The organism is Sphingomonas sp. Leaf32, assembly GCF_001421765.1.
Lineage (GTDB): Bacteria > Pseudomonadota > Alphaproteobacteria > Sphingomonadales > Sphingomonadaceae > Sphingomonas.
In genome coordinates, this window is sequence record NZ_LMLA01000005.1 from 1 (window position 1) to 57,377 (window position 57,377).

The following is a 57,377-nucleotide window of genomic DNA, read 5'->3' on the forward strand; positions in this document are numbered from 1 at the left end:
AGCGTGCCCGCCCACGAGCCGTTCGTCACGATCAAGCTCGGCGCGCTCGACGACAGTGCCGACCTTGCGCCACGGATGCACATCTACACGGGTTCCGCGCCGGCATGGCAGGTCATCCCCGATGACCTGCCGGCCTTCCCGAAAATGCCGCCCCCGATGGCGGGTGGCTGAGGGGTCTTGTGTTCGCGCAATGACCCACGCCGGTGGTATCGGCTGTTCTGATCGCGGCCGTGGTGCTGCTGGTGCTGCCACCGCCTGAGACGCGTATTTCCCACATGAGTGCCTGGAGCGGGTTCCGCCACCGCCGTTTTGCGATGGCCGGGCCGGAGGGTTCACAGGATTCCGGGCAGGTCCAGGCCCTGCTGCTTTGCCCAGTCCACCGCGATCGGGTAACCGGCATCGGCGTGGCGCATCACCCCGGTCGCGGGGTCGTTCCACAGCACGCGGCCGAGCCGCTCCGCCGCTTGCCGCGTGCCGTCGGCGACGATCACCATGCCCGAATGCTGCGAATAGCCCATGCCGACGCCGCCGCCATGGTGCAGCGATACCCAGGTGGCACCCGATGCGGTGTTGAGCAGCGCGTTGAGGAGCGGCCAGTCGGACACGGCATCGCTGCCGTCGCGCATCGCCTCCGTCTCGCGGTTGGGACTGGCCACCGACCCGGAGTCGAGATGGTCGCGGCCGATGACCACGGGGGCCTTCAATTCGCCGCTGGCGACCATATCGTTGAACGCCAGCGCCAGGCGATGACGGTCGCCGAGGCCAACCCAGCATATGCGCGCGGGCAGGCCCTGAAACCTGATCCGCTCGCGCGCCATGTCCAGCCAGCGATGCAGATGCGCGTCGTCGGGCAGCAATTCCTTCACCTTGGCATCGGTGCGGTAGATGTCCTCCGGGTCGCCCGACAGCGCCACCCAGCGGAACGGCCCGATTCCGCGACAGAAGAGCGGCCGGATATAGGCCGGGACGAACCCCGGAAAGGCGAACGCGTCCTCGACGCCTTCGTCGCGGGCGACCTGGCGGATGTTGTTGCCATAGTCGACGGTCGGCACGCCCTGTTGCTGGAACGCCAGCATCGCCTCGACATGGCGGGCCATCGACGCCTTGGCCGCCTCCGCCACCGCCGCCGGATTCTGTTCGCGCGTCGCCTGCCAGCGCTCGACGCTCCATCCGATCGGCAGATAGCCGTTGACCGGATCATGCGCGCTGGTTTGATCGGTCAGCAGGTCGGGACGGACGCCGCGTTTCAGCATCTCGGGCAGCAGTTCGGCGGCATTGCCCAGCAGGCCGACCGATACCGGCGCGGTCGCGCCCGTGACGATCGCGAGGGCCTCGTCCAGATCGTCGGTCGCGCGGTCGAGATAACCGGTGCGCAGCCGCATATCGATCCGGCTCTGCTGGCATTCGATGGCGAGGCACGACGCGCCCGCCATCACCGCCGCCAGCGGCTGCGCGCCGCCCATGCCGCCCAGCCCCGCCGTCAGCAGCCACTTGCCCGACAGGTCGCCGCCATAATGCTGTCGACCCATCTCGACGAACGTCTCGTACGTGCCCTGAACGATCCCCTGCGTGCCGATATAGATCCACGACCCGGCCGTCATCTGGCCGTACATGGCCAGCCCCTTGCGATCGAGCGCGTCGAAATGCTCCCATGTCGCCCATTTCGGCACCAGGTTCGAATTGGCGATCAGGACGCGCGGCGCATCGCGGTGGGTGCGGAACACGCCGACCGGCTTGCCCGACTGGACCAGCAGCGTCTGGTCGTCTTCCAGTCGTCGCAGCGTCTCGACGATCGTGTCGTAGCTCGCCCAGTCGCGCGCCGCCCGGCCGATCCCGCCATAGACGACCAGCTCCTGCGGATTCTCGGCGACGTCGGGATGGAGGTTGTTCATCAACATCCTGAGCGCCGCCTCGGTCTGCCAGCTCTTCGCGGTGAGCGTGGTGCCGGTCGCCGGGCGGATGCTGCGGGACGGGTCGAGGCGGTTCATCGGGCAAACTCCAGGCAGGCGGACAGGATGTCGGCGAGGTCGGCGCGCAGCGGCGCGGCGACGGCGGGATCGTAGGGCGGCGGCCAGTTACCGGGCGACACCGCATCCGGTTCGGTCAGGTAACTGCGGATCGCCAGTTCCATCTGGATGGCATGGACCCCCTCACCCGGCCGGCCATAATGGCGCGTCGTCCAACCGCCCCGGAAGCGGCCATCGACGACATGACCACGCCCCGACGCAGCGCAGACCGCCGCGACGGCATCGCGCAGCCGCCGGTCGCAGGTCACCCCGTCATTGGTGCCGAGGTTGAAGACCGGCAGTTCGCCGTCGAACAGGCGCGGCACATGGCTGCGGATCGAATGGCAGTCATAGACGACCACATGGCGGTGCCGCGCGCGCAGGCGGGCGACCTCGCCGGCGATCGCGGCATGATAGGGATCGAACCAGATGTCGCGCCGGGTTGCGATCTCGCGATCGTCGGGTGCTTCACCGTCCGCGTACAGTGGCTCCCCATCGAAGGTGGTCGTCGGGCACAATTCGGTCGTCGCCTGCCCCGGATAGAGCGAGGCGCCCGATGGATCGCGATTGACGTCGATGATGCTGCGCGAAATGTCGGTAGCCACGATCGTGGCGTCGGCGAGACCGGCGTAGAGCGCGGCGATGTGCCAGTCCGCATCGCGCCGCGCCAGCCAGGGCGACCGGAAGCGGTCGGCCAACCCGTCGGGCAGGACCGTGCCGCCATGGGGCATGGCGAGGATCAGCGGGGTATCGGCGCGGCGCACCGACAGCCATGGCGGCGTCATGCGGCCACGCCGGGCAGCGGCCCGACCAGCTCGATCAGCTCGCCGTCGAACACCAGCGCCGTCGCCTCCGCCATGTCCGGCGCCATGTGGCGATCGTCGACCAGCGTCGGGACATGGTCGCGCACCCGCTCGCGAACCGATTCCAGCGCGCCGCTCGACCGAAGCGGCGCATGGAAGTCGCAGCCCTGGCAGGCCGCGAGCAATTCGATGCCCAACACCGCATCGACATTCGCCGCCATGGCCGTCAGGCGACGCGCGCCATGCGCGGCCATCGACACATGGTCTTCCTGATTGGCGGAGGTCGGGATCGAATCCACCGACGCCGGATAGGCGCGCTGCTTGTTCTCGCTGACCAGCGCGGCCGCCGTCACCTGCGGGATCATGAACCCGGAATTGAGGCCCGGCCGGGGCGTCAGAAAGGCGGGCAGCCCGGACAGCGCCGGGTCGACCAGCATCGCGATCCGCCGTTCGGCGATGCTGCCGATCTCGCACAATGCCATTGCGATCATGTCGGCGGCGAAGGCGACCGGCTCGGCATGGAAATTGCCGCCTGACAACGCCTCGTCGGTTTCCGGAAAGATCAGCGGATTGTCGCTGACCCCGTTCGCCTCGACGATCAGCGTCGTCGCCGCCTGTCGCAGCAGGTCCAGCACCGCGCCCATCACCTGGGGCTGGCACCGCAGGCAATAGGGGTCCTGCACGCGCACGTCGTTCTCGCGGTGGCTGGCCCGGATCGCCGAGTCCGCCATCATCGCCCGCAACGCTGCCGCCACCTCGATCTGGCCGCGATGGCCGCGCAGGCGATGGATGCGCGGATCGAACGGCGCGTCCGATCCCTTGGCGGCCTCGGTCGACAGGACCCCGGTCACCAGCGCGGTGCGGAAGATGCGTTCGGCCTCGAACAGTCCGGCGAGCGCATAGGCGGTGCTGAACTGCGTGCCGTTGAGCAGCGCCAGTCCTTCCTTGGGGCCGAGCGTGAGGGGCGCGAAGCCGGCACCATCCAGCGCCGCCTGCGCCGGTAGCGTCCGCCCATCGACTATGATCGAACCGACCCCGATCATGGCGGCGGTCATGTGCGCCAGCGGGGCCAGATCGCCGCTCGCCCCCACCGACCCCTGTGCCGGCACGACCGGCGTCAGTCCGCGCGCCAGCATCGCCTCCAACAGCGCGATCGTCGCCGGACGGACGCCGGACGCGCCATGGGCAAGGCTGGCGAGCTTCAGCGCCATCATCAGCCGCGCCACCGGCACCGGCATCGGATCGCCCACGCCGGCGGCATGGCTCAGCACGATGTTGCGCTGGAGCGTCGCGAGGTCGGCGGCGTCGATCCGCACGCTGGCGAGTTTGCCGAAGCCGGTATTGATGCCGTAGACCGGATCGCCGCGCGCGACGATGCGGTCGACGGCGGCGGCGCTTTCCGCGATCGCGCCGCGGCAATCGTCGTGCAGTCGCGGGATCGCGCCGCGATAGATGGCGAGCCAGTCGGCATAGGGCACGCTGCCCGGGCGAAGGATCATCGACCGTTCCTGATGCGGGAGTGAAGGGGATTGAAGCCGATGCGGTAGACCAGCTCCGCCGGGTCCTCGATCGACCAGATGGCTAGGTCGCACGCCTTGCCGGGCGCGAGCGAGCCGATGGCGTCGCCAAGGCCCAGCGCGCGGGCGGCGTGGATCGTCATGCCGCGCAACGCTTCGGTCACGGTCAGGCGAAACAGCGTGGCCGCCATGTTGAGCACGAGCAGCGGCGAGGTCAGCGGCGAGGTGCCGGGATTGCTGTCGGTCGCCAGCGCGATCGGCACGCCTGCCGCCCGCAGCGCCGCGATCGGCGGCAACGTCGTCTCGCGCATGAAATAGAATGCTCCCGGCAGCAGCACGGCGACCGTCCCCGCCGCCGCCATCGCGGCGACATCCGCGTGCGTGGCATGTTCGAGATGATCGGCCGACAGCGCGCCATGCCGGGCGGCAAGGCGCGCCCCGCCCAATGCCGAAAGCTGTTCGGCGTGCAGTTTGACCGGCAGCCCGTGCCGCGCTGCCGCCGCGAACACCCGTTCGGTCTGGGCAGGGGTGAACCCGATCCCTTCACAAAAGGCATCGACCGCATCGGCAAGGCCGCTGGTCGCGACCAGCGGCATCATGTCGTCGACGATGGTGGTGACATAGCCGTCGGCGTCGCCGGCATATTCGGGCGGGACGGCGTGTGCCGCGAGGAAGGTCGTGGCGACGCGAACGTCTCGCACCCGCGCCAGCGCGCGTGCCGCGCGCAGCATCTTCAGTTCGGCGTCGAGCGACAGGCCATAGCCCGACTTGATCTCGACCGTCGTGACGCCTTCCGCCAGCAAGGCGTCGAGGCGCGGCAGGGCCTGCGCGACGAGTTCCTCCTCGCTGGCGGCCCGCGTCGCGCGCATCGTCGAGACGATGCCGCCGCCCGCCCTGGCGATGTCCTCATAGCTCGCGCCCTCCAGTCGCAGCGCGAATTCGCCGGCGCGGTTGCCGCCGTAAACGAGATGGGTGTGGCAATCGATCAGGCCCGGCGTGATCCAGCGGCGCTCGCAATCGATCGTCTCGGCGTCTGGCATGTCCGGTGCCGACCGGGCCGGGCCGGCATAGACGATGGTTCCGCCATCGGCGGCGACGATGCCGTCCTCGACACGGCCGAGGTCGCTGCCCACCATTGTCACCAGACGCGCGTTGCGCCACAATCGGATCGCCATTACGCCTCCCTATTTGTCTATACAAAATCACGGATGCGGCATAGTGTCCACACCCGACGGTCGGAAAGGGGACGCATGGCGACATTGTGGTTCGAACAGGCGCTGCTGCCGACGGGCTGGCAGTCGCGGGTGCGGTTCCATATCGCGGGGGGGCGCTTCACCGCGATCGAGGTGGATGCCGAACCTGGTCCCGGCGAGCTGCGGCACGGCGTCGCGCTGCCGGGCATGGCCAATCTGCACAGCCATGCGTTTCAGCGGCTGATGGCGGGCATGGCCGAGGTCCGTTCGGGGCCGGACGGCGACGATTTCTGGAGCTGGCGCGACCTCATGTACCGCCTGGTCGGGGCGATCACGCCCGACGACCTGACCGCGATCGCCGCGATGGCGTTCATCGAGATGCTGGAGAGCGGCTTCACGCGCAGCGGCGAGTTCCATTATCTCCATCATCAGCCGGGCGGCGACCCCTATGACGATCCGGCCGAAATGGCGTTCGCGCTGGCCGCCGCGGCGGCGCAGACCGGCATCGCGCTGACCCTGCTGCCTGTCTTCTATGCGCATGGCGGTTTCGGCGGCGTGCCGCCGGGTGACGCGCAGCGCCGGTTCGTCACCGATCTGGACGGCTTCGCGCGACTGCACGACCGCACGGTGCGGGCGGCGGCGACGCTGCCCGATGCCGTCGTCGGTATCGCACCGCATTCGCTGCGCGCGGTCATGCCGGACGAATTGGCGGCGCTCACGACGATGACGGTGGGGCCGATCCACCTGCATATCGCGGAGCAGAGGAAGGAGGTGCGCGACTGCATCGCCTGGAGTGGACAGCGGCCGGTGGAATGGCTGCTCGATCATGCGCCGGTCGATTCGCGCTGGTGCCTGGTCCATGCCACGCACGTCACCGATACCGAATGCCGCGACATCGCCGCGCGCGGTGCCGTGGTGGGACTGTGCCCGATCACCGAAGCCAATCTGGGCGACGGCATCTTCCCCGCCGCGTCGTTCCTCGCGGCGGACGGCCGGTTCGGGATCGGCACCGATTCCAATGTCCGCATCGATCTGGCCGAGGAGCTGCGGACGCTGGAATATGGGCAGCGCCTGATCCGGCAACGGCGCACGGTGCTGGCCACCCCTGCCCGGTCCAACGGGCGGACGCTGTTCGATGCGGCGCTGGATGGCGGGCGTCAGGCATTGGCGGGTGGTCCCGCGCTGCGGGTCGGCGCACCGGCCGATCTGGTCGAATTGGCACCTGCCGTCGCCGACGATGGCGACCGGGCGCTCGACCGCTGGGTTTTCGCGAGCGGGCGGGTGCATCGGGTCTGGCGCGCGGGCGTGCAGCTCGTGGCCGACGGGCGGCACCGCGACCGGGCAGCGATCGCCGCGCGCTTCGATGTCGTCGCCCGGCGGCTGTTGGTCGCGGCCTAAGGGCCGATCGACGCCGCCAGCTTCTCCGTCACCCCAGCGAAGGCTGGGGTCTCCAGCGGCGTGCTCTCACCGGGAAATCCCAACCTTCGCCGAGATGACGCCCGCTGCAACAGGGATGGATCGAACCTCGGCTACCACGACGGCCGAAACTGCCCCTCCAGACGATGATCGTCGCCGGGATACCAGAAGCGGCCGAGCGTTACCGGAACCGTGCCGTTCCACGTCCGACGCTCGACGACGAGGCACGCATCGCCTTCGCGTAGCGCGAGATGGGTTGCGACCATCGCCGTCGCGCCCCGCGCCGAAATCGCATGGCGCGCCTCGGTCCAGGGGACATTGGCGAGCAGCCACTGGCCGGGACTCACGTCCTCCAGCGGTTGGCAGGTGATCCTGGGCGCAGCCTCGACATTGATGAGTCGTTCCTCGAGCTGGAAGGGCCGCCCGTCGGACAGGTGCAGGCACATCATCCGGATCGTCGGCGTCGCCGCCGCCAGTTCCAGTTCGGCGCGCAGCGGCGACCCGTCCGGAACCATGCCGCATTCGAGCAGGCGATAGCCATATTGCCCGCCCGTCCGCTGCACCGCGCTCGCCGCATCCCAGATTTCGAAGACCGGCCGTTCGCGCGCCCGGGCGGTGACCACCGTGCCGACCTTGGGCCGCCGTTCGACCAGGCCCTCGCTGGCCAGGCTCTGCAGCGCCTTGTTCACGGTCATCCGCGCGGCGGCATAATGGCTGGTGAGGAACAGCTCGGTGGGAATCCGCATCCCGGCCGGCCATTCCCCCGTCAGGATCGCCATCGCCATCGATCGGCGGATCTGCAGCCAGACCGGTCCTTCGCCGTCCAGCGGCGGAATGCGAACATCGGTTCCGCCCTGATCGGCGCCAACCCGTTCCTGTACGTCGGTGAGCATCGATGCTCCTAAGCTCGGCCGGCCCTGCACGTCGCGGCACTGGGGAACAACGCTGCCGCATTCCCGACGCGACGGCAAACCCGACGTAGTTTTAATTTCACCTGCGTGACGGTTTCCCGCTTGACGCTTGCCTCTACGCGAGTCAGTCTGTTTTGACTATACAAATACGAAAAGACGAGCAGGAGAGAATAAACCACCAAAAAGGGGGGTATATCTATGCGTCTTTTACTCGGTACGGCGGTGATTCGGACATCTTCGGTCGCGATCGCCTGTTGCCTCGCTGCACCTTCGTTCGCCGACGAACGTCCGACACCGGCAAACTCGACCACGGATACGGCCGCCCCGGACGTCGCCGCGGTTCCGCCATTGACCACGGATCAGGGCGGCTCCCCGACTTCGCGACCGGTGCAGGACGATGCCTCCAAAGAGGAGATCACCGTCACGGGGTGGCGGCTGCGGGAGCTGGACAAGGCGACCAGCACGTCGAGCAGGCTGGGCCTGTCGATCCGCGAAACCCCGGCGACCATCGACCGGATCGGCGCCGACGAAATCCTGACCCGCGGGTTCCGCACGGTCGAGGAAGCGACCGTCAGCCTGCCCGGCGTCATCTCCGGCGGTTCGCCCGGCGACCCGTCGCTATTCTCGATGCGCGGCTTCACCGGCGAACAGATCACGCTGCTGCGCAACGGGTTGTATCTGGGGCCGGCGAACATGATCAACCGCCCGGGCAACACCTTCAATATCGCCGGCATCGACGTGCTGAAGGGACCGGCCTCGGTCCTCTACGGCCAGGGGGCGGTCGGCGGCGCGGTCAACACCGTCAACAAGATCGCCGATTTCGATCGCGACAGCGCCCAGGCGCTCGCCTCCTACGCCAGTTTCGACACGGTCAGCGTCGGCGCGGGCGGCAACAAGGTGCTGAGCGACAGCGTCGCCGCGCGGCTCGACGCCAGCTATCACCGCACCAGCGGCTTCGTCGACCGGGCGGGGTCGAACTCGTTCAACGTGACCGGCGACATCGTCTATCGCCCGTCGGACGCGCTGTCGGTCGAGCTGAACGTCGATTATCTCAAGGACAATCTGACCACCTATTTCGGCACGCCGCTCGTCCCCGCCGCGTTCGCGACCGATCCGATCCGGGGCATCGTCCAGACGGCGGACGGCCAGGTGATCGACCGGCGGCTGCGCTTCACCAATTATAATGTCGGCGATAACCGGGCGAGCAGCTGGCAGGTCTGGCCCCGCCTCGTCATCAACTGGTCGCCGTCCGATGCGCTGACGATCACCAACACCGCCTATGTGTTCCATGCCGAGCGCAAGTGGATCAATGCGGAGAATTACGTCTTCAACGGCACGACGCGGCAGATCGATCGCGACCGGTTCTTCGTGTTCCACAATCAGGACCTGGTCGGCGACCAGTTCTCGGTCGCGTACAGGCAGCAGCTGTTCGGCCTCGACAACAAGCTGGTCGTCGGCGTCGATTACAGCCATCTCGACTTCGTGCGCAGCCGTGGCTTTCCCGACGGGGACAGCGTCGATCCGCTGCGGCCGACGCCGGGCCTGTTCGGGCCACTGGTCGCGCGGGTCAGCCCGACCCGCTGGGATCAGCTTGCGCTGTTCGGCGAGGATGTACTGAGCCTCACCCCGTCGCTGAAGCTGGTGACCGGGCTGCGCGGCGAATGGCTTTATCTCACGCGCGAGAACTTCAACGTGAACGGCAGCTTCAACGCCGCGTCCAGCTTCCGGCGGACCTACAAGCCGGTCAACTACCGCGCCGGCCTCGTCTACGACCTGTCCAGCCAGGTAACGGCCTATGCGTCCTACACCACCGGCAAGGACCCGGTCGGGGCCAACATCTTCCTGGTCAACGCCAACCAGAATTTCGGCCTGAGCAGCTCGCGCCAGTTCGAGGCGGGGATCAAGGCGGACCTGATGGGCGGCCGGGGATCGGTCACGCTGGCGGCCTATGACATCAAGCGGCAGGACATCCTGACCCAGATCGCGATCGATACCATCAGCAATGTCGGCGCCCAGACCTCGCGCGGGATCGAGCTGTCGGGCGAAGTGAAGGTGACGCGCAACTGGACGGTGATCGGCAGCGGCACCTATGTCGATGCGAAATACGAGAATTTCGTCGACCCCAATTACGGCGTGGCCGCATCGGGCAACCGCCCGGCGAACGTGCCGATGTGGACCGCCAAGTTCTGGACCACCGTCCGGCATATCGGCGGCCTGCCGCTGGAGGCCGGCGGGGGCGTGAACTATATCGGCGAGCGCTTCGGTAACACCGCGAACAATCTCGTGCTCAAGCCCTATGCGCTCGGCATCGCCTATGCGACCTATGCGGTCGGCCCGAACCTGTCGCTCACCGGTCGCGTGAACAATCTGTGGAACAAGACCTACGCGCAATGGGCGGACATCTATTACCCCGCCCAGATCCAGCTCGGCGAACCCCGCCGTATCGAGGTCAGCGCGCTTGTCCGCTTCTGACGCCCGGCGTCGCAAGGAGCGGGTGACGAAACAGCTGGCGTGGTTCCATCGCTGGCTGGGCATCGTCACCTGCCTTGTCTTCGCGCTGTGGTTCGCGAGCGGGGCGGTGCTGTTGTTCAAGCCGTTCCCCTCGCTGCCGCGCGGTGACCAGCTGACGCTGGAGCGTCCGGTGGCGGTCGGGGTGGTCGCGGTGTCGCCCGCACAGGCGATGGCGGTCGCGGGCGGTGGGGATACGCTGCGCCTGGTCCAGCGGGGCGCGGTGCCGGCCTATATCGTGGGCACGGCCAAGGGCGCGGTGCCGGTCGATGCGCGCAGCGGTGTGCGCCTCCCCCCGATCGACCAGGCCACGGCGGCGGCGATCGCGGCACGCCTGGGCGCGGCGTCGGCGGTTGCGGGTCCGGCGTTCGATTACGACCAGTGGATCGTCCACAACCGGTTCGATCCGCTCCGCCCGTTCTTCCGCCTCGACCTGCACGATGCGGCGGGAACGCAGCTCTATCTTTCGGCGCGGACCGGTGAACTGGCGCAGCGTACCACGCGCCGGGACCGGGGCTGGAACTGGGTCGGGGCGGTCCTGCACTGGGCCTATTTCACGCCGATCCGGTCGAGCTTCACGCTATGGGACCGGACCGTCTGGTTCCTCTCGCTCGTGGCGCTGCTGGTCGCCGTGGCGGGAACGATCCTCGGCGTTATCCGCACGCTGGCGGCGCAGCGGCAGCGCCGGCCCGCGCTGACCTTCTACCGGTTGCGGTGGATGCGCTGGCATCACCTGCTGGGGTTGTTCGCCAGCGGCTTCGTCCTGACGTGGATTCTGAGTGGCTGGCTGTCGATGGACCATGGTCGCCTGTTTTCGCGCGGCCATGCGCCGGACGCGGCGCTGGCCCGCTACGCCAGACAGTCGTTGCCGGCGGCGGTCATGCCGATCCGGCCGGAGACGTTCACGCGGTACGGCACGGCGCGCGAACTGTCGTTCACGGCGGTCGGGGGCAGCGCGATCGTGACCGCGTGGCAGCCGGGCGGCACGGTCGTGCGCGCGTTCGCCGATGGTGCGCCGCTCGACGCCGGTCGGGTCGCGGCACTGGCGGGTCGCGGTATCGCCGCCGCGTGGCCGGGGGCGCCGGTTCCTCCGTCGAGAGCGGTTCCCGCGACCGACACCTATGCACTCGCCGAAGGCTGGCCCGCGACCGCGCTGCTGTTCGCCGGCGTGCCCGGCGTGCGGCCGGATATCGTCGTGAACGGCACCGACGGCCAGATCCTCACCGTGCTGGACCGCAGCCGGAAAGCCTATGCGTGGATCTACTACGCGCTGCACACCTTCAATTTTCCGGGGCTGACGGCACATCCGCTGCTCCGCCGGATCATCGTTTTCATACCCCTGATGTTCGGATTCGCCTTCAGTATCACCGGCGTCGTGATCGGCTGTCAGCGGCTGCGCAAGACCCTGTTCCCACAACGGAGAGTTAAGTGAGCGACAAGCTGTTCCTGATGAAGCCGGGCTTCACCAATGCCGGTCTCGGTCCGTTCTATTGCGGCGACTCCGTCTCCGTGGAGGGGCTGCTCGGTTTCTTCCCCGCGCTGCGCGACATGATCGCCGTGACCTATATCGATTTTCCCCGCCCCCGGCAGGCGATCATCGACCTGATCGGGGAAGCGAACCAGTCGGTGCCGGTCCTGGTGCTTGCCGATGACGCGACCATTCCTCCGGGCATGGACGTGAAGATGGCGGAAGGCCGCCGCTTCCTCGACGACGAGCGGCATATCCGGCAGTATCTGTCGGCGCGCCACGCCCTGCCGACCGCCGGCTGATCGCATCCGCCCCGCTCAGACGGGCGTCACCTCGATGGTCAGATGCGCCAGTTCGTGCACGGGGCGAAGCCGACGACGGATCTCGCGCGGATCGACATCGCCCGTCGCCGCGACGCTCACGATGGCGGATCGCGCGTCGGGTCCGACTTTCCAGACATGCAGGTCGACGATCCGGGCGTCACCGACCTCGACCAGTTCGCGGACTTCCTGCGCGACATGCTCATCGGTCCTGTCGAGCAGGACATTGGCGGTATCGCGCAGGAGCGTCCACGACCAGCGGGCGATCACGATCCCGCCGACGATCCCCATCACCGGGTCCATCCAGACCCAACCGAGATAGCGACCGGCGAGCAATGCCGCGATCGCCAGGACGGACGTCAGCGCGTCGGCCAGAACATGGACATAGGCCGAGCGCATGTTGTTGTCGCCGCCATGGCCGTGATCGTGCCCGTGGTGATCGTGGCCATGATGATGGCCGTGGTGATGGCCATGATCGTGCCCATGCCCCCCGGACAGGAGGAAGGCGGAGGCGATGTTGACCAGCAGGCCGAGCACCGCGATCCACGTCGCCTCGCCGAACGCCACCCGGATCGGTTGGAACAGGCGCAGGACCGATTCGACGCCGATCCCCAGCGCGACCAGGCCGAGGACCATCGCGGAGGCGAAGCCGGCGAGGTCGCCGACCTTGCCCGTGCCGAAGCTGAAGGCGCTGCTGTGCGCATGACGTTTCGCATAGGCATAGGCGGCCGCCGCGACGCCGAGCGCGCCAGCATGGGTCGCCATGTGGAACCCGTCGGCCAGCAGCGCCATCGAACCGGTGAGATACCCCGCGGCAATCTCGCCGATCATCATCGCCGCCGTCAGCAGGACGACCCACCGCGTCCGACGCGCGTTCGCGTCATGCGCCGCGCCGAGGAAGACATGGTCATGGCGGAGATGCGCCGCATCGTGCGGTGCGGACGTCGAAACGCTCATTTGGTGTACCTCCGGATGACGGTCATGAGGTCGTCGGCGCCTTTGCGCCGTTCCTCGCTCGACAGGGCGTCGTCGGCGACATGCGCCTGAAGATGTTCGACGATGATCTCGTCGAGCAGTCCGTTCACCGCCCCCCGTACCGCGGCGACCAGATGGAGAATCTCCGCGCAGTCGGCGTCCACTTCCAGCTTGCGTTCGACCGCGTTGACCTGCCCCGCGATCCGCTTCACGCGGGCGAGCAGCGCATCCCGGTTGTCGTTGATATGTGCCATCTTCCCTCCTCGCGCGCGTCCTGTCCGAACGCCACCGCTTTGCACTGGCGTCCGTCTACCTTATAGAGTAGGGGGGTATCCTATACAATGGGAATGATGATGCGCTCGCCTTGTGTCGAACTCTGCGGTTTCGATGCCCGCACCGGATGGTGTCAGGGTTGTGGGCGCACGCGCGAAGAGGTCAGGCGCTGGCGCAATCTGCGGCCCGGCGATGCGCGCCGGGTGGCAAGCGAACTGCCGCATCGCCTGACCAAACTCGCCGCCCGCACTGCCAGGGAAGGTGTACGCTGATGTTCTATCTCGCTCTCAAGGCGCTCGTCTCCGGTATCCTGATCGCCGCCGCGTCCGAAGTCGCGAAGCGGTTTCCGGGCCTTGGCGCGTTGATCGCCTCGCTGCCGCTCGTCTCGGTGCTCGGCATGATCTGGCTGTGGCGCGACAAGCCCGATGCCGAGAATATGGCGGCCCATGCCGGCGCGACCTTCTGGTACGTGATCCCGTCGCTGCCGATGTTCCTGCTGATCCCGGCGCTGTTGCGGTCCGGGTTTCCCTTCTGGCTGGCGCTGACGCTTGGGTGCGTCCTGACGATCATCCTCTATTCGGCCATGACCTGGCTGGCGCCGCGGTTCGGATTGCAGCTCTGACAACGGGAGGGGCGCGTCGTCCGGAGGATTGCCCATTGTCTGGCGAGCCGAGACGTTGATAGCGCTCCCAGACGTAACCCTTTAGCTTGGGATGCGACGACGTGCGTCCATTCGGGAGACCTTGCCTTGACCGTACCACGACGCAGCCTTTTGAAAGCCGCCATCGCCGGATCGCTTGCGCCTGCCGCCGCGCCGTTGCTGGCGACGGATGCGGTCGCGGCGTGGAAACCGGGAGCGGATGGCCAGCGCAAGGCAGATCTCGGCGACGGTTTCTATCGTAATCCGATCGTCGCGGGCGACCACCCCGATCCCACCATCCTGAAGGATGGCACGGATTATTACATGACGTTCTCGTCCTTCCTCTCCTACCCGGCGCTGGTCATCTGGCATTCCACCGATCTGGTGAACTGGGCGCCGATCGGGCCGGCGCTGCACCGTAACCTGGGTGCGATCTGGGCCGTCGACCTGGTCAAGCACGACAATCGCTACTTCATCTATATTCCGGCCAATCCCGGGGATGAGGGCTGGTCGATCTTCGTGATCTGGGCCGACGATATTCGCGGACCGTGGAGCGAGCCGGTCGACCTGAAGATCCATGGCCAGATCGATCCGGGCCATGCGGTGGGCGAGGACGGCAAGCGCTATCTGTTCACCAACGGCATCAGGAAGATCCGGCTGACCGACGACGGACTGGCGACCGACGGCGTGCTGGAACAGGCCTATCAGCCATGGCGCTACCCCGACAACTGGGTGACCGAGAATTTCGCGCCGGAGGGACCGAAGCTGCTGCGCCGGGGTGGCTGGTTCTATCTGGTCACCGCGGTCGGGGGCACCGCCGGGCCGGTGACCGGCCATATGGTGATCGCCGCACGGTCCCGGTCGATCCATGGCCCGTGGGAGCATTGCCCGCACAATCCATTGGTGCGGACCGTCTCGATCGACGAACCCTGGTGGTCGCGCGGCCATGCGACGCTGGTCGAGGGGCCGGGTGGCGACTGGTGGATGGTCTATCACGGCTATGAGAACGGCTATCGCACGCTGGGCCGCCAGACGCTGCTCGATCCGGTCGAATGGACGCCGGACGGGTGGTTCAGAGCCAGGGGTGGCGACCTGTCACGGCCGATCCGCAAGCCCGCCGGCGGTCGGACGAGCCGGTCCGCCCCTGCCCTTAGCGACGATTTTTCCACCGACCGTATGGGCCTGCAATGGAGCTTCCACGCTCCGGCTGCGCTGAACGAGGCAAGGGCGCGGTACGGGGCGAAGAGCCTGATGATCCGCGCCGCCGGTACGTCGCCGATCGATTCGCCGCCGCTGACCTGCATCGTCGGCGACCGCTCCTATCGCGCGGAACTCTCGTTCGACCTGATCGGCGAGGCCGAGGCGGGGCTGCTGCTGTTCTACAACCACAAGGCGTTCGCGGGGCTGGGCTTCACCCCCGATACCTTGAAACTGTTCGAATATTCGGAAGAGCTGCCCTGGGCACGCCGCCCCCTCCGGACGCGGACGCTGCGGTTCCGTCTGGAGAACGACGCGCATGTCGTGACGCAATACTGGTCACTGGACGAGGGGCGCAGCTGGACGCGGCACGACACCCGGATGGAGGTGTCCGGCATCCACCATAATGTGTTCGGTGGATTTTTGAGCCTGCGCATCGGCGTCTATGCCGCCGGCAAGGGCGACGTGCGGCTGCGGGATTTTCGGTACACGGCCTTGCCGGCCGTGCACCGCTGAATCCGCCCGGCAGCAGGTCAGGGCTGATAGGGCAGTGACGACTGGTGCAGGACGATCCGCACCTTGCCATCGTCACATTGTTTGAAAACGAAGCTCTTGTTGACGAAGATGTGACTGTCGTCGCTGCCGATGAAATGGACGTTGCACTGGACCACCGCCAGATCGCCGTGCAGGACATAATCGAGCTTGTTGTACCATACCTTGACCCACGGCTTCAGCTTGAAGCCCTTGTCGTCAGGGAAATCATCGTCGCCGCCGACGAAATAGGACAGCGCGCCTGCCTTGGTGGGGCGGAACGTCTGCGCGCCGAAGGTAAGCGTCGGCTTGAACAGCACTTTCCCATGGTCATAGTCGTAATTATCGCTCAGAACCCGTTCGGAAAAGGCACGAACGTCCCCGCCATCGGCGTGCACCTTGCCGACGGCGACCACATTGTCGCACCAAGTCTGCAGGGACTGGTGAACCATCTTTTCGGTAAACATTGCCTTCGTTCCTCGTCATCGGAATATCCACCGCCACCCACCGGCACCGCGGTGTCATTCACCTAATAGATATGGTATTACATACCATAGATGATGTGTAACCGTTCGTTGCTGCTGTAGCTGCCCAAACGGTCGAACGTCGGCGCCATCGTGGTGTAACGATGCAGGCGTAGCCGCCGTGGCAGCATGGCATGGGGTGGACGATCGGAACGGATGGCGGCGGCGGTGCTGTCGGCGCTGTCGATCGCCGCCGCGCCCGGTCAGGAACCGGGTATCGCGCTCGACCTTCCCGCCGGTCCGGCCGGACCCGGACTGCGGACCATCGCGCGGATCGCGGGCGTGCCGCTGGTGGCGCGGCCGGTCGATCTGATCGGGCGGAACGGTCCCGCCGTGAAGGGGCGGATGCCGTTGGCGGTCGCGCTGGCCCGTTGGTGCGGCGGTGCGCGGCTCGACTGTCATCATGGCCCGGACGGGATCGTCGTGCGCGCACGGCACCGCGTCGCGGCGCGACGGGCGCGGCCGGTCGCGCCGCCCGCAGCGGCCGACCCGCAGGCACCGCCGCCGCCCGACATCGTCGTGACCGGGCGGCGCGGGATCACGTCCCGCCCGGCGCAGGACCGCAGCTATTCGGCGACGCATATCGATGGCGTGGCGCTGGCGCGGCGACAGCCCGACACGCTGGCCGACATCCTCGCCGCCGTGCCGGGCATCTGGGTCGATCCGTCCGCCGGCACCTCCGCCAACACCGTCCGGGTGCGCGGGCTGCCGCTCGACGGGTATCAGGCGCTGGCGGTGCAGGAAGACGGGCTGCCGGTGCAGCACGATACGCTGCCGTGGAGCGATATCGACCAGTTCGTCCGACCCGACTTGATGATCGACAGCGCGGATTATGTGCGCGGCGGTCCCGCGTCGATTTACGCCAGCAATGCCCCGGGCGGCATCCTGAACCTGCGCACCCGATCGCCCGATGCGACCGGCGGGGCCGCGCGGATCACGCTCAACGATCGCGGGCTGGTGCGCCTCGAGGGCTATCGCAGCGGCACGATCGGGGCGTGGCGGGCGATCGTCGGCGGCGGGGTCGTCCGCGATCCCGGCGTGCGGCGGATCGCCGCGACGCTGGGCGGATGGCAGGCACGGGTCCGGGCAGAACGACCGGTAGGGGCCGACGGGCGACTGACGCTGAGCGCCCGGATGCTCGACGACGACACGCTCAACATCTCGTCCTTTCCGCTGCGGCGGAGCGGATCGGGCGTCGCGCCGTTGCCGGGGTTCGATCCGCGACGGGATTCGTGGTTCGGCCCCGATCTGGCGCGGGTGGCGTTCGCCGCCGCCGGCGTACGGCCGGTGGCGCGCAACAACCGCAACCGCCTGTTCGCGGGCACCGCGACGCTGGTGCTGCCGGTCGGCGACTGGCGCGTGACCGGGCGGTTGCGCGCCCGGACGTCGCAGACGCACCGCTATGCGATCTCCACCTCCGGCCCGCCGATCAGCGCACGGGCGGCGATCGACGAAGCGACGCCGCGCCTTGCCGCCGCCTTCCCGACGCTGGCGCAGGTCGCGCTGCGGCGCGCGGCGGACGGCGGCGCGTTCGTGCCCCTTGCCGGCAACGACTTCGTGGAGACGGTCAACCCGGTCGCCGCCGACGTCCGCCTGACGGAGACGATCGGCGACATCACCGCTGCGCGCGCCTTCGACCTGGGCGGGCGGCACGACCTGACGCTCGGCGTCTACGGCGTCACCTATCGCTGGCGTTTCGAGCGGGCGGTGGCGCGGGCGCTGGTCGAGGCGCGCGGGCAAGGCCGCCTGCTCGACCTCGTCGCGCTCGACACCGACCGGCGGGTCGTCGGCAGCCTGACCGATCGCGGCTTCCTCAGTCGCGGCACGACCTATGAGGCGATCGATGCGCGGCAACGCATGGCCGCGCTCTATGCCGCCGACGAATGGAACCTGACGGAGCGGTTGCGGATCGACACCGGGGTCCGGGTCGAGGGGCTGGCGATCGACGCGATGGTCGGTCAGGCGCGGCGGATCGACGCCGGCGATCCCGCGACGCTGGCCGACGATGCGCTGGCGGTGGCGGCGGGTCGGTCGATCGCCGCACGGGCGCGGGTGACGGCGGGCAGCGCGACGGCGGCGCTGCACTGGCGCCCTGCCCCCGCCCTCGGCCTGTTCGCGCGCGCGACCCGCGCCAGTCGGCTGCCCGATCCGGGCGCGTTCCGCACCAGCCTCTCCGCACCGCGCGCGACCCATGTCGACCAGCAGGAACTGGGGCTGGTGTGGCGCACCGGCACCGTGTCGTTCGACACCACCTTCTTCGCAAGCCGCTTCGCGCAGATCGGGCTGGAGACGTTGGCGATCGATCCGCGGACCGGCGCGATCGTCCCCGGCCGGACCAGCGCCTTTGCCCGCACGCTGGGCGTCGAGGTCGATGCCCGCTGGCAGATCGGCCCTGCGCTCACCATCGACCTTGCCGCCACCGTGCAGGACCCGCGCCTGGGCGACTACCGCGTCGACGAACGGATCGACGGCGCGATCGTGCGAAGCGACCTGAGCGGCCGGGTGCCCCGCCGGGTGCCGCGCGCCATGGCGCGGGCGGCGGTGAGCGGCGCGGTGCCGGGGACACCGCTGACGCTGGACGTCGATGTGACCGCGATGGGGCGGCGCTTCGCCGACGATGCGAACACGCTGGCGCTCCCGCCCTTCGCGATCCTCGACCTCGGCGCCCGCTGGCGATTGCGAGAGGGTGTCACGCTACGGATCGCGGCGACCAACCTGCTCGACGCCATCGCCGTCATGCAGGGCGACGCGATCGGCGGCGAGGTGCGTGCGCCCGCCACCCCGGTCTTTGTCGGGCGGGCGCAACAGGGGCGCATCGTCGAGGCGGGCGTCACCTGGCGCTTCTGAGCCGGTAGCGGGCGAGTTCGCGCGCCGCGCGCGCCATGTCGGCGCGGAACGCGGGACTGCCGTGCGTGCGCGCGACGATCGCGGCGGCGGCGAGATAGCCGCCCTCCACCGCGCTCCACGAATGCGATCCGCAGATCCAGCGGCTCTGCCCATAGTCGCGCCCCCGCGCCAGGATCGGCTCCGCCCGGTCGGGCAGCAGTTCGGCCATCAGCAGCGCGAATGCCCAGCCATGCGCGGTATGGCCCGAGGGATAGTCACCGTTCGCCACCAGCGCGGGCGTGCGCGGTTCGCAGATCGGCGCGGTGCCGCCCACGAACGGGCGGCGCGACCGCCAATGCGCCTTCGCCGCGCCGACCATCGCCGAACGATCCGCGCCGAAGCGATCGAGCAACCGCCGCGTCGCGGGCAACCGGGCAAGGTCGAGGCGGAAGCCAAGCGCATCGGCGAACCGCGCGGGCAGGTCCGACGACACGTCCGCCGCCGCCTGTCGCCAGCGATCGCCGTCCACCGCCCCGCGTTCCTGCGCGAAGATGCCCGCATCGGCCTGCGCCCGCGCGCTGTCGGCAACGGGCGGGCCGGGCAGGATCGTCGCAAGATCGGGCCGTTCGGCGGGCGCCAGATACCCGGCCTGCATCGCCAGCAGTGCCAACAACATGGTGCCCGTCATGTAATGCCTCCCCCTGCTACGGCGGGTAGAGGCGTTCGCGGCATCATCGGGGACAATAGCCAAACGCTATCCTGGGGCCGATCGACCTTCAGCTACGCCCGGTGTCGTTCCTGCTGGACGCCTCCAGCCTCTACGTCACCCCGGACTTGTTCCGGGGTCTACCGAGCCGCGATCGTGGTCGATAGAGGTTCACGCCGCACCGATTGCCGCGCCGTGGACCCCGGAACAAGTCCGGGGTGACGAAGGGATTGTAGATCGCTCGGTCCCAATATTAGCGATAGTCACATAACTGTAAGAATTGTCACGAAACTTTTACAAATCTCTTTGTCCCCGCCGGAGCCGGTCGGTGTTCTTCGCAAATAGTCGTTCGATGACGAACGATACCGGGGTTTATTGGGGAAGTTTCATGACGAGCAACCGTTGGTGGTGGATGGCATCCACCGCCCTGATCCTGTGCGCGCAACCCGCGCTGGCGGAGGCACAGGTACAGACGCCCGCCGCCGACACCGCCGATGACGGCGAGATCGTCGTCAGCGGCTATCGCACCGGCCTGGAACAGGCGCGCGATACCAAGCGCCGTGCGACCGGTATTCAGGACTCGATCGCCGCGACCGACATCGCCGCCTTCCCCGACCTGAACCTCGCTGAAGCGTTGCAGCGCCTGCCCGGTGTCGCGATCAACCGCGAGGCGGGCGAGGGTCGCCGCATCAGCCTGCGCGGGCTGGGTCCCGATTTCGCACGGGTGCAGCTGAACGGCATGGAGGTGCTGGGCAACGTCGATTCGCCGCAGGACAGCCGGGGCCAGACGACCCGCGACCGCGCGTTCGATTTTAACCTGTTCGCCGCCGAACTGTTCAGCCGGGTCGATGTGCGCAAATCCTATAGCGCCGACCAGACCGAAGGCGGGCTGGCCGGCACCGTCGGACTGTTCAGCGCCCGCCCGTTCGACAACAAGGGCTTCCGCGCCGCGATCGGTGGACAGCTGGGCACCAACAGCCTGACGAAGGACGTGCAGCCGCGCTTCACCGCGCTCGTTTCGCAGAACTGGGGCGATGTCGGCATCCTGCTGTCGGGCGCGTACAGCCGCCGCCGGACGCGGGAGGAAGGGTTCGACACCTATCGCTGGCGGCTGAACAATGCGAGCGGCAGCAACATCTCGAAGCTGTCGGCGGAGGATCAGGCGGCGGTCCGTTCGGGCACGCTGCGCTTCGCGCGCGGCAACCGCCTGTCGGTGTGGGACAGCACGCAGGAACGCATCGGGCTGACCGGGTCGATCCAGTGGAAGCCGATGGCCAACGCCACGCTGACCCTCGACGGCCTGTACGGCGAATTCAGCGGCGACCGGTTCGAAACCCATCTCGCCTCACGCGGGGGCGGCGGATCGACGTGGCTGGGCGGCGGCGGCACCTTTGCCGGGGTCACCTATCCCAACTCGACGATCAACGCGCTCCAGTATAACGACCAGCGCGAGGTCGTGTACCTCGACGTCAGCGGCGCCAACACCGCGACCGAGACGCGCGTTCAGGACACGAAGAACGTCTTCAAGCAGCTGGTGCTGAGCGGCGATGCGGAAGTCGCGCCGGGGGTAAGGCTGACCGCGCTCGGCGGGGTCGAACGGTCGCGCTTCGCCATTCCGGTCAGCGACAAATTCTACCTCGAAACCTATGGCGACGTGATCTCCGACTATCGCGGCGGCACCTATTCGCTGGTCAACACCTATAAATACGACACCGCCGACGCCTCGCGCTGGCACGCGCGCAACATCAACATCGGCGCGACGTACCAGAATTCGGCGTTCGACAATGCGAAGGCTGCGCTGGCGTGGGAAGCGATGCCCGGCGGCACCTTCACGGTCGGCGGCGAATGGCGCCGGTTCGAGAATGACGGATATGGCCAGGGCGTCGACAATGTGCTGCTGCCCGAATTCCGGTCGGGCAAGGTCAGTTCGAACATCGCCGCCTATGCCCGCACCTATCGCGACTATCCGGGGCAGGACTGGACCGTCGTCGATTATGCGAAGGCGTTGCAGGCGCTGAACCTCAACCGCAACGACTATCTGACCGCGCGGCTGAACGTGTTCACCGTCGAGGAGCGCACCACCGCCGCCTTCGCCCAATATGACTGGGACCAGCAGATCGGCAGCGTGCCGTTCCGCGGCAATGCCGGGTTCCGCTATTACCGCACCGGCGTGACCTCCGCCGGGGTCGCCAATGTCGGGCAGGTCACGGTGAAGGGCGATTACGACGGGGTGCTGCCCGCGATGAACCTGGTGTTCGAACCGGCGCGGGGGCTGATCGTGCGCGCCGCCGCCGCGCGCAACATCAACCGCCCCGGCCTCGGTTCGCTGGCGGTCAACGGCACCGTCGGACGCGACAATGGCGAAGTCACCGTGTCGATCGGCAACCCGAACCTGCGCCCGTACAAGTCGACCGACCTCGACCTGTCGATCGAACGCTATTTCGGCAAGGTCGGCTATGTCGCCGCCGCGCTGTTCTACAAGACGCTCGACGGGTTCATCACCAACCGCACGATCAACAACGTCCCCTATGGATCGACCGGGTTGCCGACCAGCATCCTGCCGGGGTTGACCGATGCGACCAACGTCACGTCCTTCTCGCGGCCCGTGAACATCGGCAAGACCGACATCGCCGGCATCGAGCTGTCGGGGCAGAGCGACTTCACCTTCCTGCCCGCGCCGTTCGACCGGTTCGGCACGGTGCTCAACCTGACGCTGATCGACAGCAAGTTCGACTATGCGACGATCATCCCGGGCAGCACGCGCACCACGCTGGAGGGACTGAGCCGCATCAACGCCAATGCGACGCTGTATTACCAGGACGCCCGCTTCAACGCGCGCGTATCGGGCAATTATCGCAGCCCCTATGTCTTCAGCGCGTCGCCGGTGCAGAGCACCTTCGGCAAGGACCAGGACGTGACCGGCTATGAAGGCACGCTCTATGTCGACTTCTCGGCCCGCTACGGCATCCTGCCGCGCGTCCAGCTGACGCTCGACGGGATCAACCTGACCGACGTGCGCGAACGGCAATATTCGGATTCGACCAAGCGGCTGTACGTGTCGACCCATTCGGGGGCGACCGTGCTGGGCGGGGTGCGCGTCACCTTCTGATCCATTGGCTGACCCGTTGACGGGGTCGCGTCGTCGCGGCGCGGTCCCGTCGTTTCGAATTGCCCATGCCCCGCGAGGCGATAATAGACCGGCGTGCCCCACGCATCCCGCCACCGATGTCCCCGATTCCGGTCGTGCCCGCTCTACCGGCCAGGGACACGCGCGTGAGCGGCACGGCGGCGGCGCTGACGGCGGGCTATGCCCGGCTGCTCGCCTATGCCCGCAAGCGACTGCGCGATCCGGCACAGGCAGAGGAGGTGGTGCAGGAAACGATGCTGCGCGTCATCGAACAGGATCGGCGACAGACGATCGAGCAACCGCTGGCCTATGCGTTTCGCGTGACCGATTCGGTCGTCTATGCCACCGCGCGCGGGGATAGCCGCCGCCACGAACCGATCGATCCCGATCTGGTGTGCGACGCGCCGCTACCCGATGCCATGCTCGACTATCGCCAACGGCTCGCCCGGTTCGAGGCGGTGCTGGCCACCCTCCCCCCGCAGCGGCGGACGGTGTTCGTCAAACGCCATGTCGAGGGCAAGTCGCGTGGCGAGATCGCCGAGGAGCTGGGACTGGGGATCGAAGCGGTGAAGAAGCATCTCGTCCGCGCCATGATCGACCTGGCCGATGTCGCCGACGTGCTGGACCGGGGACGGTGATGCCCGTGGCCGACGATCCGATCATCGCCCAAGCTGCCGACTGGGCCGAACGTGTCGAGGCACTGGACGCCGCCGGGCGTGCCGAACTGCGCGCATGGCTGACGCGATCGCCCGCCCACGTCGCGGCGTTCGACCGTTTTCGCCGGTTGCTGGCCGATCCCGCGCTGTTCGATGCCGCCGCGCGCGAACCCGCCCTGCCCCCGCCCCCGGCGCCCCGCGCCGCTTCGCGGTTCCCCGCCATCGGCCGCCGGATGCGCCGTGCCGCCGTGGCGGTCGCGGCCTGTGCCGCCGCGCTCGCCCTCGCACCGGTCGGTTGGCGCGCACTCACCCCCGCCCCGATCCAGCGGCAGGAATATGCCAGTGCGGTCGCGCGACCGCGCACGATCGCGTTGCCCGACGGGTCCCGCATGACGCTCGATGCTGCGTCGCGCGTCGGAATCGCGTTCGGCGATACACGCGACCTGTCGCTGACCGACGGCGCGGCGCGGTTCGACGTGCGGCACGACGCCGACCGCCCGTTCCGCGTCCATGTCGACGCGGCGACGATGACCGCGCTCGGCACCGTCTTCAGCGCCGAACGCCAGCCCGGCGGCAGCGAGTTGCGGGTGTTTCGCGGGCGCGTCCGCCTTGACGCGCCGGGGCTGGAACCGGTCGTGGTCGAGGCGGGCCGCTATGCCCGGATCGGGGCGGACGGCGTGACGCTCCGTGCGATCGACGATACTGACCGCATCAGCTGGCGCGACCGGTGGCTGGACGGCGATGCCATCCCGCTGGCGACCGCGTTCGCCCGGTTGGAACGCTATGGCGCGGCCCCGATCCGCCTTGCCGACCCGTCGCTCGGCACGCTGCCGATCAGTGGGCGCTTCCGCCTCGACACGCCCGAACGGTCGATACGGCTTATCGCGTCGCTATACGACCTGCGCATCGTTCCGGATCGGGGAGGGGCGTGCCTCGCCTCCGATCGCTATCCCCGCTGCGCGCCGCACTAAGGCGAAAGACGGCACGCGCGGCCATCGCCGCGACCTGTCGTCGATCGCCCCCCCCGAAGGCACCCCCGGCGCAGTCGGTTGCGACGGAGACGATCGCGACCGCTTGACGAGAAACTTGAGCGAGCGGCAAAAACCGGGTTGGAGAGGGACATGCCCGATCCCGTTGCTCCCGCCGCCAAATTGTCCACGCGCGCCTGGCTGGAGGCCGCGCGGGCGATGTTGATCCGTGACGGCATCCACGCCGTGAAGATCGATCGCCTCGCCCGCGAATGCGGGGTGACGCGCGGCGGGTTCTACTGGCGGTTCGGCAGCCATGCGGAACTGCTCGAGGCATTGCTGGCCGACTGGCGCGAGACGAATACCGCGCCGATGCTGGCGGCGCTGGCCGGGCCGGGAAATCCCGACGTGCGGTTCGCGCGCCTGGCGGGGCTGTGGGTCGACGAACAGGGGTTCAGCTCAGCCTATGACGCGGCCGTGCGCGAATGGGCACGCGGCGATGCCGCGGTGCGGGCCGTCGTCCATGCGGTGGACGACGAACGGATCGGCGCGCTGTGCCGCCTGTTCCTCGACTATGGCTATGGCGCGGACGAAGCGCTGGTCCGGGCGCGCATCACCTATTACCATCAGGTCGGCTATTATGCGCTGGATGCGCAACGCGACGACGTGCGCCGGGCCGAGCTGACCGCGCTCTACATCCGGGCGCTGACCGGTCCGCTGGGCGGGATCACGCCGACCGGCGGGTGACCGACAGGTCGAGACGGGTGAGGCCGCTGGTCGCGAACGCCCCGCCCTCCACCGGCACCCGCAGGCCGCTTGCGGTGATGGTCGCGGTGGTCGCCGCGATATGGTCCAGCATCAGCCGCAGTTCGAGGCGGGCGAGCCACGATCCCATGCAGATGTGCATCCCGTATCCGAACCCGGCATGTGGCGGTCCGCGCCGGGCGGGGTCGAAGCGATCGGGATCGGAGAAATGCGCGGCGTCGCGATTGGCCGATGCGATCAGGAACCGGACCGGCGCGCCCGCCGGCACGGTATGGCCCGCGATCACCGTCGCCCGCGCGGCATGGCGGGTAACGCGGTGGACCGAAGGGCGATGGCGCAGCATCTCGTCGACAAAGGCCGCCGGGTTGCCCCCCGCCTGCAGCCACCACAGCGCGGCCGGATCGGTCGCCAATTGGTCGAGGCAATTGACCGACAACAGGGTCGTCGTCTCATGCCCCGCCATGAACAACAGGCAGGCAAAGCCGTCCGCCTCGTCGGCGGTCAGTTCGCCGTCGTCGCGCAGTGCGGCCAGCGCGTCGATCACCGTATCGCGACCCCGCCCGGCGGTGCGCTCGGCGACGGCGCGGTCCATCGCGGCGGCCATGAACGCGCGCATCCTGGCATAGCTGTCGACGCTGGCATCGGGATTGACGACGCCCCGGATGCGCGTCGCGATGAAATCGACCGCGGAATTGGTCCAGTCGCGCATCCGCGCGGCATCGTCGATGGTGATGCCCAGCACGGTCGCGATGACGCCCATGGTCAGCGGCGTCGCGAAGCCGGCCGCCGCGTCGCCGCCGCCGCTGGCGAGAAACCCGTCCCAATGGGTCGCGACCAGCGTCCGCACCGCGTCCTCGATCGCGTTCACCGCGCGCGGACCGAACGCCCGGCCGATCGTCTGTCGCATCGGCCCGTGCAGCGGCGGATCGAGCATCAGCAGCAGCCCCGGAATGATCGCACCGCCCGGCGGCGTGGAGACGAACGTCGCCGCGTCCTTCAACCCGGCAAGGACGTCGTCGTAGCGGCTGACCAGATAGAGCGGCGCATCGGAATGCCCGGCGCGCACGACGGGGGCGTTGGTGCGCAGCCACGCATAGTGGCGGAACGGATCGGCCTGGATCGTCACGTCGAACGGATCGAACGGCGGCAGGTCGGCGGGCCAGGGCAGGTCGTGCGACCAGGGGGCGTCGGTCATGGGGCGGACTTTCGGGGTTGCGGGGCGATCCACAGCGCCAGCAGCAGTCCGGCGAGCACCAGCGCCGCCGATCCGCCGAGCAGTGCGCCAAGCCCGATCCGTTCGAGCAGCGCACCGCCCAGCAGCGGCGCGACCGTCGAGGCCGCCGCCGTCGCCAGCGGGGTGACGGTGGCGGCACGGCCGCTCGGCTCGCGCTCGGCCATCAGCCGGAACAGGAACGGATAGACGAACGCCCAGGTGAAACGCAGCAGGCAGGCGGCACCGATCGTCACCACCGCGCCGCCGCCGATCCCCAGCCCGGTCGCGGCCAGCACCATCGCCCCCGCCACCGCCAGCAGCACCGGACGAAAGCGCAGGCCGTCGGCGACCAGTGCCGCCAGCAGCGGACCGATCATCCCGGCCGAGGCCGCCAGCGACAGCAGCGTCGCGATGCCCGCCGCCGCCAGCCCGTGCGCGCTGCCGATCCGTTCGAGGAACGTCCAGCTCAACCCCATGCCGGTAAAGACGAGGAAGATCGCGACCAGCGGCGCAATCCCCGCCGCCGGCACCGGCCGGCGCACGCTGGCGACCGCGCGGGGCGGGGCGTCGCGCGTCGCGATCGGCACCAGCAGCAACGCGGGCAGTGCCACGACCGAAACCGCGATGTAGAAGATCGCCGGACCATGCGCCGCCATCATCAGCGTCAACAGCGCCATGCCGCCCGCCGCGATCACATTCTGCCCGGCGGCATAGAGGCTGACCGATACCCCCGGTCGCGCCGAGCGTGCCATCAGGCCATAGGCGACGGCGCAGGCCAGCCCCTCCCCCAGCCCCGACACCGCGCGCACGCCGATCAGCACCGGATAGTCGACGACGAAGATCGTCGCGATGTTGCCCGCGACCATCACCGCCAGGCCGACATGGAGCAGCGTGCGTTCGCCCGCCCGCGCCAGCAGCAGCGGCGCGAACGCCGTCGCCAGCAGGATGCCGCCCATGTTCGCCGAGACGACGGCTCCCGCCGCCTCCGGCCCGATGCCGAACTGCCGCTGCAGCGCGGCGACCATCACCGGCATGACGTCGGGCAGGGTCACGGCGATCAGCGCGACCGCCACCGCCGCCCAGTCGCGCGAGGCCAGCCCTGCCCAGAATCTGAGCGGGTGGGGACGTGCCGGACCGGAAACCATCCTACCTTCCATCGGCGCGACGATACACAGTTGTATCGCGCACACCAAAACCGGCGGATAGCTCAGCTTTAATCCCCATCAGATTCGTGTGTGTTGACGATACACCCCTGTATCGTGCTGCTTGTCACGCAACGGTAACGACAGGGTGGGCTATGCGGAGAATCGGGAAGAACGGCGTCGCGCTGGGTGCGGTCATCGCGGTGATCGGATGGAGCGGAGGCGCCCGCGCGCAGGTTGCCGACCGCACGGTCGAGGCCGATCCGGCCGATGCGCCCGGCGAGATCGTCGTCACCGCGCAGAAGCGGGTCGAACGCCTGATCGACGTGCCGGTGTCGGTGACGGCGGTCGATGCCGCCGACCTGACGCGGCAGAACCTGACTCAGCTTCGCGATTATTTCGACCGGGTGCCGGGGCTAAGCTACACTGGCGGCGGCGGCTTCACCACCGTCGCGCTGCGCGGCATCACCACCGGGCGCGGGGCCAATCCGACGGTATCGACGACCGTCGACGATACCCCGTTCGGATCGTCGTCCTTCGCGGGCTATGGCGACCGGCTGACCCCCGATCTCGATCCGTCGAACCTCGAACGCGTCGAGGTGCTGCGCGGGCCGCAGGGAACGCTGTACGGCGCGAACAATCTGGGCGGACTCATCAAATACGTCACTGCCACCCCCGATCCGTCGCGCACGCGCGCCGCGTTCGAGTTCGGCGGGCAATCGATCGCGCATGGCGACAGCGGCGCGTTCGCGCGCGGATCGGTGAACGTGCCGATCGTCGCCGACCGGGTGGCGGTGCGGGTCAACGGCTTCTACCGGCAGGACCCGGGGTTCATCGACAACACATTGTCGCGCGTGGACGATGCCAATGGCGGACGGGTATGGGGCGGCCGCGTCGCGCTATTCGCGCGGCCGGTCGATGCGCTGACCATCACGGTGCAGGCGCTGACGCAGGACCTGTCGGGCACCGACGCACCGACCGTCTTCCTGGCCGGCAACGGATCGTCGTCGTTCGGCCGCTGGGCCGCGCCGCTGTCCGCCCGGCCCGTGCCCTATGCCGTGCGCAACCGGCTGTATCAGGGGCGGGTCGCGTGGGACCTGGGCGGGGCCGAACTGACCTCGATCACCGGCTATGGCGAGAGCCGATACAATACGCCGACCGATTCGACCGACCGGTTCGCCGGCGTGCTGACCCGCTTCGGCTATCCGGGGCGCCGCGCGATCCTGAGCAACACGATCAACACCGACAAATGGACGCAGGAAGTGCGCCTGGCGTCGCAGCCGGGCGGCACGATCGACTGGCTGGTCGGCGGCTTCTACACCGATGAGGATACGGTCGCGCTGCAAAGCCTCGACGCGATTGCCGGCGGCGACAGCGCGAACCTGTATGCCGGCAACATCCCGTCGACCTTCCGCGACCTGGCCGCGTTCGGCACGCTCACCTGGCACTTCACCCCGGCGTTCGATGTCCAGTTCGGCGGGCGCATCGCCGAAAACCGGCAGGTGTACCGACAGGCGCTGTCGGGACCGCTCAACGGTGGCACCACCGCCAATGTCCAGCGCTTCCGCGAAACCGCCGCGACGTGGCTGGTGTCGCCGCGCTGGCGGATCGGGCGCGACCTGACCGCCTATGCCCGGATCGCGTCGGGCTATCGCCCCGGCGGTCCCAACACCAATTTACCCAGCCTGCCACCGTCGTTCGAGAGCGACCGGACGACCAACTACGAACTGGGGCTGAAGGGGCTGACCCCCGATCGCAGGATCGGGTTCGACGTCAGCCTGTTCTGGATCGACTGGACCAATGTCCAGCTATCGGGCAACGACCCGGCCAGTGGCTATCTGTTCTACACCAATGGCAGCCGGGCGCGCAGCCGGGGCGCGGAAGCGACCATCGATCTGCGTCCGTGGAACGGTGGGACGGTCGCGGTGACCGGCGCCTGGACCGATGCGGCGCTGACCCGCGACCTGCCGGCCGGCCGCACCGCCGCGCTGTTCGGGACCGAAGGCGACCGGCTGCCCTACAGCGCGCGCTGGGCGGGATCGGTCGCGGCCGATCAGGACGTGGCGCTGGGCAACGACGTCACCGGCTTCGTCGGCGGCACGGCGGTCTATAACGGCCGGCGCATCGCGGAGTTTCAGGCGCGCGCGGGCGTGCCCCGGGTGACGCTGCCCGCCTATGCCACGCTCGACCTGCGCGCTGGCGTGCGCAGCGGGCCGCTGGCCTTCACGCTGTTCGCGCGCAACGTGACCGACCAGCGCGGGCGACTGGGCGCCGCCTATCGCACCGCCGCCACCCCGGCCGGCGGCACCGCGATCAGCGTCATCACCCCGCGCACCATCGGCCTGTCGGTCGGCTACAGCTACTGATCGTCATGGATACCACATTCGATGTCGCGATCGTCGGGCTGGGCGCGGTCGGCAGCGCGACCTTGTTGCAGGCGGCCGCGCGGGGGCTGCGCTGCGTCGGCATCGACCGGTTCGTGCCGCCGCACATTCAGGGATCGTCGCATGGCGAGACGCGCATCACCCGCCGCGCGATCGGCGAGGGGCTGGCCTATGTCCCGCTCGCCATGCGCAGCCATGCGATCTGGCGCGATCTGGAGACGCGTACCGGGCGCACCCTGCTGACCACGCCGGGTTGCCTCGTGCTGGCGGAGGGCGGCGGCGCGGCGACGGACAGCTTTCTCGGCCGCACGATCGCCGCCGCCGAGCGGTTCGACATCGACCACGAGCAACTCGACGCCGATGCCATCCGCCACCGCTTCCCGCAATTCGCGGTGGGCGACGCCGACCATGGCTATTTCGAACCGGGCGGCGGCTATCTGCATGTCGAGCGCTGTATCGCGACCAACCTGATGCTGGCGCAGGCAGCGGGCGGCCTTTGCCGCTTCGGCGAGACGGTGGCGGCGCTGCACCCCCGTGCGGGCGGGATCGCGATCGAATTCGCCGGGGGCGAACGGATCACGGCCGCGCAGGTGGTGGTCGCGGCGGGCAGTTGGGCGGGTGCGCTGCTGGGCGAACCCTTCGCGTCGCTGCTCACCCCGACGCGACAGGTCATGCACTGGTTCCCGCTCGAACCGGTGCCGGCGCTGGCGGCGGCATGGGTGGGGGGACCGACCTTCATCTGGTCGCATGGCGACCGGACGCGCGACTTCTATGGTTTCCCGTCGATCGACGGTGGCTGCACGATCAAGACCGCCAACGAACAGCCGCCGATTCCGGTGACGCCCGACACGATGCGCCGCACCGTCGATCCTGACGAGGCGGCGGCGATGTACGCCGGGCATGTCGCCGGGCGGCTGCGCGGGGTGCGTCCCGATGCCGCGCGATCCGCGGCATGTCTGTACACGCAGTCGCCCGACGCGCATTTCGCGATCGGTCGCCACCCGGCAATGGATCGGGTCCTGGTCGCCTCCCCCTGTTCGGGGCATGGCTTCAAACACTCGGCCGCGATCGGCGAAGCGATCGCGCAGCGACTGGCGGGGGAGACCGGGGCGCTTGCACTCGACGACTTCGCGCTGTCTCGCTTCTGAACCGGCGGGGGAAAGGCGCGCTGAACCTGCCTTCGCTTGTCCAGCGGGAAGTTCGGGACGTTCGGATCGAACGTGATGCGGGGAATGCGGCCATGGTGCGTATCGGGTGGCAGGGCGGCACCGGTCCCCGTTTGCGATCGTGGATGACAAGCGCCGCCGGATGCCGCAGCCTTTGCCGGGGCGATGGTTCCGGTCGGATGGATCAGGCTGGCAGGAAGCGGGAGGAACGGCATGGACATTCTGGACAGGACGCTGGCGAGGCTGGCGGAAGCCCCCGCCCCGCCCGCGCTGGCGGGTATCGATGCGCGGGTGCTCGCGCGCATCGGCACGCGGCCGTTCGCGTACGGGCGCGGTGCGGGGTTGGTCGCCGTCGCGCTGGTCGCGCTGACGATCGGGATGGTCGGGGCGGAACTGCCCGTATCCGCGCAGCCGCCGGTGTCGCTGGCACCGCTGGCGGGCACCTCGCCGCTCGCGCCCTCGACCCTGCTGATCGGGGAGCCGTGAGGATGCGGATCGCGCTGTGCGTGGTGCTGGCGTTCCTGGCCGCGATCGGCGGGGTGTTCGTCGGCCGCGCGCTGTTGCCGCAGAATGCGCCGGGCGGGGCGGCGCTGCACGATGTGCTGCACCATCAACTATCGCTCGACACGGGACAGGAGGCGCAAATCGCGCAACTGGAGGAACGGTTCGCGATGCGCCGCCGCGCGCTGGAGCTGGAGCTGCGCGCCGCCAATGCCCGCCTGGCCGAGGCGATCGCCGCCGAACATGCCGCCGGCCCGCGCGTCTCCGCCGCCGTCGACCAGAGCCACGCCGCGATGGGCGCGCTGCAAAAGGCGACGCTGGAACATCTCTTCGCCATGCGCCGGCTGCTGCGCCCCGATCAGGCGGCCCGGTTCGACGCGGCGGTGGTCAAGGCGCTGACCGACGGTCGGGGGTGAGCGTCGACTGGTCCACCCTGTCCGACGGCGATCTGGCGGCGCTGAGCATCGCGGGCCGGCAACCGGCCTTTGCCGAGATTCTGCGCCGCTATCGCACGCCGGTGTTCCGCGTGGCGCGGGCGTGGAGCGGCGAGGCGGACGAGGCGCTGGACATCGTGCAGGAAACGTTCGTCGCGGCGCACCGCGCGCTGGGGCGCTATGACGGCAGCCGTCCGATGCAGGCATGGCTGTCGACCATCGCGCTCAACAAATGCCGCGACTGGGCACGGCGACGGGCGGTGCGCCGCTTCCTGTCGTTCGGGCTGGACAACGCCGCCCAGGCCGAGGCGATCCCCGACCCGGCCGCCGCGATCGACGACGGGGTGGCCGACCGGCAGGAACTGGCGCGGGTGACGCGGCTGATCGCGACGCTGCCCGATACGCTCAAGACGCCGCTGATCCTGCACGGCATCGAGGGGCTGGGCCAAAGCGAGGTCGCCCGGATGCTGGGCATCACGCCCAAGGCGGTCGAGACCCGCATCCATCGCGCCCGCCGACAATTGGCGGAAAAACTGCGCGAGGCCCAAGGGGGCGGCGGTTCGCCCGCGTAGAGCAGGGCAAGATGGCATCTAGGTCGGATCGACATTCACATACCATTTCGTCACCCCGGACTTGTTCCGGGGTCCACTTCGCCGCAATCGCGGTCGCTAGAGGGTCACGGCGCACCGATCGCCGCGCCGTGGACCCCGGAACAGGTCCGGGGTGACGGAGAGGCTGGAGGCGGCGATCAGGAACGACACCAGAAGCAGCTGAATGTCGATCGGCCCTGACAGAACCGTTGGTGTCGAGCAGGGATCGAGCTTGTCGAAGCAGCACCTCGGTACGAACGGTTCGACCTTATGTCCATCAAACGCCAACCATGCCCATGTCAGGAGTGTCCATGTCGCCTGTTCTCGATCGCCGCCGGTTGTTGCGCGGTGCCACGCTCGGCGGCGGGGGGCTGGCGCTGGCATCGGCGTGGCCGGCTTGGGCGCAGAGCGGATCGGCGGGGATCGCCGCGCCGTTGCCGGTCGTGTCGGGCGACGCCATCACGCTGACGATCGGCCATCACATGCGCCGCGTCGACGGGCGCATGGCCCATGCGATCGGCATCAACGGCACCTCCCCCGCCCCGCTGGTCCGCCTGCGCGAAGGGCAGCGGGCGCGGATCACCGTCGTCAACACGCTGGACGAGCCGACGTCGATCCACTGGCACGGGCTGTTGCTGCCGTTCCAGATGGACGGGGTGCCGGGGGTATCCTTTCCGGGGATCGCGCCGCGCGCCAGTTTCACCTACGACTTTCCGGTGATCCAGAGCGGGACCTATTGGTATCACAGCCATTCGGGGTTGCAGGAGCAGGAGGGGCTGTACGGTCCGATCGTGATCGACCCGAAGGTCGGCGATCCGGTCGGATACGACCGCGAGCATGTGATCGTGCTGTCCGACCACAGCTTTCGCCATCCGCACATCATCTTCGACCGGTTGAAGAAGGAGCCGGGCTATTTCAATCGCCAGCGCCAGACGCTGGCCGGGCTGCTCGCCGGGCGCGACCAGTCGGCGAAGGACCGCGCGATGTGGGGCGCGATGCGGATGGACCCGGCCGATGTCGCCGACGTGACCGGGTCGACCTACATCTATCTGGTCAATGGCCATGGCCCGCAGGATAATTGGACCGCGCTGTTCACACCGGGCGAGCGGGTGCGGCTGCGCTTCGTCAACGCATCGGCCATGACGACCTTCAACGTGCGGATACCGGGGCTGGCGATGGCGATCGTCGCCGCCGACGGGCTGAACGTGCGGCCGGTCGAGATCGACGAGTTCCAGTTCGGCCCGGCCGAGACCTATGACGCGATCGTCGTGCCCGACGACCTGCGCGCCTATACCATCGTCGGCGAGAGCATCGACCGGTCGGGCATGGCGCGCGCGACGCTGGCCCCGCGTGCCGGCATGGCCGCCGCCGTGCCGCCCCTGCGCCCGCGTCCGCTCGCCACGATGAAGGATATGGGGATGGACCATGGCGGGATGGCCGGCATGGATCACGCCGCGATGGGCCATGCGCCCGCCACCGCAGCTCCGGCCGGGACGGCGATGGGCGACATGGCGGGCATGGACCATTCGGCGATGAACCATGGCGCGACGCCTCCCCCCGCCGGCGCCGCCAGGCCCGACATGCCGATGGGCGACATGGACATGCGCGACTTCACCAATGCGCCGGAGGTGCGCAAGGGACCGGGGGTGCAGACCATCTCCCCCATGCCGGTCGATCGCACCGGTGAACCGGGACAGGGCCTTGAGCGTGTTGGTCACCGCGTGCTGACCTATCGCGACCTGGTGGCACTGGAGCGCAACCCCGATACCCGCGCGCCCGAACGCGAGATCCGGCTGCACCTGACCGGTAACATGGAACGCTATATGTGGGGCTTCGATGGCGAGAAGCTGTCGGAGAACCCCGATCCGATCGCGCTGCTGCATGGCGAACGGGTGCGCGTCACGCTCATCAACGACACGATGATGGGCCATCCGATCCATATCCACGGCCATTTCTTCGAGCTGGTCACCGGCAAGGGCGACCATGCCCCGCGCAAGCATACCGTGCTGGTTCAGCCCGGCGGCACGGTCAGCTGGGACGTGACCGGGGAGGAAGGCGACTGGGCGTTCCACTGCCACATGCTCTACCACATGCACGCGGGGATGATGCGCATCGTGCAGGTCCGTCGCACGGAGGCGGCGGCATGATCCGCGCCCTGCTCGCCAGCGTCGCCGCGCTGTCGTCCACCCCGGCGGTCGCGCAGACGATGGATCACATGCACATGCCCGGCATGACCATGCCCGCCCGCCCGGCCGCCAAACCGGTGCGCAAGCCCGCCGCGAAACCGAAGCCTGCGGCCCGCGTCCCGGCGAAGCGCACGCCTAAACCATCTCCCAAGCCGGCAACGACCCCCGATCCCCATGCGGGCCATGATATGTCGTCCATGCCGGGCATGGCGATGCCCGAGTCCGAGCCGGCCGTCGCCGACCCCCATGCCGGACACGACATGTCCGCGATGCAGCCCGACGCCGCACCGGACCCGCACGCCGGCCACGATATGTCGGCCATGCCCGGCATGGGTGGCGCACCCGTCGGGACCGACCTGCCGCCGGGCGACAAGCCCGCCCCTGCTCCGGCGCGCGACCATCTGGCCGACCGTTTCTGGGGTGCCGACGCGATGGCCGCCGCCCGCGCGAACCATCTGCGGCGCGAACATGGGGGCATGACGTTCCACCAATTGCTGTTCGACCTCGCCGAAGTGCAGCTGCGGGACGGCCGCGACGGCTATCGCTGGGAGGGGCAGGCATGGGTCGGCGGCGATCGCCACCGGCTTTGGCTGAAGTCGGAGGGCGAAGGCGATGTCGGCCGCGCGGTCGGCCAGGCGGAGGTGCAGGCGCTCTACTCCCGCGCGCTCGACCCCTATTGGAACCTGCAGGCCGGCATCCGCCACGACATCCGCCCCGATCCGTCGCAAACCTATGCGACGCTCGGGATCGAGGGGCTGGCACCCTATTGGTTCGAGGTCGGGGCCGCGCTGTTCCTCTCGACCAAGGGTGATCTGCTCGGACGGATCGAGGGCTATTACGACCAGCGCATCACCAACTATGTCGTGCTGCAACCGCGGGTCGAGGCGAACCTGTCGGCGCAGGACGTGCCTGCGACCGGCACCGGCGCGGGGCTGCGCGACATGGAGGCGGGATTGCGGCTGCGCTACGAAGGACGCCGCGAATTCGCGCCCTATATCGGCGTGGCATGGGAACGGCAATATGGCGACACCGCCCGCTTCAGCCGGGCGCGGGGTGGCGACACCGGGGGCGTGAGTTTCGTCGCCGGCGTGCGGGCGTGGTTCTAGGACGGATCAACATTCACATTCTATTTCGTCCTATTTCGTCACCCCGGACTCGATCCGGGGTCTTGCTTCTTCTCCTCCGCCCCAACAGCGGAACTCCGGATCAGGCTTCGGGCGGCGCAAGACAAAACGGCGCAGTGGTTTCCCCGCCGCGCCGTCCCGTCATCGAACCGACCGCAACGAGCGGTCCGCCAGCTTACTTCTTTTCCTGGCCCGACGCGCCGGACACGGCCGATCCGGCCGACTTCAGGTCCTTGCCCGCGCCGTTGACGGTGTTGCAGGCACCCAGCGATACCGAGGCGGCCAGCACGAGGCCGAGGGCGATCTTCTTCGTCATGTCGTTTCTCCCATGCAAAAAGGATGCGGCGGACCCGATACGCCGGCCCGCCGCGCACACTCAGCGCAGCCGGCGGCGGGTTGCCGCGGTTGCACCGAACCCTGCCGCCGCCGCACCGACCAGCAGCGCGAGGACGAGGACGAACGAGGTCCCGGCAGCGGCCCCAGCGGCCGTGTCGGTCGCCGACTTCGCGGTGGCGACGGCGTCGTTCCTGGTCTGGACGAACTGCTGCTTGGCGCGCGTCACCTGGGCCTGCGCCTCTGCACGGCTGATCTTGCGCTGCGCGGCGACCACGTCGACGATGCGGCTTTCGGCCTGCTGGCCCTCGGCACCGCCACGGGCGAGCGCGGGCAGCTGCTTCGCGATCTCCGCCTGCGCCTGTTCCGGGGTCATCTGCGCCGGATCGTTGGGCGCGTCCGACAGATACGCGGCGGCTTCGCTGCGCACGTCGCGCGCGGCGTCCTGCACGTCGCCCGCATCGACACCGGCGGCCGAGGCGGCGGCAGGCGCGACCGAAGCGGCTGCACCGACCGCGCTGCCGGCCGTGCCGGCGACCGCGCCGACCGTGCGGAACGCACCGCCGATGATACCGCCGACCGCCGAAGTCAGCAGGTACAATGTCAGGATCAGCGTGACGCCCCACACGACCAGACCGTGGACCAGCGCGTCGAAGCGTTCGTGCACGCCGGCAACCCGCGCGGCGGCATAGCCACCCGCGCCCAGCGCGACGATGGTGGTGACGAGCCAGTAGATGCCCGCGCCGATGCCGAATCCGGCCGCACCGGGCGTGGTCCCTTCGACCGGATCGACCATCGTCAGGCCGATCCCTGCGCCGAGGATGCCGAGCACCAGCTGCACCGCGACCGCGATGACGACGCCGGCAAACACCGACCCCCAGGACAGCCGCGTCGCGGTCTTGCCCACGCGCGTCTCGTCGATCGGCGCGAAGCCGTTTGAACCGTTGGTAACCATGGTGTCTCCTGTTGAAATAAAAGGTTGGGGGCGCCGGGAGTTTGTTGTCGCAGGCGGTGCGAACAGACCCTCAGCGCGCGCCCTGCCCATCCTCTGCTGCGTCCGGCTTCGTGGTGTCCGGCGCTTGTTTCCGTTCGGCCCCGTCGCGGCAGGCATCGTCGTCGCCGATCAGCGTACCGATCGCCTCCAGCACCGATGCCTTCGCCTTCGCGGTGGCCTTGGCTTGTTCCTCGGCGGAACGGTCCTTGTCCCGTGTCATGGTGCGGCCTCCTGTTCGGTCGGCCGGTCGATCATGTCGCCGTCGAAACCGCGCGCCCGTGCCCAGGCGACGGCGGCGATGCGGCGATTGACGCCGATCTTGGCATAGATGCGCGCGACATGGTTGCGCACGGTGTTGCTCGCGACGTCCAGCGTGCGCGCGATCGTCTTGTCGTCGCACCCGCGACAGATCAGCGCCAGCACCTCGCGTTCGCGCGGGGTCAGGTCGTCGAGGCCGGGGCCGTCATTGGCGGCCTGCGGCGTGCGCAGCCGGGCCAGCTTTTCCATGATCGACCGGCTGAACCAGCTGGTGTCCTTCATCACCGCCTCGATCGCCTCGACCAGTTCCAGCTCGGTCGCCTTGCGCTGGGTGATGTCCTGAAACGCCCAGAGGACACAGGCATCCTTGCCCAGGCGGATCGCCTCGGTCGAGATCAGGCAATCGATGATCGCGCCGTCGCGGGCGTGAATCCGCGCCTCGTGCCCGCGCAGGTCGTGACCGCCGTCGATCGCCTCCTCGATCGCATGGCGGATTTCGCCGCTCTCCCACAACTCGACCTCGCCCAGCGGACGGCCGATAATGTCATCGGCGGCATAGCCGGTCATCGCGGTGAAGCTGGCATTCACCTCGCACAGCAGATGCCCGTCGCGTGCGCCGATCGCCATCGGCACCGGCGCCAGCTGGAACATCCGGGTGAAGCGTTCCTCGCTGTGACGCAGCGCCGCCTGTGCCGTGCGCCGCGGTTCGAGGTCGGCGAAGGTGAACAACATGCACGGCTGATCGCCCATGTCGATCGGCTGTCCCGCGACGATGACCAGCTTCGTCGCGCCGCCGGGCAGTTCCAGCTCGGCCTCCATCTGCGGAATGGTGCGCCCTTCGCCCAGACGCTCCTTGGCGAGATCGCGCTGTTCCCCGCCGCGCAGCACGTCGATGTCGTACACCGTCTTCGACAACACCTGATCTCGGTCGAACCCGGTCATGTCGAGGAATCCCTGATTGACCTTCACGAAGCGCAGGTCGCGCAGGCGACAGATGACGGCGGGCGCGGGGTTGGCGTTGAACGACTGTTCGAACCGGTCCTCCGCCTCGTATCGCGCCGACACGTCCTGCAGGATCAGCACCAGGCAGGCCGGTTCGCCGTCATCGCTGTCGTTCAGGACCAGGCTGCGCACCTGATGCACCCAGCGCGGTTCCTCCTCGCCCGCGACGATCACCTCGACCACCACTTCGGAAAAGGAATCGCCCGACACCACCCGCTCGAGCGGATAGTCGTCCGCTTCGAGCCGGTGGTTGTTGCGATAGCGCAGTTGGAAGCGCGAGCGATATTCGTGCACCGTCGCACCGAGGTCGGCGATGTCGCCGACCCCGTGCATCGCCAGCGCGGCGTCGTTCGCCCAGAGCAGGCTCTGATCGGGATCGATCAGGATCACGCCCTCGTCCAGCCCCGCGACGATCTGGCGCAGGTGGCGCAGATCGGCGGTTTCGCGCAGGGTCCTGAACGCAGCCTGGTCCATCGTCGGCTCAGCCGCGACGCCCGTGCAGCAGCCAGGCGAGACCATAGCCGATGATCGCGGCACCGGCGGCCCACAGCAGCGGGCTGTCCTCGACGGTACGCGCGGCGCTCTGGCCACCCTGCTGCGCGCGGTCGGCGACCTGACGGCCGGCGCTCTTGAGCTTGTCGCGGGCTTCGCCGGCCAGCGCGGGGGCGCTGTCGATCGCATCCTCGATGATCGCGCGGACGCGGCCATAGCTGTTCTGCGCGCCGCCCGCGACCTGATCGACCACGCCGTCGACCTTCAGGTTCCGGCTGTCGACGACATCGCCGACGGTCTTTTCGACCTTGCCGGTAGCGTAGCGGACCGAACCTTCGAATTCATCCTTGTTCATGGCTTTTTCCTTGTGATGGGGTTGGCGGGATCAGGGCAGGATGTTGCAGCCCGCCGCCGCCTTGCCGACGGCAAGCGCGATGGCCGGGTCCTTCAACTCGCTGGCGACGCGCAGCAGGTCGCCGACCGTCAAGACGCCGGGATTGGTGTCGCCCTTGCGGTACGCGGCGGCGGCACGACCGAGCTGTTGCAGCTGGCCGAGCGACAGGTCGCCTTGCAGACGGGTGCCGACGCAATCGGCGCGCGCGGTATCCAGCCCATAGCGCTGAAGCGAGGTCGAGATGCGCGTCGCGGGCGCGGCGCAGGCACCCAGTGCCAGCGTAACGAGCAGGGGTATCGCGACTGCCTTCATGGACCGGTCTCCCACGACACGGCCGCACAGCGCGGCCGGTCAGGGCGCATCAACCGACCGGGTGGAACAGTGTTCCTGGTATCTTTGCGGGAAAGCCTAGTCCGGAAGTACCATCGCGATCAGCGCCGCCTGTTCGCCGTACAGCCGCGCCATGCGCAAATGTATCGACCGTATTTCTATTTCGGCGCTATTTTCAGCGCGTTGCCGATGTACTTCCGCCCGAGCGAGCAGATAGGCGCGTTCCTCGGTCGCGGAGAGATGCGGGGCGGCGGGGTGTTCGATCCGTGGCATGAAGCGATGCTATCGGTACGCTGCCGTATCGGCCATCGTGCAGAACTACCTGTCGGCTTGGTGGTTCGGCACCTGTTGGGCGACGGAGGAATGGGCACCCTGCGCAAACTCGCCAGGGCGAGGTCCGCGATAGCACCACCGGCAGGACAGCGGACAGGCGCAGGTTGCGCTAACATCGCTTTAATAACCTTTAGTTATACTGCGTCGTCATGGAGATCGGAGACATGACAATGTCGGAAGGCACGAGCCTGAACGAGAGCGATGTCTCCGAGAAATGTGGGTTGTTCGGGTTTACGGATGTGGATGCGCAACTTGGCTGCGCGATCTGGGCCATTCTGAAGCCCCATGCCGCCGACATCGCCACGGCGGAGATCGCGGGATGGTACCGCCTGCTGCCCGCCCAGGTCGCGGGCGGGCGCGCCGGCGATGCCGCCGACCTGCTGGCCGCGATCGAGGCGCAGCTATGCGATCCGGCGGGCGGGGCGTGGCTGCCGCACACCGCGCGGTGGGTCGCGGCGGGCTTTGCCGCCGGCGTCCCGCTTAGCGCCATCCTGGCGCTCGGCAGCACGACGATCGCGCAGTGCGTCGAGACGATGACCGAACAGTATAACTGCCCCAAGGCCGAGCGCACCGCGATCAACCGCCTGTTCCTGCGGTTGCAGGCGATGGAGGGCGATGTCCTCGCCACGCTGTACAACGCGCACCGGGATGCGGCGCTGCAACAGCAGCGGATGACGACCGCCGACGCCTTTCGCACCGGGATCGCGGCACTGGTCGCCGAAAGCCTCGACGAAGGCGATTCGCTGCACGAACAGACCGCGCGGACCGCGAGCGCGACGCGCGGGATGCTGGACATGACCAGCGCCGTCGCCCTGTCCGCCGACCAGTCCGCGACCGCGATGCGCGACGCCGCCGGCACCGCCGCCGGGCTGATCCAGGCGATCCAGACCGCGCGGGAGGAAGTGGAGGACGCCGCCGACATCGCCGCCCGCGCGCGGGCGCAGGCGGCGCAGGCGGTCGAGGTGTCCATCTCGCTCAGCGACCATGCCCGCGCGATCGAATCCATCCTGGGCCTGATCCGCGACATCGCCGGCCAGACCAACCTGCTGGCGCTGAACGCGACGATCGAGGCGGCGCGCGCGGGCAATGCCGGGCACGGATTCGCGGTAGTGGCGCAGGAGGTGAAGTCGCTGGCGCGGCAGACGGCAAACGCAACCGACGACATCGCGGCCAAGATCGCCGCCATCCAGTCGTCGACCCGCGCGACGGTCGAGATGAACGCCGACATCAAGGCGACGGTGATCGCGGTGGAAGGCAGCGCCGGGCGAATCCGTCGCGCGATGGAGGTGCAGGCACAGACCGTGACGATGATTACGGCGGCGGTCGACGAAACCGCGCTGGCCGCACGGATGATGTCGAACACCATCGCCGCGATCCACGCCGACACCGAAACCGTCGCCGCGCAGATATGCGAGGTCGGGCAGGGTTTCGACCGGCTCGACGGACGATTGCATCTGCTGCAGGACAGCGCCGACGGATTCTCGCGCCGCGTCGCCGGCTGACCGAAGGCGCGCGCGGGGGACCCTATCGTCGCGGCAGGGCAAGTGATTCCCCGACCAACGCGGCCTGCGTTCGATCGTCACGGCGCGCTAAAGGGCTTGCCGCACCGGTCGGGCGAGACGGGGCGATATGATCCGGTCACGCACATAATATGTGATCCAGGGCGGATCGACCTTCGCCGGCCTGTCGTGTTCCGGGGTCCACCTCGCCCCTCACATTGTCGCAGGAAGCGCTGGCTGCACCGATGGCCGCACCGTGGACCCCGGAACAAGACCGGGGTGACGAAGGGATTGTACCCCCGCTCAGCGAGCACCCTCGGATTAGGTAATGTTGATCGGTCCCGACATCATCGTGTCGATGCGTACGGGTTGTGAACGGATTGTTGCCCAATGTTTCCGTTAGCGCGAATTTAACCATCGTACCCCTATGACAAAAGCTCCTGAAAACCGGGGGGCTTGAAGGCGTCGTAGATTATTCGTGGCAGGTTTCGGCAGGGTCGGCTTACTCAACGACTCGCCGATGCAGCAAACCTGCGCGTCCGATTAAGATCGATGGCACTGGGCGCCCTATCTCTATGGGCTCGATCTATGAAACGCGTCTTCTGCGTGGGCACCTCGTTGTCCGCGCTCCTGCTCTCCGCGCCGGCATTTGCGCAGGCCAGCCCTGCCGACCAGGCGGAAATCCTTTCGCTGCTGCGGGCGCAGGCAGGTGAAATCGCCATGCTGCGTGCCCGGCTCGAAGCACTCGAAGGCAGGGCGCCCGCGACCACCGTCGCACCGGTCGCGGCGGCCGCCGTGCCGGCGCCGCGCCAGCAGCCGTCCACCACGGCGTCGACGATCGGCAACGACAGCGAGACGGTGTCCTTCGCCCCGCAGATCATTCCGGCCAGCCCGGCCGAACAGACCGTGACGCAGGCGCGCGCCGCCGCCATGAACCCGTCGGGCGTGACGACCGAGTGGCGCGGCGGTTTGCCGATCTTCCATTCCGCCGACGGCAAATACACGTTCAAGATGCGCGGCCGGATCATCAACCATGTCAGTTCGACCTTCGGGTCCGGCTATGACGCGCGCAACATCACGACCACCGGCGCCCGCGCGCTGCGCATCGGCATCGAAGGCGCGATCGGAACGCATTTCTTCTACCAGTTCGAAAACGACTTCGCCGACAATGTGTCCGACGTCGGCACGATGTTCGTCGGGTGGCGCGACGACATCGGGGACGGCGCATCCTACGACGTGCGCTTCGGCAACATGTTCAACGATCGCAGCTTCGAAGGGTCGAGCGGATCGGACGCGCCGCCGTTCCTCGAACGCAACGTCGTCGCGACCTCCATCATTCCCCAGCGCGGCTTCTACGGTATCGCGCTGATGCCGCGGATCTTCTGGAACACCGGCCACGCGTCGATCACGCTGAGCGGGGACAATGTCGACGCCAGCCAGAGCGTGTCGGACAGCCGCACGGTCCTGGCCCGCGCGCACTGGAACCCGTTCAAGACGGACCGTTCACTCGTCCATCTCGGGCTATGGGGCTTTGACGAAAAGCTCGCCAACGGGCCGGGGACGCTGACCCGCAACACCGTGATCGGCGGGCGCTTCAACAGCCTGTTGCGAGTGTCGACCGGCGCGTTGACCGGCGGGACCGGCACCACCGGCTATGGCGCCGAAGTCGGCGGCTATCGCGGTCCGATCTGGGTCATGGGCGAGGCGGGCGAACGCCATGCGCGGCTGAGCGGCGGGCGGGACGATCTGGTCACGAAGGCGTGGAGCCTGTCGGGTGGCTGGTTCATCACCGGCGAGCTGCCGCCCTACAACCCGCGGCTCGGCACGTTCGCGCAGCCGCGCGTGCTGCGCCCGGTGTTCGACGGCGGTCCGGGTGCGGTCGAACTGCTGACCCGCTATGAAAATCTCGATTATTCGGGCGTGGCGACCGGGGGCCAGGGATCGGCGGTGACGGCGGGCGTGAACTGGTATCTCGACAGCATCATCCGGTTGCAGTTCAACCTGATCCACTGGAACACCGACAATCGCGCCGGGGCCTTTATCGGCAAGGACAATGGCGAAACCGTCAGCGGCGGGATCGGCGTCACCTTCTGATCGGCGGAGCGCTTGAACCCATCGTCACCCCGGCCGTGGGGCCGGGGTGACGTTCGCGCCGTCAATTGCGCAGCGGCTTGCCCGTCTGCAGCACATGGGTCACGCGGTCCTGCGTGCGGGTGTCGCGCATCGCGTCGAGGAATACCCGACGTTCCAGCGTCAGCAGCGCATCCTCGGTCACGACATCAATGATGTCGGTGTCGCCGCCGGTCAGCACCTCGGCCACGCGGCCCGACACCACTTCGTCATAGGGCGTCGCCAGCCCCTTCGCGCGGAAGCCGCGCACGACATCGGCGATGGCGATGCGGCCGCTCTCACCCGGCAGGCGGAACACCGGCGGTTCCGGCGGGGCATAGCCGTCGACCAGCGCCAGCGCCTTGCGCTTCGCATCGGCCAGCAGCCGGTCGCGGTTCATGGTGATGCCGTCGGTGGCACGCAGGAAGTGCAGCTCGCGCGCCTCGGCGGCCGATTTCGACACCTTGGCGGTCGAGATCGTTTCGAACGCGACGCCCACCGCCGGCATCGGCCCGCGCGGGGTGCCCTTGGCCTTGGCTATCCGGTCGAGCAGCTCGCCATGCCCGCCCCATCCGGGCACGAGGCCTGCGCCGGCCTCGACCAGTCCCATATAGGTTTCGGCATGGGCCTGGATCGCATCGGCGTGGAGCGAAATCTCGCACCCGCCGCCCAGCGCCATACCGGCGGGCGCGGCGACCACCGGGAAGGGGGCGTATTTCAACGCCTTGAACGCGGCCTGCCCGCCGGCGATCATCGCCTCGATCTGTTCCCACGCGCCGGACTTCACCGCCCAGAGTGCGAAGAACAGGTTCGCGCCGACGGTGAAGTTCGCGGCGTCGGTATAGAGCACCAGCGCCTTGTACTTCGCCTGCACCAGCGGGATGGTCTCGTTCAGCAGCGCCACGACCTTGTCGTCGAGCGCGTTGCTCTTGCCCGTGAACTCGAAGCAGACGACGCCGTCGCCGACGTCCCACAAGGCCGCCGATTCGTTGCTTAGCACCGGTGCGGAGCGCAGCTTGACGTCGGCGAGCAGCAGCACGCCCTCGCCCCGCACGACATCGGCGTAATCGCCAGCGGTCGTCAGATACTGACGCTTGCCGCCCTCGACCCGGTAGAAGCTGCGGTCGCCCACCGTGTCGAGGATCGCGGGAACGTCGCGCCCCTCGGCCCGCAACCGCGCCGCGAGCTTCGCCGCGCCGATGCGGTCGATCAGCTCGAACGGGCCGTATTTCCAGTTATAGCCGAGCTTCATCGCGTCATCGATCGCGACGATGTCGTCGGCCGCTTCGCCGACCAGCATCGCGGCATAGGGCAGCACCGCCCTAAGGATCGCCCAGGCATAGTCGCCGGCGGGACCGTCCAGTTCGATCAGCTTGCCCAGGTCTTTCGCCGCATCGGCGGGCAGGTCGGGCGGAATCTGCTGTTCGCGATAGTCGCCGGTGGTGAGGTCGAGCGCGAACTTGGTGCGCGTCACCTTGTCGAACCGGTAGAAACCGCCCTTGCCCTTGCGGCCGGTATACCCCTCCGCGATCATCCGGTCGACCAAAGGCATTGGCCGCACCGTGTCGAAATAGGGATCACCCTTGGGCAGCGTCGCGGTCAGGCTTTTCGACAGCAGCGGCATCAGGTCGATGCCGACCAGATCGACGAGGCCGAAGATGCCGGTCTTGGGCACGCCCATCGGCCGCCCGCCGATCTGGTCGGCCTGTTCGACGGTGAGGCCCAGGTCCATCGCCGCGTTGATCGCGACCGCCAGCCAATAGGTGCCGATGCGGTTGGCGATGAAGCCCGGCGTGTCCTTCGCCCGCACGATCCGCTTGCCGAGGTTGCGGTCGACGAAATCCTCGACCTTCCCCGCCACCGCCGGATCGGTATCGCGCCCACGCACGATCTCGATCAGGCGCATGTAGCGCGGCGGGTTGAAGAAATGGGTGATGAGGAAATCGGCGCGGAACCCCTCGCCCCGCCCCGCTACCAGATGGTCGAGCGGGATGGTGGAGGTGTTGGACGACACCGCCGTGCCGGGACGCTTCAGCGCCTCGATCCGGGCATAGAGCGCCTGCTTGATGTCGAGCCGTTCGACCACCGCCTCGACGATCCAGTCGCATTCGGCGATGCGCTCCAGATGGTCGTCGATATTGCCGGTCTCGACCAGCTTCGCCGCGCCCTTCGACATGAACGGTGCGGGATCGGTCTTGAGCATCCGCGCGACCGCCGCTTTGGCCACCGCGTCACGGTCGGGACCGTCCTTGGCGATGTCGAGCAGCAGCACCGGTACCCCGGCATTGGCGACATGCGCGGCGATGCCCGCGCCCATCACCCCTGCGCCGATGACGCAGACCTTGCGGATCGCCGTGTCCATCATGCCCGCTCCAGCACGGTGGCGATGCCCTGCCCGCCGCCGATGCACTGGGTCGCCAGCGCATAGCGACCGCCCTCGCGTGCCAGCAGCGCCGCCGCCTTGCCAACGATGCGCGCACCGGTCGCGCCGAGCGGATGGCCGATCGCGATCGCGCCGCCGTCGAGGTTGATCGCCTCGTCCCTGATCCCGAGGTCGCGGATGCAGGCGATCGCCTGTGCCGCGAACGCCTCGTTGATCTCGACCACGTCGATGTCGCCGATGGTCAGCCCGGCGCGCTCCAGCGCCTTTTTCGACGCGCCGATCGGCCCCAGTCCCATCGTCTCCGGCGCGCAGCCCGAAATGCCGATCGCCTTGATGCGGGCGAGGATGGTCAGGCCGTGCTTCGTGGCGAAGTCTTCCGACGTCACCAGCACCGCGCTGGCGCCGTCGGTCAGCGGCGAGGAGGTGCCGGCGGTGACCGATCCGTCCTGGCGGAAGGCCGGCTTCAGGCCCGACAGCGCCTCGGCGGTGGTGTCGCCGCGGATCGTGCCGTCCTCGCTGACCGTGCCGCTTTTGGTCTGGATCGGGATGATTTCGTCGGTCAGTCGGCCTTCGTTGCGCGCGGCGGCCGCCTTGCGCTGGCTGGCGACGGCGAAGGCGTCCTGCTCGTCGCGGGTGATCTGATATTGGGTCGCGACGTTTTCCGCCGTGTCGCCCATGCCCATATAGGCCCCGGCGCTTTTCGCGGCGAGCGCGGGGTTGGGCAGCGGATTGTAGCCGCCCATCGGCACGCGGCTCATCGATTCGAGGCCGGCACAGATGAACGCCTCGCCAGCACCCACTTCGATCTGCCCGGCGGCGATGTGGATCGCGCTCATCGACGACCCGCAGAAACGGTTGACCGTCATCCCGCCGACCGACAGCGGCAGGTCGCCCAGCAGCGCCACCATCCGCGCGACGTTGAAGCCCTGCTCCCCTTCCGGAAAGGCGCAGCCCATCACCACGTCCTCGATCTCCGCGGCATCGACGCCGGTGCGCTCGATCAGGCCGCGCACGACCTGCGCCGCCAGATCCTCCGGCCGGACCCGCGCCAGCGCGCCCTTGCCCGCCAGATGAAAGGGCGAGCGAACATAGCCTGCGATTACGGCCTTCATCGAAGCGATCCTTCCCATTGTCCGTCCATGCTTGCCATGGCTATATGACCTATACGATAGCTATATGTCCTATAGGGGATATGGGCGCGACGCAATGGCCGGCAAGGACCAGGACGATGGATGATGAACTGACCGGCATCCACGCCGTCGCCGATACACTCGGCATCACGCCGCGCACGCTCAGGCTGTACGAGGACAAGGGGCTGATCCATCCGGTGCGCGTCGGCAACAACCGCGCCTACAGCCACCGCGACATCGTGCGGATGCGGCTGATCCTGCGCGGCAAGCGCCTGGGCTTCACCCTGCGCGAGATTCAGGAGTTTCTCGACCTCTACAGCAGCGACCCCGACCAGGACGAACAGATGCGGACGCTGGCGGAGCGGTGCCGCAGCCGGATCGACGCGCTGAACCTGCAACGCCAGGCGCTGGAAGAGACGGTGGCGGAACTGGAGGAACTGGAACAGACCGCCCTCGCCCACCGCTGCAAGACAGGGCGGTGAGAGCGGACTTGCGCGATCGCGCCGGACCGCGCACGCTTCGGGTTCAGGGGTTGGAGAATGCCATGCGGATGCTGCTTGCCACCATCGGTGCCACCACATTGCTGTGCGCCGGCCTCGCGCGGGCGCAGGATGCGCCGGTTACGCCATCGGGCAGGGAAGCGCTGACGCTGCTGACCGACGGGGTGAAGTTCCAGACGGTCGCCGGGCGCGGGCAGGTGCCGGCCTATGCCGAGTATCTGAAGGCGAAGCTGCTGTCCGCCGGGTTCGCCCCCGCCGACGTGACGTTCGTGGCCATGGGCGAAACCGGCTATCTGACCGCGCGCATTCCCGGCCGCGACCGCACGGCGAAGCCGACCGTCGTGCTGGCGCATATGGACGTGGTGGAGGCCGATCCGAAGGACTGGACCCGCGATCCGTTCGTGCCGGTGGTCGAGGGCGGCTATGTCTTCGGGCGCGGCAGCCTCGACAACAAGGCCGGGCTGTCGATGGCGGTCGCGACGCTGATGAAGTTGCGGCGCGAGAAATGGGTGCCGCGGCGCGATGTGGTGCTGGTGCTGACCGGCGACGAGGAAACCACCATGAAGACGACGCGCGCGGCGGCGGCGGCATTTAAGGATGCCGCGCTGGTGCTGAACGCCGATGCCGGCGGCGGGCTGCTGGGCGATGATGACAAGCCGATCGTGTACGGGCTGCAAGCGGCGGAGAAGGTCTATGGCGACTGGCATCTGACCATCACCGATCCCGGCGGGCACAGCAGCCGTCCGGGGCCGGACAATGCCATCGCCCATCTGGCGGCGGCGATCACCCGCATCGCCGCCTATCGTTTCCCGCCGCAGCAGAACGAGATCACGAAGGCGTCGCTGGCCGGCACCGCGACGATGACGCCGGGGCCGCTGGGCGCGGCGATGAAGGCCTTTGCCGCCGACCCGACCGACACCGCCGCCGCCGACATCCTGTCGGCCGACAAACGCTATATCGGGCAGGTCCGCACGACCTGCGTCCCCACCATGTTCAATGGCGGCCACGCGCCCAACGCGCTGCCGCAGCGCGCGGTCGCCAACATCAACTGCCGCATCTTTCCCGGCACGCCGCGCGCCACGATCGCCGCCAAACTCGTCGAGCTGACCGCCGATCCGAAGATCACCGTCGCGTTCAACGACAATGGCACGATCGAGGCCGGCGCCTCCCCGCTCGACCCGAAGGTCGTGGCGGCGGTGAAGGCGGCGGTCGCGCAGCGCGCGCCCGGCCTGCTGGTCGTGCCGATGCAGGAAGCGGGCGCGACCGATTCGATGCACTTCCGCGCCTATGGCATCCCCAGCTTCGGGGTGGGCGGCGTGTTCATGAAGCCCGGCGACAGCTTCGCCCATGGGCTGAACGAACGGGTGCCGGTGGCGACCTTCGATCCGGGCATCGCGTGGTGGGAAACGCTGCTGAAGACGCTTGGGTGAGGCCCCGCGTCGGCAACCGTGCGACAGGCCCGACGGACGCCACGAAACGGTCGACAGCAGCAACGCCCCCGCCGCCCCGACGTCACCCCGGACTTGTTCCGGGGTCCACCGAGCCGCGATCGCGGTCGATAGAGGCTCAAACCGCACCGATTGCCGCGCCGTGGACCCCGGAACAAGTCCGGGGTGACGGATAGGCCGGAGGCGTCGATCAGGAACGACACCGGCAGCAGGCGAATGTCGATCGGCCCTATAACGTCATTCCAGCGAAGGCTGGAATCTCCCGGTTGCAGCGCGCCGCAGGAACCGCTGGAGGCCCCAGCCTTCGCCAAGGCGACGGATCGCGATCAGCCGAACAGCGCCAGAACGCCCCGCGACGGATCGACCAGCCCTTCGTAGATCATCTTGCACGCGACATAGACGATGACGGCAAGGCCAATATAGGCGACCCAGCGATAGCGCTCGATCACCCGCGCCAGCACGTTCGCCGCAACGCCCATCAGCGCGACCGACAGGATCAGGCCGATGGCCAGGATGCCCGGATGATCGCGCGCCGCGCCGGCGACGGCCAGCACATTGTCGAGGCTCATCGACACGTCGGCGATCGCCACCGCCCATGCGGCACTGGCGAAGCTGCGCGGCGCGGCGGCCTTCAGCGCGGTTTCGTCGGTGCCGTCGCCGCCGCCGTCCTTCAGCTCGCGCCACATCTTCCACGCGACCCACACCAGCAGCAGGCCACCGGCAAAGACCAGCCCGGTGACCTGCAGCAACTGCGTCACGACCAGCGCGAAGGCGACGCGCAGCACCAGCGCCGCGCCGACGCCGATCAGGATGACCTTGCGCCGCATGTCGGCCGGCAGGCCGGCGGCCAGCGCGCCGACGACGATCGCATTGTCGGCGGCCAGCATCACGTCGATCAGCACCACTTGCCCGAAGGCGGCCAGCGCGGACGGGCTGCCGATATTGGTGAAATCGGCGACGATATGGTTCCAGAGTTCGTTCATCGGGGCAGCCTATAGCGGGAAAGCGGCGCGGGGCCAGCGCCGCGCGTGTTCCAGACGGATCGACTTGCCGAACCGGCGGGGCGGGGCGAGGTTCCGCATGGCCCGGACGCCCGGATCGTGGCAGGTTGCGGCATGAACCGCCTTGTCCCGATCGCCGCTCTCGTCCTCGCCCCTGCCGCGCCTGCCCCGGCACAGGCGCCGCCGGGCTATGACGTCGCCGAACGGACGCGGGCGCTGGCGTTCGATCCCGGTCGCTTCTTTGTGGAACGGCCGCAACCGGCGATGGCGATCCGCTATCTGGGCGACGATTACGCCATGCCGGTCTACGCGATCGCGGTCCGTAAGGGCTGCGTCGATACCGATGACGGCGACGCCAGACTGACATGCGGCCAGCGCCTGATCGCCCGGATGGTCCGCGCGCCGTTTTCCGGCACGCCCCGCCGCCCGCGCGAACGGGGCTATCGCCTGATCGGCACGCTGGCACGCGCGCACCCCGACAGCGACGACGCGCTACGCCAGGGGCTGGACGCGGCCGGGCTGGACTGGGTCGAGGCCGATGTGCGGCAATGTCCGAAGGCGATGGCGCAACTGGCCACCCTCCCCGACCAGCGGTTCGCCGCCGGCATCGATTTCGACCGGCGGCTGTCGGAGATCGTGCTCCATGCCGACACGATCCGGTTCGATCTCGACGACTTCCATCTCCGCGCCCGCTATGAGGGCTGGCTGAAGCCCGGCACCGCCGGCGTATGGGCCGATGGCTTCGCGGCGAGCCTGGAGGGATGCTGGAAACCGGCCACCGCGCCGCCGCCGTGGCAGGCGCCGGGGCGGTAGGGCCTGCCGCCCGCTGCCGTACCCCCGCGCAGGCAGGGGTACGGTGTCGCTCTGGGACCGATCGACATTCAGCCAATCCGATGATGATTGCCGAGCGACGTGCAATCCCTTCCGTCACCCCGGGCTTGTTCCGGGGTCCACGGCGCGGCAAACGGTGCGACAAGCACTTCTCAGGACGGCGTGAGCGGCAAAGTGGACCCCGGAACAAGTCCGGGGTGACGATAGGCCGGTGAATGTCGATCCGACCTGAACGCGGTGCGTCGACACCCGAAGCGGACGAGGCAGGCCCCCGGATCGGGTCCGGGGGCCACCCGCCCTACTTCCCCCGCGCCGCCGCCGTCGCGTCGCGCGCCGCGCGGAATTCGCTGTCGTTCGACCAGTTCGGCCATGCCCGTCCGTCCGCCAGGCGGCGGCCGAGTGTGTAGAGGATCGTCATGTCGCTCTGCACGCTGCCGGTATCCCAGTTCGGATCATATTCGTCCGCCGGCTGATGATATTTATCGCGGGTATAGGCATCGACCAGTTCCTTGCCCCGCGCCTCGCCACCGACGACCAGGTCGCGGCCGGGACTGTAGGACAAGGCCGGCACCCCGCGCTTGGCGAAGGAGAAATGGTCGGAGCGGTAGAATAGCCCCGCCTCGGGCCGCGCATCGGGGGTGTAGCGCCGGCCCTGCGCCGCCGCCGATTCGGTCAGCAGCGTCAGCAGGTCGAGCTTCGCCATGCCGTACATGCTGAAATTGCGCGTCGCCGCCGCGCCGAACGGCCCGTCCATGTTGATGACCCCGGCGGTCGTCGCCAGCGGGCGGAGCGGGTTGGCGGCATAATATTCGGACCCCAGCAGCCCCTTTTCCTCCGCCGTCACCGCAAGGAACAGGACCGATCGGTCGGGCTTCGGCCCCGTGCCATAGGCGCGGGCGAGTTCGAGCAGCGCCGCCACCCCCGACGCATTGTCGAGCGCGCCGTTATAGATGCGGTCGCCCTTCGCATCGGGCTGTCCGACGCCCAGATGGTCCCAGTGCGCCGAATAGATCACGGTTTCGGCCGGGTGTTTCGTGCCGGGCAGGACGCCGGCAACATTGCGCGAGGTGATGACCTCCGGCTTGACGCTATAGCGCGCGTCGAGCGTAGCCTTCAGCGGAACGGCCCGGAAATCGGCCTTGCGCGCCGCCGCTTTGGCCGCGTCGAAATCCAGCCCCGACCGCTTGAACAGCTCGACCGCCAGATCGCGCTGGATCCACGCCTCCATCGGCACGTGCGACGCGGTGGGGTCCTTGCGCACGATGTCGAACATCGTGTTGGTGTTCGAATTCCTGACCGTGGCCCAGCCATAGGAGGCCGGCGCGCTTTCATGCACGATCAGGATGCCGGCCGCGCCCTGCCGCGCCGCTTCCTCGTACTTATAGGTCCAGCGGCCGTAATAGGTCATCGCCTTGCCGCCGAAATCGCCCTCGCCCCCGTCGAAATCGGGGTCGTTGATCAGGACGACCATGATCTTGCCCTTCAGGTCGACGCCCTTGAAGTCGTCCCAGTTGCGCTCGGGCGCCTTCACCCCGTAGCCGACGAAAACCAGCGGCGCATTGGCGATCGCGACCGACTGCTGCCCGGTCAGCGCGGCGCGCACCGCGATCTGATCGCCCTGCGTCAGCGTCTGCTTCGTGCCCGCCGACGTGATCGACAATTGCGGCGTGCCGACGATGTCAGACTTCAGCAGCGGCACGTCCTGATACCAGCTGCCCTTGTCCCCGGCGGGTTGCAGGCCGGCGGCCTTCATCTGCTCGGCGATATAGGCGATGCTCTTCGCCTCCGCCGGGGTCGCCGGCCCGCGCCCTTCGAACGCGTCGCTTGCCAGCGTCCGGATGTCGCGCGAGATGCGCTGCACGTCGAAGGTCGGTGCCCTGGGCGCCGGCGCGGCCACGGCGGCGCTCGACAGCAACAGGCCGGACAGGATCAGACGCTTCATCACAGGCGAACTCCGAACGGGTGGGATGGGCAGATGGTGCCGCAGCCGGCGGGCGGCCGCAATGGGTGGGGTGGTGGCTGACGGCATCGGCCGCCCGATGGAACCGTTCGTGCTGAGTAGCCGCTGAGCTTGTCGAAGCGGCGTATCGAAGGACCGTTGCCATCAGTGCTTCGATACGGGTCTTCGACAAGCTCAGCCCCTACTCAGCACGAACGGTTCGGCTCGATAGCGACGCCCCCACACCCCCCTCACACCGGTCGGCGCATCAATCCCATCATCGCCCGCAGATTCGGCCGCCCGCCCCCGGCCAACAGGCTGGCGCGGAAGATGCGACCGAGCAGGATCACCTCCACCACGATGAACGCGGCGGTGAGCATCCCCGCCGCCCACACCTGCCACAGCGGCATCCCCGTGCCGAGCCGCGCCAGCACCGCGAACGGCGTCCAGATCGGAATCCATGTCAGCAGCTCGACCGCCGGGCCGGTGGCACCGCGCAGCACCGCCTGCACCAGCACCGTGACCGGCAACATGATGACCAGCAGCACCGGCGTCAGATAGCCCTGCGCGTCGCGCATCGAATCCGACACCGCCCCGATGACGAGGAAGATCATCGCCACGACGATGTACCCCGCCACGAAGAAATACAGGATCGTCGCGATTGCCCCGAACGACGATACCGGCTCCAGCGCGGGGCGGATCATCTCGGCAATCGCGCCGTGGGTGGCGAAGGCGGCGACGATCCCGCACACCGCCCAGGTCGCGACCATCGACAGCCCGATGCCGACCGTGCCGATCAGCTTGCCGTACATCAGCTCGTTCGGGCTGACGCACGCCAGCACCGTTTCGATCAGCTTGTTGCTGCGTTCCTCGACCGACCCCTGCAACATCCAGCTGCCCGACAGGACCAGCGACATGAGCAGGATATAGGCGCAGGCCAGCGGCAGGATCGAGCGGATCAGCACCCGTTCGCGCCCGCTGCCGCGCGGCGGCACGACGACGGCGATGTTGGGCGCGATCATGGTGGAGGCAGCGGCGACCGGCGCGGCGACGCCGTTGGCCTGGAGATAGCGGACCTTCAGTTCCTGCCCCAGCAGCGCCTGCACCATCGTCACGAACCCGCTCGACGGCGCGCCGTTGGCCCACAGCTTGACGTCTGGCGAACGTCCGAAATCGGCGGGGATATAGACCGCATAGTCGAGCGGCTTCGCTTTGCTGCCCTCGGCCGGACGCAGCAGTCCTTCGAGCGCCTGCCCGATCGCTTTGGGCCGGGCGGCGGCGACCGGGGCGGGTACCGGCACGATGGTATAGGCCGGATCGGGTGCGTCGAAGTCCGGCACCTCCCCGCCCTTCGCCCTGATTTTCGCCAGCGCGCCATCCGCCCCGCCCGCCGCGACGAAGCGCGCGACATCGGCGTCGCTGTACCAGCGATCGTGGCGCGCCCAGGGCGCGGCGGGATCGGCGGATTCCAACCGGTTGCTTTCGACATAGCGCGAGACCTGGGTCAGCACCCGGCGCTGTTCGTCCAGCTCGATCCGCGCCGCGATCGCCTGCGCGGTCGTGCCGCCGCTGCGGTCGATCAGCATGACGCGCTGCGTGTCCGACTTGTCGAGGAAGCGCGACGCGATCGGCCCGATCGCAAAGGCCAGCGGCAGGATCAGCAGCGTGACCCAGAAGCTGCGCGTGGCGGCGATCTGGCGGAACTCGCGCCCCGCGACCAGCAGGATATGATTCATCATGGCCGTGCCTCCGCCGAACCGACGATATGGAGAAAGACGTCGTGCAGGCCGGGCCGGTGCTGTTCGAACCGGCGCAGCGGCACGCCCGCCATGGTGCAGTGCTGCAACAGGTCGGCGGGGTCGCGCCCCGGCACCATCCGCACGTCCCATGCGGTCCAGCCTTCGCCGACCTCGCCCTTTGCGGTCGCCGAGGCGACGCCCTCCAGCCCGGCGGGCGACTGGCGCGCCACCACGTCGAGCCGGGCAGGCAAGGTCGCGCGCGCTTCGTCCTGCGTACCCTCGAACCTTTTGGCCCCCTTGGCCAGCAGCAGCAGCCGGTCGCACAGCCGTTCGGCGTGCTGCATGACGTGGGTCGAGAAAACGACCGCCGCGCCACCCTTCGCCGCGTTCAGTATCTCGTCCTCCAGCAATCCCTGATTGACCGGGTCCAGCCCGGAAAAGGGTTCGTCGAGGATCAGCAGCCGGGGCGCGTTGATGACGGCGGTGGCCAGCTGCACCTTCTGCGCCATGCCCTTCGACAGCTTGTCGACCCCGGTCTTGAGATTCGCGCCCAGCCCGAACCGGTCGAGCAGGTCGCGGCCCCGGGTCCGCGCATCGCCGGCGCTCATCCCCTTCAGCCGGCCGAAATAGACCACCGTCTCCAGCGCGGTCATCGACCGGTACAGCCCGCGTTCCTCGGGCAGGAAACCGAGCAGCCCGCTCGACTCCCGCCCCGGCGGCTTGCCCAGCACGTCGATGCTGCCCGCATCGGGGCGGATGATGTCGAGCACCATGCGCAGCGACGTGGTCTTCCCCGCGCCATTGCCGCCCAGAAAGCCGAATACCTCGCCCGGCGCGACGGCGAAGCTCAGATGGTCGACCGCCGTCATGGCGCCGAACCGTTTCACCACGCCGTCGAGGCGCAGGGCATGTTGCATCGATGTGTCCCCCATCAAGATCATCATCATTGCCGTTTATCGATACGTCGGCAAGCGGAAGATGGCGACAATGAACACCCCGCCCCCTCCAATCGAGTTTTCCGCCGAGTGTGAACGAGACAATTGCTTATCCCGTCGCGCGGTAAGCGGTTAGGCTCCGCGTCATTGTGATGGAGAGCCAAGACATGGACGCGAAGACCGGAGAGATGAGCGGCTGCCCGATCCACCAACCGAACACGGTTCGGTCGCTGGTCGGCCGCACCAACCGCGACTGGTGGCCCGATGCGCTGCCGCTGGAAGTGCTCAACCAGGGCGGCACCTCGCCCGACCCGATGGGGCATGAATTCGACTATGCCGAAGCCTTCAAGCAGCTCGATTATGCCGCGCTGAAGGCCGATCTGCACGCGCTGATGACCGACAGCCAGCCCTGGTGGCCGGCCGATTACGGCAATTATGGCGGCCTGTTCATCCGCATGGCGTGGCACGCGGCGGGCACCTATCGCACTGCCGACGGGCGCGGCGGCGCGAACAGCGGGCAGCAGCGTTTCGCCCCGCTCAATTCATGGCCGGACAACGGCAATCTCGACAAGGCGCGTCGCCTGTTGTGGCCGATCAAGCAGAAATACGGCAAGCATATCAGCTGGGCCGACCTGTTCATCCTCGCGGGCAATGTCGCGATCGAGAATATGGGCGGGCCGGTGTTCGGCTTCGGCGGCGGTCGTGCCGACGTGTTCGAACCCGAAAAGGACATCTACTGGGGTTCGGAAGAGCAGTTCGTCGGCCATCCCGACAACAAGACCCGCATCCTGCCCGAGGAAGAGCTGGAACTGGAACAGCCGCTGGCCGCGATCCAGATGGGCCTGATCTACGTCAATCCGGAAGGTCCCGGCGGCGTGCCCGACGCGATGCAGTCGGCGCGCGACATCAAGGAAACCTTTGCCCGGATGGCGATGAACGTCGAGGAAACCGTCGCGCTGACCGCCGGCGGCCATACCTTCGGCAAGGCGCATGGCGCGGGCGACCCGACGCTGGTCGGCGAATCGCCGGAAGGTGCCGACATCTCGCTGATGGGTCTGGGCTGGACCAACAGCTTCGAGAGCGGCATGGGCGCGCACACCACCACCAGCGGGATCGAGGGCGCGTGGGTGAACACGCCGACCGAATGGTCGGGCAATTATTTCCGCCTGCTGCTCGATTACGACTATGAACTGGTGCGCAGTCCGGCGGGGGCCAAGCAGTGGCAGCCGATCGACCAGCGCGAGGAGGACATGGCCCCGGCGGCGCATGATCCGAACCTGCGCGTGCCGACGATGATGACCACCGCCGACATGGCGCTGAAGGTCGATCCCGAAATGCGCGCCATTTCGGAGAAGTTCCGCCACGACCATGAAGCGTTCAAGGACGCCTTTGCCCGCGCCTGGTTCAAGCTGACCCACCGCGACATGGGGCCGAAGGTCCGTTACCTCGGACCCGACGTGCCGGAGGAAACGCTGATCTGGCAGGACCCGGTTCCCGCCGGCACCGCGCCGTCGGACGGTGATGTCGGAGCGTTCAAGGCGGCCATTCTGGGTGCCGGTTTCACGGTCGGGCAACTGGTGAAGACCGCCTGGGCCTCGGCATCGACCTATCGCCGGTCGGACCATCGCGGCGGCGCCAATGGCGCGCGGATCGCCCT

The 57,377-nt window shown here is 68.4% G+C and carries 49 protein-coding genes (1 of these 49 running past the window's edge); 25 read left to right on the plus strand and 24 right to left on the minus strand.

The window, feature by feature from the left end:
* Positions 1-332 precede the first annotated feature (332 nt).
* From hutU to hutI, 4 genes are read right to left on the minus strand one after another with little or no spacing between them, the layout of a single operon-like run.
* The gene (gene hutU, locus ASE83_RS07125) at positions 333-1,988 is read right to left on the minus strand and encodes a urocanate hydratase (RefSeq protein WP_055785989.1); all 1,656 of its coding nucleotides are present in this window, start codon (positions 1,986-1,988) and stop codon (positions 333-335) included.
* Entirely contained in the window at positions 1,985-2,791 is an 807-nt protein-coding gene (gene hutG / locus ASE83_RS07130) for an N-formylglutamate deformylase (RefSeq protein WP_055785992.1), read from the minus strand. The genes hutU and hutG overlap by 4 nt, the downstream gene beginning before the upstream one ends.
* Positions 2,788-4,308 (minus strand): histidine ammonia-lyase, encoded by a 1,521-nt coding sequence (gene hutH, locus ASE83_RS07135; RefSeq protein WP_055785994.1) that lies wholly within the window; start codon positions 4,306-4,308, stop codon positions 2,788-2,790. The genes hutG and hutH overlap by 4 nt, the downstream gene beginning before the upstream one ends.
* On the minus strand, positions 4,305-5,501 hold the full coding sequence (gene hutI, locus ASE83_RS07140; RefSeq protein WP_055785997.1) for an imidazolonepropionase: 1,197 nt from the start codon (positions 5,499-5,501) through the stop codon (positions 4,305-4,307). Before hutI ends, hutH begins: the two co-directional genes overlap by 4 nt.
* 75 nt (positions 5,502-5,576) lie before the next feature.
* Here hutI and ASE83_RS07145 point away from each other — a divergent pair, with 75 nt between their 5' ends.
* The gene (locus tag ASE83_RS07145) at positions 5,577-6,917 is read left to right on the plus strand and encodes a formimidoylglutamate deiminase (RefSeq protein ID WP_055786000.1); all 1,341 of its coding nucleotides are present in this window, start codon (positions 5,577-5,579) and stop codon (positions 6,915-6,917) included.
* Between the two features lie 131 nt (positions 6,918-7,048).
* On the opposite strand, the gene ASE83_RS07150 is transcribed toward ASE83_RS07145, so the two are convergent.
* A complete protein-coding gene (locus tag ASE83_RS07150; protein WP_055786003.1) occupies positions 7,049-7,828 on the minus strand; it encodes a UTRA domain-containing protein in 780 nt (259 codons plus the stop codon).
* Between the two features lie 405 nt (positions 7,829-8,233).
* On the opposite strand from ASE83_RS07150, the gene ASE83_RS07155 reads away from it, so the two are divergent.
* From ASE83_RS07155 to ASE83_RS07165, 3 genes are read left to right on the plus strand one after another with little or no spacing between them, the layout of a single operon-like run.
* Positions 8,234-10,318: a TonB-dependent receptor gene (locus ASE83_RS07155; protein WP_235515977.1), complete on the plus strand. Its 2,085-nt coding sequence runs from the start codon at positions 8,234-8,236 to the stop codon at positions 10,316-10,318.
* Between the two features lie 22 nt (positions 10,319-10,340).
* Complete coding sequence (locus ASE83_RS07160) at positions 10,341-11,786, plus strand: PepSY domain-containing protein (RefSeq protein ID WP_156352857.1); 1,446 nt, start codon at positions 10,341-10,343, stop codon at positions 11,784-11,786.
* Positions 11,783-12,124, plus strand: coding sequence for a DUF3088 domain-containing protein (locus ASE83_RS07165; protein WP_055786009.1), 342 nt, complete (start codon positions 11,783-11,785; stop codon positions 12,122-12,124). Before ASE83_RS07160 ends, ASE83_RS07165 begins: the two co-directional genes overlap by 4 nt.
* 15 nt (positions 12,125-12,139) lie before the next feature.
* Here ASE83_RS07165 and dmeF read toward each other — a convergent pair whose 3' ends face one another.
* Positions 12,140-13,099 carry a CDF family Co(II)/Ni(II) efflux transporter DmeF gene (gene dmeF, locus ASE83_RS07170; protein WP_055786012.1) on the minus strand — a complete coding sequence of 320 codons (960 nt, stop codon included), beginning with the start codon at positions 13,097-13,099 and terminating at the stop codon, positions 12,140-12,142.
* Complete coding sequence (locus ASE83_RS07175) at positions 13,096-13,371, minus strand: metal/formaldehyde-sensitive transcriptional repressor (RefSeq protein WP_055786015.1); 276 nt, start codon at positions 13,369-13,371, stop codon at positions 13,096-13,098. The genes dmeF and ASE83_RS07175 overlap by 4 nt, the downstream gene beginning before the upstream one ends.
* Before the next feature lie 99 nt (positions 13,372-13,470).
* Here ASE83_RS07175 and ASE83_RS18095 point away from each other — a divergent pair, with 99 nt between their 5' ends.
* The 3 genes from ASE83_RS18095 to ASE83_RS07185 all read left to right on the plus strand — a co-directional run bounded on the left by ASE83_RS18095 (position 13,471) and on the right by ASE83_RS07185 (position 15,743).
* The gene (locus tag ASE83_RS18095; RefSeq protein WP_082443196.1) at positions 13,471-13,662 is read left to right on the plus strand and encodes a DUF1289 domain-containing protein; all 192 of its coding nucleotides are present in this window, start codon (positions 13,471-13,473) and stop codon (positions 13,660-13,662) included.
* On the plus strand, positions 13,662-14,012 hold the full coding sequence (locus tag ASE83_RS07180; protein ID WP_055786017.1) for a DUF3147 family protein: 351 nt from the start codon (positions 13,662-13,664) through the stop codon (positions 14,010-14,012). The genes ASE83_RS18095 and ASE83_RS07180 overlap by 1 nt, the downstream gene beginning before the upstream one ends.
* Positions 14,013-14,138: 126 nt before the next feature.
* Complete coding sequence (locus tag ASE83_RS07185; protein WP_055786021.1) at positions 14,139-15,743, plus strand: family 43 glycosylhydrolase; 1,605 nt, start codon at positions 14,139-14,141, stop codon at positions 15,741-15,743.
* 17 nt (positions 15,744-15,760) lie between these two features.
* On the opposite strand, the gene ASE83_RS07190 is transcribed toward ASE83_RS07185, so the two are convergent.
* A complete protein-coding gene (locus ASE83_RS07190) occupies positions 15,761-16,225 on the minus strand; it encodes a hypothetical protein (RefSeq protein WP_055786023.1) in 465 nt (154 codons plus the stop codon).
* Between the two features lie 186 nt (positions 16,226-16,411).
* Here ASE83_RS07190 and ASE83_RS07195 point away from each other — a divergent pair, with 186 nt between their 5' ends.
* Entirely contained in the window at positions 16,412-19,129 is a 2,718-nt protein-coding gene (locus ASE83_RS07195) for a TonB-dependent receptor (RefSeq protein ID WP_082443186.1), read from the plus strand.
* On the opposite strand, the gene ASE83_RS07200 is transcribed toward ASE83_RS07195, so the two are convergent.
* Positions 19,113-19,796 (minus strand): acid phosphatase, encoded by a 684-nt coding sequence (locus ASE83_RS07200; RefSeq protein ID WP_055786028.1) that lies wholly within the window; start codon positions 19,794-19,796, stop codon positions 19,113-19,115. The genes ASE83_RS07195 and ASE83_RS07200 overlap by 17 nt on opposite strands.
* Positions 19,797-20,202: 406 nt before the next feature.
* On the opposite strand from ASE83_RS07200, the gene ASE83_RS07205 reads away from it, so the two are divergent.
* The 4 genes from ASE83_RS07205 (at position 20,203) to ASE83_RS07220 (ending at position 25,312) form a co-directional block, all read left to right on the plus strand.
* Positions 20,203-22,923 (plus strand): TonB-dependent receptor, encoded by a 2,721-nt coding sequence (locus tag ASE83_RS07205; protein WP_055786102.1) that lies wholly within the window; start codon positions 20,203-20,205, stop codon positions 22,921-22,923.
* 164 nt (positions 22,924-23,087) lie between these two features.
* Positions 23,088-23,579, plus strand: coding sequence for an RNA polymerase sigma factor (locus ASE83_RS07210; RefSeq protein WP_055786031.1), 492 nt, complete (start codon positions 23,088-23,090; stop codon positions 23,577-23,579).
* Complete coding sequence (locus ASE83_RS07215; RefSeq protein WP_055786033.1) at positions 23,579-24,568, plus strand: FecR family protein; 990 nt, start codon at positions 23,579-23,581, stop codon at positions 24,566-24,568. The genes ASE83_RS07210 and ASE83_RS07215 overlap by 1 nt, the downstream gene beginning before the upstream one ends.
* Positions 24,569-24,718: 150 nt before the next feature.
* Positions 24,719-25,312, plus strand: a complete 594-nt coding sequence (locus ASE83_RS07220) for a TetR/AcrR family transcriptional regulator (protein WP_055786036.1) — start codon at positions 24,719-24,721, stop codon at positions 25,310-25,312.
* Here ASE83_RS07220 and ASE83_RS07225 read toward each other — a convergent pair.
* Complete coding sequence (locus ASE83_RS07225) at positions 25,293-26,525, minus strand: cytochrome P450 (protein WP_055786038.1); 1,233 nt, start codon at positions 26,523-26,525, stop codon at positions 25,293-25,295. The genes ASE83_RS07220 and ASE83_RS07225 overlap by 20 nt on opposite strands.
* Positions 26,522-27,688 carry an MFS transporter gene (locus ASE83_RS07230; RefSeq protein ID WP_055934301.1) on the minus strand — a complete coding sequence of 389 codons (1,167 nt, stop codon included), beginning with the start codon at positions 27,686-27,688 and terminating at the stop codon, positions 26,522-26,524. Before ASE83_RS07230 ends, ASE83_RS07225 begins: the two co-directional genes overlap by 4 nt.
* 152 nt (positions 27,689-27,840) lie before the next feature.
* Here ASE83_RS07230 and ASE83_RS07235 point away from each other — a divergent pair, with 152 nt between their 5' ends.
* From ASE83_RS07235 to ASE83_RS07265, 7 genes are all read left to right on the plus strand, one after another.
* Positions 27,841-30,051, plus strand: coding sequence for a TonB-dependent receptor (locus ASE83_RS07235; RefSeq protein WP_055786043.1), 2,211 nt, complete (start codon positions 27,841-27,843; stop codon positions 30,049-30,051).
* Positions 30,052-30,056: 5 nt separating this feature from the next.
* Entirely contained in the window at positions 30,057-31,217 is a 1,161-nt protein-coding gene (gene solA / locus ASE83_RS07240) for an N-methyl-L-tryptophan oxidase (RefSeq protein ID WP_055786045.1), read from the plus strand.
* Positions 31,218-31,448: 231 nt separating this feature from the next.
* Positions 31,449-31,721, plus strand: a complete 273-nt coding sequence (locus ASE83_RS07245) for a hypothetical protein (protein WP_055786048.1) — start codon at positions 31,449-31,451, stop codon at positions 31,719-31,721.
* A gap of 2 nt (positions 31,722-31,723) precedes the next feature.
* Entirely contained in the window at positions 31,724-32,152 is a 429-nt protein-coding gene (locus ASE83_RS07250) for a periplasmic heavy metal sensor (protein WP_055786050.1), read from the plus strand.
* Complete coding sequence (locus ASE83_RS07255; RefSeq protein WP_055786053.1) at positions 32,149-32,742, plus strand: RNA polymerase sigma factor; 594 nt, start codon at positions 32,149-32,151, stop codon at positions 32,740-32,742. The genes ASE83_RS07250 and ASE83_RS07255 overlap by 4 nt, the downstream gene beginning before the upstream one ends.
* Before the next feature lie 329 nt (positions 32,743-33,071).
* Positions 33,072-34,907: a copper resistance system multicopper oxidase gene (locus tag ASE83_RS07260; protein ID WP_055786056.1), complete on the plus strand. Its 1,836-nt coding sequence runs from the start codon at positions 33,072-33,074 to the stop codon at positions 34,905-34,907.
* On the plus strand, positions 34,904-36,052 hold the full coding sequence (locus ASE83_RS07265) for a copper resistance protein B (protein WP_055786058.1): 1,149 nt from the start codon (positions 34,904-34,906) through the stop codon (positions 36,050-36,052). Before ASE83_RS07260 ends, ASE83_RS07265 begins: the two co-directional genes overlap by 4 nt.
* Before the next feature lie 193 nt (positions 36,053-36,245).
* Here ASE83_RS07265 and ASE83_RS18100 read toward each other — a convergent pair whose 3' ends face one another.
* From ASE83_RS18100 to ASE83_RS07295, 7 genes are all read right to left on the minus strand, one after another.
* Positions 36,246-36,386, minus strand: a complete 141-nt coding sequence (locus tag ASE83_RS18100) for an entericidin A/B family lipoprotein (RefSeq protein WP_082443189.1) — start codon at positions 36,384-36,386, stop codon at positions 36,246-36,248.
* A 60-nt stretch (positions 36,387-36,446) separates the two neighbouring features.
* The gene (locus ASE83_RS07270) at positions 36,447-37,358 is read right to left on the minus strand and encodes a hypothetical protein (RefSeq protein WP_055786060.1); all 912 of its coding nucleotides are present in this window, start codon (positions 37,356-37,358) and stop codon (positions 36,447-36,449) included.
* A gap of 70 nt (positions 37,359-37,428) precedes the next feature.
* Complete coding sequence (locus ASE83_RS07275; protein ID WP_055786062.1) at positions 37,429-37,617, minus strand: hypothetical protein; 189 nt, start codon at positions 37,615-37,617, stop codon at positions 37,429-37,431.
* A complete protein-coding gene (locus ASE83_RS07280) occupies positions 37,614-39,131 on the minus strand; it encodes a PAS domain S-box protein (RefSeq protein ID WP_055786106.1) in 1,518 nt (505 codons plus the stop codon). The genes ASE83_RS07275 and ASE83_RS07280 overlap by 4 nt, the downstream gene beginning before the upstream one ends.
* Positions 39,132-39,138: 7 nt before the next feature.
* Positions 39,139-39,504 (minus strand): CsbD family protein, encoded by a 366-nt coding sequence (locus ASE83_RS07285; RefSeq protein WP_055786064.1) that lies wholly within the window; start codon positions 39,502-39,504, stop codon positions 39,139-39,141.
* A gap of 30 nt (positions 39,505-39,534) precedes the next feature.
* Positions 39,535-39,855 (minus strand): hypothetical protein, encoded by a 321-nt coding sequence (locus tag ASE83_RS07290; protein WP_055786066.1) that lies wholly within the window; start codon positions 39,853-39,855, stop codon positions 39,535-39,537.
* A 96-nt stretch (positions 39,856-39,951) separates the two neighbouring features.
* Entirely contained in the window at positions 39,952-40,146 is a 195-nt protein-coding gene (locus ASE83_RS07295) for a hypothetical protein (RefSeq protein WP_055786068.1), read from the minus strand.
* Positions 40,147-40,370: 224 nt separating this feature from the next.
* On the opposite strand from ASE83_RS07295, the gene ASE83_RS19065 reads away from it, so the two are divergent.
* Both ASE83_RS19065 and ASE83_RS07305 read left to right on the plus strand, forming a co-directional pair.
* Positions 40,371-41,708, plus strand: coding sequence for a methyl-accepting chemotaxis protein (locus ASE83_RS19065; RefSeq protein ID WP_156352860.1), 1,338 nt, complete (start codon positions 40,371-40,373; stop codon positions 41,706-41,708).
* A gap of 585 nt (positions 41,709-42,293) precedes the next feature.
* Complete coding sequence (locus ASE83_RS07305) at positions 42,294-43,799, plus strand: OprO/OprP family phosphate-selective porin (protein WP_055785911.1); 1,506 nt, start codon at positions 42,294-42,296, stop codon at positions 43,797-43,799.
* A 61-nt stretch (positions 43,800-43,860) separates the two neighbouring features.
* Here ASE83_RS07305 and ASE83_RS07310 read toward each other — a convergent pair whose 3' ends face one another.
* Together ASE83_RS07310 and ASE83_RS07315 are read right to left on the minus strand one after the other, a co-directional pair.
* A complete protein-coding gene (locus tag ASE83_RS07310) occupies positions 43,861-46,176 on the minus strand; it encodes a 3-hydroxyacyl-CoA dehydrogenase/enoyl-CoA hydratase family protein (protein WP_055785913.1) in 2,316 nt (771 codons plus the stop codon).
* Positions 46,176-47,309, minus strand: a complete 1,134-nt coding sequence (locus tag ASE83_RS07315) for a thiolase family protein (protein ID WP_055785916.1) — start codon at positions 47,307-47,309, stop codon at positions 46,176-46,178. Before ASE83_RS07315 ends, ASE83_RS07310 begins: the two co-directional genes overlap by 1 nt.
* Before the next feature lie 116 nt (positions 47,310-47,425).
* Here ASE83_RS07315 and ASE83_RS07320 point away from each other — a divergent pair, with 116 nt between their 5' ends.
* The gene (locus tag ASE83_RS07320; protein ID WP_082443190.1) at positions 47,426-47,809 is read left to right on the plus strand and encodes a MerR family transcriptional regulator; all 384 of its coding nucleotides are present in this window, start codon (positions 47,426-47,428) and stop codon (positions 47,807-47,809) included.
* Positions 47,810-47,871: 62 nt separating this feature from the next.
* Positions 47,872-49,257 carry a M20/M25/M40 family metallo-hydrolase gene (locus ASE83_RS07325; RefSeq protein ID WP_055786073.1) on the plus strand — a complete coding sequence of 462 codons (1,386 nt, stop codon included), beginning with the start codon at positions 47,872-47,874 and terminating at the stop codon, positions 49,255-49,257.
* 344 nt (positions 49,258-49,601) lie between these two features.
* On the opposite strand, the gene ASE83_RS07330 is transcribed toward ASE83_RS07325, so the two are convergent.
* Entirely contained in the window at positions 49,602-50,258 is a 657-nt protein-coding gene (locus tag ASE83_RS07330) for a TerC family protein (RefSeq protein ID WP_055785919.1), read from the minus strand.
* Between the two features lie 132 nt (positions 50,259-50,390).
* Here ASE83_RS07330 and ASE83_RS07335 point away from each other — a divergent pair, with 132 nt between their 5' ends.
* Positions 50,391-51,089 (plus strand): hypothetical protein, encoded by a 699-nt coding sequence (locus tag ASE83_RS07335; protein WP_055785922.1) that lies wholly within the window; start codon positions 50,391-50,393, stop codon positions 51,087-51,089.
* A gap of 316 nt (positions 51,090-51,405) precedes the next feature.
* Here ASE83_RS07335 and ASE83_RS07340 read toward each other — a convergent pair whose 3' ends face one another.
* The 3 genes from ASE83_RS07340 to ASE83_RS07350 all read right to left on the minus strand — a co-directional run bounded on the left by ASE83_RS07340 (position 51,406) and on the right by ASE83_RS07350 (position 55,702).
* Complete coding sequence (locus ASE83_RS07340; RefSeq protein ID WP_055785925.1) at positions 51,406-53,049, minus strand: M28 family metallopeptidase; 1,644 nt, start codon at positions 53,047-53,049, stop codon at positions 51,406-51,408.
* 248 nt (positions 53,050-53,297) lie between these two features.
* Complete coding sequence (locus ASE83_RS07345) at positions 53,298-54,785, minus strand: ABC transporter permease (RefSeq protein ID WP_055899578.1); 1,488 nt, start codon at positions 54,783-54,785, stop codon at positions 53,298-53,300.
* Positions 54,782-55,702 (minus strand): ABC transporter ATP-binding protein, encoded by a 921-nt coding sequence (locus ASE83_RS07350; RefSeq protein WP_055786075.1) that lies wholly within the window; start codon positions 55,700-55,702, stop codon positions 54,782-54,784. Before ASE83_RS07350 ends, ASE83_RS07345 begins: the two co-directional genes overlap by 4 nt.
* A 185-nt stretch (positions 55,703-55,887) precedes the next feature.
* Here ASE83_RS07350 and katG point away from each other — a divergent pair, with 185 nt between their 5' ends.
* Positions 55,888-57,377: the 5' portion of a catalase/peroxidase HPI gene (gene katG / locus ASE83_RS07355; protein WP_055785932.1), read on the plus strand. The gene runs 745 nt beyond the window's last position; 1,490 of the gene's 2,235 nt are visible here — the first part of the coding sequence; the start codon lies at positions 55,888-55,890; its stop codon lies beyond the right edge, outside the window.

Excerpts from the sequence above, each read along its gene's own strand:
- hutH (WP_055785994.1), bottom strand. The coding sequence starts at position 4,308 with ATGATCCTTCGCCCGGGCAGCGTGCCCTATGCCGACTGGCTCGCCATC.
- ASE83_RS07350 (WP_055786075.1), bottom strand. The coding sequence starts at position 55,702 with ATGCAACATGCCCTGCGCCTCGACGGCGTGGTGAAACGGTTCGGCGCC.
- ASE83_RS07250 (WP_055786050.1), top strand. The coding sequence starts at position 31,724 with ATGCGGATCGCGCTGTGCGTGGTGCTGGCGTTCCTGGCCGCGATCGGC.
- ASE83_RS07205 (WP_055786102.1), top strand. The coding sequence starts at position 20,203 with ATGACGAGCAACCGTTGGTGGTGGATGGCATCCACCGCCCTGATCCTG.
- ASE83_RS07310 (WP_055785913.1), bottom strand. The coding sequence starts at position 46,176 with ATGGACACGGCGATCCGCAAGGTCTGCGTCATCGGCGCAGGGGTGATG.
- solA (WP_055786045.1), top strand. The coding sequence starts at position 30,057 with ATGGATACCACATTCGATGTCGCGATCGTCGGGCTGGGCGCGGTCGGC.
- dmeF (WP_055786012.1), bottom strand. The coding sequence starts at position 13,099 with ATGAGCGTTTCGACGTCCGCACCGCACGATGCGGCGCATCTCCGCCAT.
- ASE83_RS07280 (WP_055786106.1), bottom strand. The coding sequence starts at position 39,131 with ATGGACCAGGCTGCGTTCAGGACCCTGCGCGAAACCGCCGATCTGCGC.
- hutI (WP_055785997.1), bottom strand. The coding sequence starts at position 5,501 with ATGGCGATCCGATTGTGGCGCAACGCGCGTCTGGTGACAATGGTGGGC.
- ASE83_RS07230 (WP_055934301.1), bottom strand. The coding sequence starts at position 27,688 with ATGGTTTCCGGTCCGGCACGTCCCCACCCGCTCAGATTCTGGGCAGGG.
- ASE83_RS19065 (WP_156352860.1), top strand. The coding sequence starts at position 40,371 with ATGACAATGTCGGAAGGCACGAGCCTGAACGAGAGCGATGTCTCCGAG.
- ASE83_RS07275 (WP_055786062.1), bottom strand. The coding sequence starts at position 37,617 with ATGACACGGGACAAGGACCGTTCCGCCGAGGAACAAGCCAAGGCCACC.
- ASE83_RS07235 (WP_055786043.1), top strand. The coding sequence starts at position 27,841 with ATGCGGAGAATCGGGAAGAACGGCGTCGCGCTGGGTGCGGTCATCGCG.
- ASE83_RS07330 (WP_055785919.1), bottom strand. The coding sequence starts at position 50,258 with ATGAACGAACTCTGGAACCATATCGTCGCCGATTTCACCAATATCGGC.
- ASE83_RS18095 (WP_082443196.1), top strand. The coding sequence starts at position 13,471 with ATGCGCTCGCCTTGTGTCGAACTCTGCGGTTTCGATGCCCGCACCGGA.
- ASE83_RS07335 (WP_055785922.1), top strand. The coding sequence starts at position 50,391 with ATGAACCGCCTTGTCCCGATCGCCGCTCTCGTCCTCGCCCCTGCCGCG.
- ASE83_RS07175 (WP_055786015.1), bottom strand. The coding sequence starts at position 13,371 with ATGGCACATATCAACGACAACCGGGATGCGCTGCTCGCCCGCGTGAAG.
- ASE83_RS07190 (WP_055786023.1), bottom strand. The coding sequence starts at position 16,225 with ATGTTTACCGAAAAGATGGTTCACCAGTCCCTGCAGACTTGGTGCGAC.
- hutG (WP_055785992.1), bottom strand. The coding sequence starts at position 2,791 with ATGACGCCGCCATGGCTGTCGGTGCGCCGCGCCGATACCCCGCTGATC.
- ASE83_RS07245 (WP_055786048.1), top strand. The coding sequence starts at position 31,449 with ATGGACATTCTGGACAGGACGCTGGCGAGGCTGGCGGAAGCCCCCGCC.
- ASE83_RS07345 (WP_055899578.1), bottom strand. The coding sequence starts at position 54,785 with ATGATGAATCATATCCTGCTGGTCGCGGGGCGCGAGTTCCGCCAGATC.
- ASE83_RS07315 (WP_055785916.1), bottom strand. The coding sequence starts at position 47,309 with ATGAAGGCCGTAATCGCAGGCTATGTTCGCTCGCCCTTTCATCTGGCG.
- ASE83_RS07290 (WP_055786066.1), bottom strand. The coding sequence starts at position 39,855 with ATGAAGGCAGTCGCGATACCCCTGCTCGTTACGCTGGCACTGGGTGCC.
- ASE83_RS07340 (WP_055785925.1), bottom strand. The coding sequence starts at position 53,049 with ATGAAGCGTCTGATCCTGTCCGGCCTGTTGCTGTCGAGCGCCGCCGTG.
- ASE83_RS07225 (WP_055786038.1), bottom strand. The coding sequence starts at position 26,525 with ATGACCGACGCCCCCTGGTCGCACGACCTGCCCTGGCCCGCCGACCTG.
- ASE83_RS07145 (WP_055786000.1), top strand. The coding sequence starts at position 5,577 with ATGGCGACATTGTGGTTCGAACAGGCGCTGCTGCCGACGGGCTGGCAG.
- hutU (WP_055785989.1), bottom strand. The coding sequence starts at position 1,988 with ATGAACCGCCTCGACCCGTCCCGCAGCATCCGCCCGGCGACCGGCACC.
- ASE83_RS07265 (WP_055786058.1), top strand. The coding sequence starts at position 34,904 with ATGATCCGCGCCCTGCTCGCCAGCGTCGCCGCGCTGTCGTCCACCCCG.
- ASE83_RS07150 (WP_055786003.1), bottom strand. The coding sequence starts at position 7,828 with ATGCTCACCGACGTACAGGAACGGGTTGGCGCCGATCAGGGCGGAACC.
- ASE83_RS07270 (WP_055786060.1), bottom strand. The coding sequence starts at position 37,358 with ATGGTTACCAACGGTTCAAACGGCTTCGCGCCGATCGACGAGACGCGC.
- ASE83_RS07260 (WP_055786056.1), top strand. The coding sequence starts at position 33,072 with ATGTCGCCTGTTCTCGATCGCCGCCGGTTGTTGCGCGGTGCCACGCTC.
- ASE83_RS07320 (WP_082443190.1), top strand. The coding sequence starts at position 47,426 with ATGGATGATGAACTGACCGGCATCCACGCCGTCGCCGATACACTCGGC.
- ASE83_RS07220 (WP_055786036.1), top strand. The coding sequence starts at position 24,719 with ATGCCCGATCCCGTTGCTCCCGCCGCCAAATTGTCCACGCGCGCCTGG.
- ASE83_RS07295 (WP_055786068.1), bottom strand. The coding sequence starts at position 40,146 with ATGCCACGGATCGAACACCCCGCCGCCCCGCATCTCTCCGCGACCGAG.
- ASE83_RS18100 (WP_082443189.1), bottom strand. The coding sequence starts at position 36,386 with ATGACGAAGAAGATCGCCCTCGGCCTCGTGCTGGCCGCCTCGGTATCG.
- ASE83_RS07285 (WP_055786064.1), bottom strand. The coding sequence starts at position 39,504 with ATGAACAAGGATGAATTCGAAGGTTCGGTCCGCTACGCTACCGGCAAG.
- ASE83_RS07180 (WP_055786017.1), top strand. The coding sequence starts at position 13,662 with ATGTTCTATCTCGCTCTCAAGGCGCTCGTCTCCGGTATCCTGATCGCC.
- ASE83_RS07325 (WP_055786073.1), top strand. The coding sequence starts at position 47,872 with ATGCGGATGCTGCTTGCCACCATCGGTGCCACCACATTGCTGTGCGCC.
- ASE83_RS07195 (WP_082443186.1), top strand. The coding sequence starts at position 16,412 with ATGGCATGGGGTGGACGATCGGAACGGATGGCGGCGGCGGTGCTGTCG.
- ASE83_RS07305 (WP_055785911.1), top strand. The coding sequence starts at position 42,294 with ATGAAACGCGTCTTCTGCGTGGGCACCTCGTTGTCCGCGCTCCTGCTC.
- ASE83_RS07215 (WP_055786033.1), top strand. The coding sequence starts at position 23,579 with ATGCCCGTGGCCGACGATCCGATCATCGCCCAAGCTGCCGACTGGGCC.
- ASE83_RS07200 (WP_055786028.1), bottom strand. The coding sequence starts at position 19,796 with ATGACGGGCACCATGTTGTTGGCACTGCTGGCGATGCAGGCCGGGTAT.